Source organism: Sphingomonas zeae (genome assembly GCF_014197135.1).
Classification (GTDB): Bacteria; Pseudomonadota; Alphaproteobacteria; order Sphingomonadales; family Sphingomonadaceae; genus Sphingomonas; species Sphingomonas zeae.
The window spans coordinates 1-56,421 of record NZ_JACIFA010000010.1 but is presented as its reverse complement, the minus strand read 5'-3'; the positions used below and the strand labels follow the sequence as shown (position 1 = coordinate 56,421).

The window sequence follows — 56,421 nt, the reverse complement described above, 5'->3', positions numbered from 1 at the left end:
GTTCGGACGCATTGGGCCGGGCCGGGATCGCAGGCTCGGTCGATACCTTCTTCTGGGCACGGTTCGGCAGCGCGCTCCTGCTCTCGCTGGTCGACGATGGCGCCTATATCGCCGGCCAGGCGGTCGCCAATGGCAACAATAATTTCAACAACACCACGCGGGCGCCGAGCGAAGGCGCGAGCATCGCCCTTCAGAACAGCATCAACATCCGACCCGTGCTCAAGAAGAACCAGGGCGAGGAAGTCGGCATCTTCGTCGCCAAGGATTTCAATTTCGCGGACGTCTACAATCTCGAGCTGCGGCGCGAGAAATGAGCGACACGGCGGTCCTCCGGCATTTTCTCAATCCGATCATGCCGCTGCTGGAGCCTGCCGAGGTGACCGAGCTCGTCATCAACCGGCCGGGTGAGGTCGGCATCGAGGATCATCGCGGCTGGCATTGGCATGATGTCGCCGAACTCGACAGCGAGTGGCTGGCGACGCTGGCTGTCGCGGCGGCCAGCTTCACGCGCCAGGACATCAATGCCGAGACGCCGATCTGCTCGACGATCCTGCCCGGCGGCGAACGCTGCCAGATCGTGATCCCCTCGGTCACTCCAACGGGATCGCCCTCCTTCACCATCCGCAAGCCATCGCGGGTGAACCTTGCAGTCGACCAGCTTGCCCAGGCCGGCCTGTTCGCCGGCACGCGCGCCGCAGCGCGGGGTCTGACCGACGTCGACGCGAAGATGGTCGCGATGCGGGACGCCGGCGACTGGCCGGCTTTCTTCAGAACCGCGGTGGCGGCGCGCAAGAATATCCTGGTGAGCGGCGCGACCGGATCGGGGAAGACCACCTTTGCCAAGGCGCTGATCCAGCTCATCCCGCGCGACGAGCGTCTGCTGACGATCGAGGACACACGCGAGCTTGTCGTCGACCACCGCAATGTCGTCCACATGGTCTATTCGAGCGAGCGACAGGGGCTGGCCAAGGTCGGACCCAAGCAGCTTCTCGAGAGCGCATTGCGCATGCGCCCCGATCGCATCCTGCTGCAGGAACTGCGTGACGGCACCGCCTTCTTCTACCTGCGCAATGTCAACTCAGGTCACCCAGGTTCGATCACGACGGTCCACGCTGGGTCCGCGATGGGCGCGTTCGAGCAGCTGACCCTGCTCGTCAAGGAATCCGAAGGCGGCCGCGATCTGGCGCGCGACGACATTCGCGGGCTGCTGCGCATGCTGGTCGATGTCGTCGTCCAGACCCGCAAGCGAGACGGAAAATTCGAAGTCGAGGAGGTGCATTTTGACCCGGCTGTCGCAAGCCAGTCCTCTCACTAAGGTCGCGCTTGTCGGCGGCGCTCTGTTGGGAGCGGCGCTCGCATGCGCGCTTTGCGCGATATTGGTGGCGCTGATCGGGCTGAAGCAGATCGGACCGAACATGCAGGTGACGGCACTGCCGTCGTGGCTGTGGTATTATCGCGCCGACCCGCTTCTCCATCTTTGGCTGCAGCGCGGCGCGATGGTGAGCGGTGCGATCGCCTTCATCATCCTGCTCGTCATTCTCAAGCGCGGTCGATCCCTGCACGGTGAGGCGCGCTTTGCGCGCGAAAGCGAGATCAGGCGCGAGCAGCTCCGCGCAAAGTCGGGCATCATCGTCGGCCAGAAAGGCGGTCGCTATCTGGTGTTCGGCGGGACCGAGCATGTCCTGCTCGAAGCCCCGACCCGGGCCGGCAAGGGTGTCGGTGTCGTCATTCCCAATCTGCTCAGCTGGGCAGACTCCGTGGTCGTGCTCGATGTGAAGCGCGAGAATTGGGAGATCACCGCCGGCTTTCGGGCGCGGCACGGTCAGACGGTCCACCTGTTCGATCCTCTCGACCCCGAAGGCCGCACCGCGCGCTACAATCCGCTGAGCTATATTGATCGGCTCGACGACATAGACGTCGTCAACGAACTCCAGAAGATCGGCGGGATGCTGTTCCCGTCGCCTGAGAAGGCGGATCCGTTCTGGGCCGAGGCAGCGCGCGCCGCCTTTGTCGGCGTCGGGGCGCTTGTCGCCGCCAATCCTGCCTTGCCCTTCACGATCGGCGAGATCTACCGCCGCATGACGACTGGCGACCCGAAGGTCGAATTGCCCAAGGTGGTCGAAGAGGCGCAGCAGCGCGGGCAGCGGCTGAGCCAGGCCTGTGTGTCGGCCCTGAGCGATTTCACCTCCGCGTCCGACAATACTTTTTCCGGGATCAAGCAGACGATCACGTCCAAACTGAACCTGTGGCTCAACCCGTTCGTCGATGCCGCGACCTCGGAGACCGATTTTGATCTGCGGCAGGTTCGCCGGGAGCGCATGTCGATCTATCTTGGGGTGTCGCCGGACAATATCGACCGCATCGCGCCGGTCTATAATCTCTTCCTCCAGCAGCTGATCGACCTCAACACGCGAGAGTTGCCGGCGACGGGCGGGAACGTGCCAGTGCTGGTCTTGCTCGATGAGTTCGCCCGGCTCGGCAAGGCCCCCGTCATAGCGTCGGCTTTCTCCTATGTGGCAGGCTATGGCCTGCGCCTGCTGCCCGTGATCCAGAGCCGTTCGCAGCCACGCGCGCTCTACGGCCCAGACGTCACCGATGAGATCATCGCAAACTGCGGCCTTGAAGTGGTCTTCACGCCAAAGGAGCTGAAGGTCGCCAATGAACTGTCCGAGCGGCTCGGTTTTTTCACGATGAACGTGAAATCGAAGAGCCGCACGATCCACGGGATGCTCGCCAATCGCAGCATTTCGGAGAGCGACCAGCGCCGCGCGCTGATGATGCCGCAGGAACTGATGCAGATGCCCAAGGGCGATCTGCTGCTTCTGCGGGGCGGCATTCCGCCAGTCCGCGGCCGCAAGATCGAATTTTTCCGGTCGCGCCGGTTCACCGATCGGATTTGCGACCCGCCAAAGGTTGCGCCCCGCCTCGTTCGCCTGCCGACGCCCAAACCCGTGGCGGCGGCGATCATCGGCGCGGGCTCGGATGTGCTCGCCCAAGCGATCGAAGCCAAGCGCGCCGCTCTGCACCCATCTGCCCCGCCTGCTGAAAAGGAGCCTGTCGTGACCAGAATGTTGAGCGCCGACGAACTGTCGGGCACGGTCGAGATAACCGACGACATGCTCGTGCTTGGCGAATTGGAGGAATTGCCGGCGCCGGGCGACGAAGAAGCCGCGCTGGCCTTCGTCATGGCGATGGCGGCGCGCGCGGCGGTCGAACCCGAGGAGGATCAGGAGATGGCGGATACATTAGCAGACGGCAGGCAGCATCATGGCCGCTGAGAGCAAGGCGAGCGCGCCGCGGCGCCGAACAAACGGCATCGCGATCGACGACAAGACGGTGAGCAAGGCGGTCGGCACCAAAGATCGGTCGGACCCTGTCGAACCCGAGATTGCGATTGCCCCGACACCTCCCGTCAAGGCGGATGCCAGGCAGGCGCCTACGGCCCCGTCGGTAGTAGCGGGCGATCTGCCCGAGGCAGTGCGCAAACGCTATTATGCCGACAAGGCGAAATGGTCGGGCGATCCGGCCTATTTCACCTCGGCCGACGCGAAGGATCCCGCGTTTCGCGATCAGGGACGGCGGCTGCTGACGGCCAATGAGAGCCAGGAAGTCGTCAAGGACATGGTGGCGATCGCGCAGCATCGTGGATGGGACCGCATCCATATCACCGGATCCGAGACCTTTCGTCGGGCGGCCTGGCTCGAGGCTTCGCGAAACGGCCTCGAAGTCCGGGGCTATAAGCCCAATGAGCGCGACCTGCAGGAGCTTGATCGCGTGCGCGGCGAGGCGAGCAAGAACAGCATCGCGCCGATAACGTCGCGGGATGCCGCCGAGAGCAGAGACCCCGCGCCGGCCCGCCGGTCGTCGACGCAGGGTCAGGCGGATCGCGCGCCGCCGCGCGGATCGGACCGGAGCCTGCCGAACGATCGCGCGATCGACAGCCAGTTGCGGGTCATGGAAGCGGTCGTGCAGCGCACCCTGTTCGACAATCCCGAGGCGATCATGCGGGTCATGGGGGTCGCCCGGGCGCAGCTTCAGGCGCATGTCGCAGCGGGGCGCACCATAAAGCCTGCCGAAGTCCGGGATCGGGGTCCGTCGGTGCAGCGAAGCGTGGAGCCTGCCGCGGCGCCCGCGCGCGGCGCGACAGTACGGCCTGGCCGCGAGCATAAACCGCCGGAACGCAATCGGGCCCGCTGACGCTGCGTATCGATTGGTTCATCAATCGCGCATTCTGTTCGTCTGAAGCGAACGAAATCGCGATATTATAAACTGATCCTTGTCAGCGGTTCAGAAATACGGCAATTTGTTCGGTATGGACGGACAAAGGCGCCAGACTCTGAACCAGCTTCTCACGGCGTTGCCGCCGGGTCTGCTCGTGGATTCGGCGTGGTTGCAGGCGCAGGGCGTCGCCCGCACATCGGTCCATGATTATGTTCGGCGCGGGTGGCTCGAGCGCGTCGCGCCCCGGGTCTATCGGCGCACGACGACACAAGGTGCCGCAGCATCGCTGCGATGGGACATGGCAGTGATGTCGGCGCAGCGGACCGCAGCCGGCGAACTCTATGTGGGCGGCATAACCGCTCTCGAGCTCCATGGTCTCGGGCATTTCGCCCGGCTCGGCGGGGAACGGACGGTCCATCTCTACGACCCGGACCATGCAGCCCCTTCCTGGCTCGCGACCTTGTCCACCAACGCCCAGCTCGTGATGCACCGACGCACGCTGTTCGAGGCGTCGGACCTCGGCATCGACTGGCACCGCCTCGATCTCGGCACTACGCGGCTCGGCGATGTGGCGGCCTCGCCACAGGCCAGCGAAGCCTGGGATCATTTCCTCCGCGTCGCCAGCGCCGAGCGTGCGACGATCGAGCTGATGGACGATGTGCCTGCGAGCCTTACCTTCGACCATGCCGACAAGATCTTCGAGAACCTCACGACCCTTCGTCCCCGGCTGGTGACGGACCTGCTGAAAAGCTGCACGAGTATCAGGGCCAAGCGACTGTTCCTGTTCTTCGCCGATCGTCACGCGCATGGCTGGGCGAAGCGGATCGATCGCGACGTCGTCGATCTGGGCCGGGGCAAACGCCAGCTCGTACCCGGTGGCCGACTGGACACACGGTATCAGATCACGGTGCCCGAAGCCTTCGGCCCCAAAACCGAAAGTGAAGACCAATGACGGCGCAGATCTATGCGGACCAGGTACGACTGCTGGTCCGCGCCATCCCGGAAATCGCGCAGGAGGAGATCTTCGCGCTCAAGGGCGGAACGGCGATCAACCTGTTCGTGCGGGATCTCCCACGCCTGTCGGTCGACATCGACCTTGTCTACCTGCCGGTTGCCGATCGCGAGAGCTCATTGCAGGCCGTGAGAGACGGGCTCGAACGGGTCGCGGGCCGTCTCGAACGGGGTGGCCGCATGGCGGTCGAGCGTCGCCTGCTTCCCGACGGCAAGCGTCTTGTCGTCCAAGCCGACGGTGTGACGATCAAGATCGAGGTCTCGCCGGTCTTGCGCGGAACGGTATTTTCGCCTGCCGTGCGATCGGTCAGCCGCGCGGTCGAAGACCGTTTCGGTTTTGCCGAGATGCAGCTGGTGTCCGAGGCAGATCTCTATGCGGGCAAGATCGCGGCCGCGCTCGACCGCCAGCACCCGCGCGATCTGTTCGACATTCATTTTCTCTTCGCCAATGAAGGGATCAGCGATGACCTCTTCAAGGCGTTCCTCATCTACCTCGTCAGTCATCCGCGCCCTGCCCATGAGTTGCTATGTCCGCACCGGCTCGACATCCGCGATCAATATGGTGCGGAGTTTCTCGGCATGACCGTCACGGACCTGCCGCTCGAGGCGCTGCTCGACGCGCGCGAGCGCCTGATCAGCGAACTTGGCGAACGGGCGCGACAGCCCGCCAACAGGCGCTTCCTCATGTCGTTTCACGAACTCGCGCCCGATTGGTCGGCGGTCGGGCTCGATCCGGAGATTGCCGAACTGCCTGCGCTGCGGTGGAAGGCGATCAATCTCGAGCGTCTACAGCGCGAGAACCCGGACAAATTCGCTGGCCAGCTCCGCGCTCTTGGCGACTGCATCGGCGAGGAGACGGCGTAAGCCTCGCCCGTTTTGTTCCATCTATGTTCCGTGATAAGCTCTCGCATCGATTCGTTTTGTGAGATGCGAGAGGTGAGCCATGTCACGGCTCTACACAGTCATCAGTACAGCTGCCGACATCGCCGCGCATTTCAATGCCGAGGCGAAGGCTGATCTTGTCGTCCCTTCGGAGACTGTCGAGGCACTGCCAGGCCTGGTCATCTTCGAAAAGGGCGGCCGTCGGATCCTGCGCGAAATGGACTGGGGCTTTCCGCGGCTCACCCGTGAGATGCGCGAACGGGACGAGCCGCCAGGCCGGATCGGTCTCGTCGCCGACCTGACCAATCCGCTGTGGGACAGCATGGTCGTCCACCCGCAATATCGCTGCCTCATTCCGCTCACCCATTTCGCCAATCCGCACGGCGATGCGAGAGCCAAGACGCGCAGCTGGTTTTCGATCGTCGACCGGCCCCTTCTTGCCTGGGCGGGCTTCTGTCGCAACGTGCCGGACTATGGGCCGGTCTATGCCGGCATGACGATGGACGCGAACAGCGCGGTCATGCCGTATAATGATCGCATGCCCGTGCTGCTGGAGTCACAGGATTATGCGCGCTGGCTGGGCGGCAGCATTCAGGATGTCATCGGCTTCCAGTTTCGCCCGCCCATCGCGGCCGAGCGGATGCAGGTACTCGATAGTGACGATCTCTGGCGCAGCGGCGATCTGCCGGTTGCGCTGCGCCCGCAAATGGCATTGCTCTGAGCGTGGCAGTGAGCAAGAACCCGTACAGTCGCCTCGCCGAGGGTAGCCATGTGTAATCTCTATACCGTGCGCAAAAGCGCTGCCGAGGTCGCCGCCCATTTCGGTGTTGCCGCACCGGCGTCGTTCAACACGCCCGAGGAGACCCTGCCGGGATATCCGGGAATGGTGGTGCGCGAGGCCGATGGCGAGAGGGTACTTGAATCGATGGTCTGGGGCTTTCCCCGACCCATGAAGAGCAAGAAGACCGGTGTCCCGATCAAGCCGAAGCCGGTCAACAATATCGCTGATCTCACCAACTTCATGTGGCGGGGGATCGCGCCCAAGCCTCAGTGGCGTTGCCTCATTCCGCTGACGGGATTTGCCGAGGCAGAAGGCGAGAAGGGATCGATGACCCGGACCTGGTTTCGCGTGAAGGATGCCCCGATCTTCGCTTGGGCGGGGATGTGGCGGCACAGCGATGAATGGGGTGCAGTCTATTCGGGACTGATGACCGATGCGAACGCAGCGATCGCACCGGTCCACAACCGAATGCCCGTCCTGCTACAGGAGGACGAATATGATCGATGGCTGCACGGCTCGCTCGCCGATGTTGAAGCGTTCCGGGATCGGGTGTTCCCGGACAAGTTGATCGAGATGGACAGGACCACCGAGCTGTGGTCGCGCCGCGCGGCAAAATCGGCGGAGACGAACTAGCCAGCGCCAGTCAGGCGCGAAGACCCCTGCGCGCCATTTCCGACCTCGCCATGCGTCCGAGCGGCGCTGTGTCGCTGGTCCCAAATATGTCCTCGAGATCGAGAAGATCTTCGTCGCCAAGCGCCCCGATCGACTGCTCGATCTCGCGAAGGGTGGAGATAGCGCGGGTGTCGCGTCGAGCCCGCCATCGAGAGTGAAGGCGTTTCATGGCGCGAGAGTAGCAAGGATGCGCGCGCCCAGCAGCGTATCGCGTTCCCTTTCCCCTGTTGAAAATTCGAATTGGCGACGTCCTAAGTCGCCTTCGTGATTGCAAATTCGACCCGATCTGGCCTAATTGACCTTGCCCGTGGAGACATGGGTGGAGGCGTCGAAACCTTCAAAAGCGAGAGCCGGTCCCAGCTATGGAGACCGGGTGGCGGACGCGTATGTCCAAGGCCACCCGGCCCAAAGGCGGCCGCGCCTGTCTCGTTTCAGGTTTCGAACACCCGGTTCCAACGCCGGCACGCCTCATAATTCAGGGCGTGCCGCCGGCTGTCCGGAGAAGATGGCTTCGGGGTGGCGCGGGCGCTCGACAAAGGGAACTGGAGCGTGATCAACGACCTGAGCTTTGGTGGACGTCTGTCCGTCTCTCCAGCTTTTTGATGGAGCCTGAAGACAAGGATCCGGTCGTCAGCGCGATCGGCGGGACCCTCGGGATCATCGGCGCTCTACTGGCGCGCGCTGGCGTCGCATCCCTGGAGGAATTTGCAGGCGCTCTGAGCGTCTATGCGCGCGTCACGCGCGAGACCGATCCCGATCAGGCCGAAATCCTGGACCAATGGGTGTCGATGCTACGTACCCTCGCGGCCCGCAGCGCCCCGCCCAACTAGCGGCGCGGCGCAACCGATCGCTCAGCGTTCCCGGTCACGCGGCTTGTGCGGCTCCCGGTCTGGCTTGTCCGCAGCCTTGGATCCCATCTCTGGTGTGCGCTCCCCCTGCCCGGCTGCGCGCTGCGCCATCATGATCTCACGCGCACGGGCAAGGCGCCGGGACACGGCCGGCGGCATGGCGGCCACGAAGCTGGTCACATCCTGCGCCAGCGCCAGATCCTCTTCCTTGCCCGTTGCCGCGAGCGCGGCGGCCGCCTGCGCATAGGTCGCACGAATGAACTTCTGACGGCCAAGCGCCGCCACATCCTCGGCCCTGCGTTCGGGCTCGGCAGAGTTCGCGAAGGTTTCAGCGCGCTCTTCGGTCAGGCGGTGAATGTCGAGCCCCTTGCCCTCTCCTGCGCCAAGGCCGTCGGTCCGCGCGTCGAGATGCCGCGCCGAAGAGCGGATGCGCTTCTGGACATGGCCCCGCGCCCGGCGCGGCGTGGCTTCGGCGGCGACCCCCCGCTCGCGCAGCTCATGCGCAAAGCTTTCACGCCAATGATGCAGGTCGGCTTTGCGCGGATTGAACCGGGTGCCGTCCTCGCCCTGGGTGGCGACGGTCAGATGAACATGGGGATGGTCCGTGTCGGTGTGCAGCGCGACCATATAGGCAAACTGCCCCTCAAACTCGACGCGGGCAAAAGCCTGAACTGCGTCATGGATGGTCGCGGCATCGGTCGTGCCGCCCGGCATCGACAGCACCATCGACATCGACGTCGGCCGATCGCGTCCAGTCGGGTTCATCGCATCGTCGAGCATCGCCCAGTCGCTGGCGATTGCCTTCAGCCGCTTCTCGTCGGTGATGATCTCGCCTTCACTGCTGCGCACCTCGAGTTTGCCATGCCGCGAGATGTAGCCGAAATGCTCGGAGAGATGCGCAGGCCCCCGCTGCTTGCCCGAGATCTTGACCATGACCTCGGGCGCCTTGCGCACGATGCGCTCGAGCTTGGCGCGCGCCTGCGCGGGCGTGAGCATGGCCGAGCCATCACCGCCCGCACTGCTCCGGCCGCCCCGTATCCGCAACGTCGCGCCTTTCAACGTACGCTTGCCGCCGCTCGGCGGGCGCCAGGCCTCCATCAGGCTCGGGAGCGGCAGGACGTCTTCGTCGCCGCCGCTCATGCCGGCGTATCCCAATAGCTCGCATCGCCCTTGAGCGCCTGGCCCAGCGCCGCGAGCTTCTTGTCCACATCATCGCGGAAGGACGCAACGCGAGCGGCCTCCCGTGCGAGGTCGAGGCCGGAATCGACCATCGTCGCGGCGTGCAGAGCGTGGACCGCCTGATTGAGGTTGATGCCGATGCGGTTGAGCTCGCGCCAGGACTGCGCGATCGCCGCGCGATCGGGACGCGGTGGCGGTGCCTTGCCGAAGAGACGCCGGCGCAAAAGGGCAACGATCCATTCGGTGCGCTTGAGGCCACGCGCCTCCGCCGCCGCATCGAGCAAGGCCAGGTCGCTCGGGGTCAGGCGAACCTCGACCCGGCCCGTCGTGCGCTCGCGAGGCGCCGGCACCACGACATCGTCCGCGTTCGTGCGCAGCGCCTCGTCGACCAGCCCACGCAGCAGTGCCGAGCGGCCGCCGCGGGAGGCTGCCATCGCATCGAAGCGCGCCGCGAGATCATCGGGCAGGCGGAGGCCGAAAAAAGCCATCCGCCATCCTATTGTTAAACATCCCCGGCGACAAGCCTATCCGGCCCTCACCTTAATTGACCCCTTCCATAGTCTGCTCAAGCAGACTCGCAGCCTCTCTGGAAGAAGCGCCTCACCGGCTGCGCAGGCAAGCCCGAAATGATCGTTGAAAAGAAAATGGCGGCATCCCTGAAGGAGGGATGCCGCCATCATTCGATCTGAAAATTCAAGCTTACTGACGCGGAGTGAGTGGTGCTGTTGGCCGGGGCCAGCGCTACCCATCATTGTCCGGGTGCGGCGGGTTGGCCTCGTCGATCAAGCGCTGGATGGCCGCGATCGGCGTATCATCCTCGAGCCGGATCATCGCGCCGCAGGAACAGGCAGCGGCTTTCTGCAAGCGCATCTGCCGGTACGGAACACTCAGTTCGGCTCCACATTTCGGGCAATCCACCTGTGCGCAGATATCGTCCAGTTCGCCGGTCATCATGCCTCCTTGCGCGAAGCGACTCATCGCAGGTTGAGAAACAGCCTACTCCAGTCCAGCGCTCATTCGAACGACAGATCGCGCGAGGCGACCTCACCCTCATCGCCGTCATCGAACACCACCCGAACGCGCTCGGGCAATATGAGCCGGGCGGATCGGGCGCCGACCATCACCTTGACGGGGCTGGGCGCCACGATCGGACGCGCGTGCCCTGCCCGGCCCGTCGGCTTGGCTGGCGATGGTGCGGCGGGCACGGCTGCCGGCGCGGTGGGCGCAGGCGCGGAACCGGCATCGACCGCACCCTTGAGCGAGGCAATGAACCGGCTACCTTCGGCAAGCGTGACGCCACGCTCGCCCAGTCCTGCGACGAACCCGCGCACCTCGACCGGATGCTTGCGGGCGGCGCGGTGGAGATCGTAGAGGACGCGGATGGGGGCCTTGTCGATCGCCTCGCGCAGATAAGGCTCCATCTCGCCATAGGCTGCGTAGAGCGAGACGAACTGCTTGGACCGGCCGAGCGCCTTGGCGATCTCGGCCTGGGTCTTGCCCTGCGCCAGCATGCGCTCGACGCCAAGCGCGAGTTCACGCGACGAGAGGCTGGCGCGCTGATCATTCTCGACGATCTGATCGGCGAGGACGTCACCGCCCTCCCCCGCTTCGCTGACGATCGCCGGAATGGTCGTCTTGCCCGCCGCGAGCGATGCGCGGTAGCGCCGTTCGCCCATGCGGATGACATGTTTGCCGTCCGCATTCCTGGGGCGAACGATGATCGGCTGCAGCACGCCGCGCACCTCGATCGACGCTGCAAGCTCGGCGAGTTCCACTTCGTCGAAGTGCGTGCGCGGATTGCCGGGGTCGGGCATCACCCAGTCGAGCGGCAAGTCCTCGACGCGCCGTGCGCTCTCATGCGCGCCCACGAGCATTCCGAACTCTTCGGCGCGCTGATCGAATTTGCCCATCAGGCGCTCTCCTTCGCCCGCGCATCGACGCGCCGTTCTACTTCGGCGAGGATCGAGCGGATCTCGTCCGAAGCCGCCTTGGCGCCGCTCCCCGTTTCATGCCAGACCGCATGATGGTTCTCGGCCGAATGCTTGTAGGTCGGGCGCGCCTTCACGAAGGCGGGGAACATGAGCGCCGGGCCGACCGCCTGGGTGAGCTTGACCGCATTGTCCATGTCCCGCTTGTCGAAGGCATTGACCATCGAGGGCAGCAGCCCGAGGAAATTGACCTTGCGCCCGCCGCGCGCGCCCTCGGCCTTCTTGAGCGCAGTCAGCAGCATCTTGGCGCATTCCAGCGAATCCTCGGCGACCTGAACCGGCGCGATGACTTCGTCCGCGACCGCCATCGCGCTCAAGGTGAGCTCGTCCCATTTGGGTCCGGTGTCGATCACACAATAATCGAAGTGGTGAGGCAGCTCGCGGAAGCGAACGATGAAGTCGTGCACGTCCTGCGCAGCCTTGACCATCTGGAGACGCGGATCGGCCGCGAACACGGTGATGCCGGCCGCGTCGTCCAGCACCAGTTTTGCGTCGGGATCGAACAGGTCGGCGGAAAACCAGCCGGTCCGTTCCTTCGCGAGCCGGCGGGTCGACGACCCCTGCGGATCGAGATCGATGAACGCGACCCGCCGCCCCGCCTGCTCGGCCAGATACCAGGCGAGATGGGTCGCAAAGAAGGTCTTGCCGACGCCGCCCTTGAGCAGGCTGATGACGATGGTCTTCACATCATGTTTCCCTGCCAGGCGCCGCGCTCAGAAATCGTCGCCACCGTTGCGAAGGTTGCGCTCATAATGGTCGCGCGCCGACCAGTCCCCACCGCCTTTGCCGAACCGGGGGCCGACATCGCGAAACAGATAGACGGTGAAGGCGAAGCACGCGAAACCGAAGAGGATCGCGTGATCGGGATGCTGGGAAAAATACTCCGCCATGATCAGTCTCCTGTAGCAGCCGCGGGCCGGGGCTGCCGGCCGCGTTGGTCGCGAAGTTCCGCATCGGGGACATCAAGACCATAGGTTTGCTTCAGCGCGTTCATGACGAGCGCGCGGATGGTGATATTATCGTGGTCGAGCGCGAGCCTTGCGATCGCGGCGTGCATCTGCGGGGTCACCCGCAGCTGCAGAAAGGCCGAGCGCCGTTCCTCGCTCCCCTGCCCCTCCGTCACCATATGCTCTCTCTCCTCTCGCGCTGCCCCGATGATCTGCGCCCACCGTATTGAATTCAATACGCCCGCGATGAGGCGTCTCCCCGGCACGACCGGCGCAGCGCGCACCAAAGTCTGCTCGAGCAGACTTTGCCCGGCACCGCCTTCATGAGGAGGGCTGGCCCCGCCGCGCGAGGCCAGCATGGCTCAATACTCTTGCGCGAGAAGAATGGTCAGCACGCGCGTGGTGACATTCTCGTCGGTCGGATCGGGCGAGCCGAACTCCAGCGCGCGGTCATAATAGTCGATCTTCCAGTAGAGCACCGCGTCGCGGAAGGTGAACCGGCCGAAATCGCGCTCGCCATGCGGATCCACGTCGGGACCGAAGCTGTCATAGTCGCGGATGGTGCGCAGCAATTGCGCCCGGGCCTGAAAGTTGCGGAACAGGCTGACGTCGCCGATCAGGCTCTGAACGCCGATGGTCATGACCACGCGGTTATGGCCTGGCCGGGTGAGCGAGTGGCGCAGCGCGTCATTGAGCTGGGCGATGGTTGCAGTGCGATCGGGCTGCGAAGAGGTATGGCTCTGATGCTCGGGCATGCGATCTGTCCTGTGCGTTCGAAACCCCGCCGATCGGGGTCTTTCAACACTGGCCGGCGCGCCGGGGCAAAGCGGGCTCGCGCACCTGTAGGGTCGCAACGGCAGTGGAGAAGCCCGGCCACGGGCTTGCGCGGGACAGCGCCTCGGCGAGACCCGGACATGGTGATGACACCCGAGCTTTGGGCGGCACACAGGAACAGGTGATTTCGCTGGACGGGCATCAGAATGCTGGACCGGACGGTGACGCGGACTATCATTGCCCGATGACCGCTGCTCTTCACATCCTCTGGCCTGTCGCGCTGCGCAGCATCGGCGCGATGCAGCGGCACAAAGTCCTGGTGCGCAGCCAATGCCGGCGGTGCGGGGCGCTGATGCGTGTCGACCTGGACGACATGGTCGCGCGCCATGGCAGCAGCGGTTCGCTCATCGACGTACAGGAGCGCTGCCGCATGGTCGCCTGTGACGGTGCGGCCTTCTATCTGGCCTCGCCCGGCTATGGCGGTCCATGGCGAACATTGCTGGGCGATCCCGGCCTCGCCGAGGGCCTCGCCAATGGCGTCGCGCCGGTCACGGCCGAGACGCTGCTTGGGCCGACCGCCCGCTAGAGCAATCGCCTTTCCAGCAAGGGATCGTTACCCGGCAGGGCCGAGACCCGGCACGGGGCTCGGGGCGTCAGCCTAGAGCCCGGTCCGGCGCAGCCGGCGCCCCGACCTCCCTTAATCCAGCGGACCGAACAATCTGGTCAGGATCAGATCGAGCGTCGCGACCTTCTCGAATTGTCCCTTGGCGATCACCCGGTGCATCGGTCTTTCGTTCTTCTTGCCCTGCGCCGTTCCCTTGGCATGGCGTGCGACCGGAAAGCCGCGAATATCGGGCAACGGCACATCAGGCGCATTGCCGAACCAGAGATAGGACAGGAGATCGAGGTTGGGTGAAACCACGATCCAGATGATGCAGCCGCTCGGCTTCTCCATGAGCTTGAGGTTTGCGGTCACGCGCGGCGCGCGCCCGCCCAAGGTCACCGTCTTGAACTGAATATGCCGGGTGATCGCCTTGTAGCTCATCACCAGATCATAGCCGCCGGCATCGAACTCCGAGCGCAGCACCTCCACCCCGGTAATCCCGCGCTGCCACAGACGCCGCAGCGCCTCGCCTACAAAGACATGCTCGACAATGCGCTCGCGCAGGGTCGAGTGCAGATAATGGGCGCTGGTCTGGCTCGGCAGGTCTTCCAATGGCAACGGATCTCGAAAGGCGGCGGGGGCGGCAGCCCCCGCCTGATTGTCAGGCGAAGGGATCATATTCGTTGAGCACGGCGACGTCGCCATCGAAGTCGTCGGCGGTGATGACGGCGAACTGCGTTCCGATTGCGATGACCATCGTGGCGGCCATCAGGGTCTTCGAGAGAGTGAGTGCGCTTTTGCGGGCGGTCCCAAGATCGGTGAACATATCGAGGCTCCTTGTGGTGCCGGCGGGTTCATCCCCGCTCGACTGGCGCCCGAAGCGTCGCTCGCGTGGCCGCGATCACCTTTTGGCGGCACGGCAAAAGGCCGTAGCGTGAGCGTACGGACCCTTTACGGGTTGATCGAATAGGTCCGCGGGAGCGACCAAGGATTGCGCCTCAAAGAGCGGGGTGATCCCGTCGGCCGGCATGAGACGTCCCGCCACCGACCCCGCCGCCCAGTTTGCACGCCGCGCCGGTTGCCCCTTTGTTCGTGATGGTCAGGACGGCTAGAGCGGGGCCGATGACCCTCTCCTACCGACACGCCCTCGCCGCCCTGTTGTTCGTTTGCTCCCTGTCGAGCGCGGCAGCGCTCCCCGCCGCGACCGGCAAAATCAGCTCTGTGACCGACGGCGACACCTTTCGCCTGATGAGTGGCGAGCGGATCCGGATCGCCGATATCGATGCGCCTGAGAGCCGCGCCGACCAGGCCAAATGCGCTGCCGAGCTCGCGCGCGGCAAGGCGGCGACCCGCCAGGCGAAAGCCCTGCTCGATGGCAAGACGATCCGCTTCGAGCGGATCGGGCGCAGCTATAATCGCACTGTCGCGCGCGTCACGCTCGACGGGCGCGATCTGGCCGCAAGACTGATCAGCATCGGCGCAGCACGGCCCTGGCTGCGCCGCCAGCCCAAGCCCGACTGGTGCCGCGCGCGATAGGCGTCACGGCGCCTATGCTCAGGTCCAGAAAGAGGAGGAAATGGACCCGCCGGAAGGGGGAATCGGCGGGTCCGTATCAGGGGCCGCATGCGCGGGGGGAAACAGGCGGCCTCGTCTTTCAGAACCGATCGACGCGCGAGCGGTTCCTTGCCTCAGCGAGGGCCAAGGCGCGCAAGCGTCGCCGGATCGGCCTCGCCATTGAACCAGCGATCGATCGCGGCGATGAACAGACCCCCGCCCCCGGCCTGCGCGAACAGGGTGAGGGACGAGCGCAGCTTGAGGGCATCGATCCCACCGAACACCGCCTCCGCGCTGGTGCCGGTCAGATCCTGCAGTGCCGCCACACAGTCGCGCAGCCGGGCGCCCAGCACCGGATGCGCGAGATAGGCGCGCGCCTCGTCGAGCGACCCGATCGCATAGCGCCGCGCCATTTCGCTCGACCCGAGGCCAGCGATCTGCGGAAAGATGAACCACATCCAATGGCTGCGCTTGGCGCCGCGGCGGATCTCGCCAAAGGCCGTGTCAAAGATCTGCGCCTGGGCGGCGACGAATCGGTCGAGGTCGAAGGGAGCGGTCATGATGGGGCTGTCATAGCCTGCGCGCAGGCGTGCGCCGCCCGGATGCAAATTTTTTCTCGAAAAGGAAATGCCCGCTCCCCCGCCACTTGGGCCGTCCTGTCCACATTCGGAACGGACCCGATGCTTGACTCTGGACCGCAGCAGAACGAACAAACAGAGAACATAACAATTCCTGAGTCTCTTGAATGCCATGCGTGAAGCCACCGTCCTTGATCAGCTGCGGGCGCATATTGCGCAGATCGAGGGCAGTGGTGTGCGCCACGCAACCACGCCCTTCGGGATCGAGGCGATCGACGCGCGGCTGCCGGGCGGCGGCATTGCCGGCGGCGCGCTCCATGAGGTCGCGGGCAGCCCCGACCTTGCCGACGATGCAAGCGCCACGGTGTTCCTGGCCGGCATTCTCGCGCGGATGGAGGGGCCTGTCCTGTGGTGCCTGCGATGGCGCGACCTGTTTGCGCCCGCGCTCCACCTCGCCGGACTGCATCCCGACCGGGTGATCTATATCGAGGCGGGCAGCGACACCAATGTCCTGCTCGCGATGGAGGAATGCCTGCGCCATGCCGGGATCGGCGGCGTCGTGGGCGAGATTGGCAAATACAGCACCACCGCGTCCAAGCGGCTGCAACTGGCGGCCGAGGGGTCGGGCGTGCCGGCCTTCATCTTCCGGCGCGCCGCAAAGGTCGGCCAAGCAGCCGAGGGCACGGCGGCGGTCACGCGCTGGCGGGTGACCGCGAGCCCGAGCGAGGATCTCGGCATCCCGAGCCTTGGCCGTCCGCGCTGGCAGGTGGCGCTGGAGCGCGTACGCGGCGGTAATCCGCACGCTTGGATTGTGGAGGGCTGCGATGCGACGGGTCGTATCGGTCTACCTGCCGCACTGGTCGACCGACCGGCTGCGACGGGCGACAGCCAAATCGCCGCCTGAAGGGCGTAGCATCACCGCGCCCGACGGACCGCTCGTCACCGCAATTCCCGACCATGGCCGCCGGATCGTCGCGGCGGTGGACGCTGCCGCGCGGGCGCTCGGCGTTACGCCTGGCATGACCGTCACCAAGGCGCGGATGCTCGCGCCCGACCTCGCGGTCATTGATGCCCAGCCAGACGCTGACATGGACGGCCTGCGCCGCCTCGCCCTGTGGGCCGGGCAGCGTTATTCGCCGATCGTCGCGCCCGACGCACCCGACGGGCTGTGGCTCGACATCACCGGCTGCGCGTCGCTGTTCGGCAGCGAGACCGCGCTGCTCAAGGATCTGCATCGCCGGATCGCGGCCTTCGGCGTGACGGCGCATATTGCAGCCGCCGACACGGCGGGCTGCGCGCACGCAGTCGCGCGGCATGTCCGTGACGGCAGGCCCGTTGTCATCGAGCCGGGGCAGCATCGCCGGGCAATGGAGCTGCTCCCAATCCCGGCGCTGCGGCTCGAAGCCGAAATCGTCGAGGGCTTGCGCAAGCTCGGCTTCGAACGGGTCGAGCAATTGCTCGGCGCTGCGCGCGCGCCGCTTGCCAAGCGGTTCGGGCGCAGCCTGCATCGCCGTCTCGACCAGGCGATCGGGCAGGTCGCAGAACCCATAGAGCCGATCTTTCCGGAACAGATGCCGCGCGCGCGGCGTGGTTTCATGGAGCCGATCGCCACACCGGAGGCCTTCGCCCAGGTGATCGGCGATCTCGTCGCCGATATTGTCGAGCAGCTCGCCCGTGCGGGGCGCGGCGGCAGGCGTCTCGACTGCTATTTTCACCGTGTCGATGGCCAAGCCCAAGTCATCCGCATCGGGACGGCGACGCCGAGCCGGGATGCGGAGCATCTCGCCAAATTGCTGTGCGCGAAGATCGAGACGGTAGAACCGGGTCTCGGCATCGAGGCGATGACACTGCTGGTCTCGCTGATGGAGGCGGCCGCGCCGCGACAGGGCGAGAGCCTTGAGCATCTGGGCCGGCGCGGACCCGATCTCGCGGCGCTGGTCGATACGCTCGCCAACCGCTTCGGACCCGGAAACCTGCACCGGATGGCGCCTTGCCCCAGCGGCATGCCCGAACGCTCGGCGACCGGCGCGCCGGCGCTGGGCGAAGCACGCGGCGCAGGGTGGGACGATGATCTGCCCCGCCCCGCGCGCCTGCTGGCCAGGCCCGAGCCGATCGAGGTGATTGCGCTGCTGCCCGACGATGCGCCGCGCATGTTCATCTGGCGCGGCAGACGATACCGGGTGACGCAGGGTGACGGCCCGGAGCGGCTGCATGGCGAATGGTGGCGCGATGGCGGCATCGAGGGCCGACAACCGCTCAGCGTGCGCGATTATTATCAGGTCGAGACGCTGAGTGGCGGGCGCTACTGGCTGTTCCGCGCCGGCGACGGCGAGAGCGCCGCGACCGGCCCCATGCGCTGGTTCATCCACGGCGCCTTCGCATGAGCACGGGCGAGCCGGACTATGTCGAACTCCAGGTGACGACGCATTTCAGTTTCCTGCGCGGCGCCTCGAGCCCCGAGGATCTGTTCGCGACGGCGGCGGCGATGGAGATGCCGGCGCTCGGCGTCGTCGATCGTCATTCGGTCGCCGGGATCGTGCGCGCATGGGACGCGGAGCGGCAGACCGGCGTCCGTGCAATCGTCGGCTGCCGCCTCGATCTGACCGATGGCACCGCCCTCCTCGTCTATCCCACCGACAAGGCGGCCTATGGTCGCCTGTGCCGCCTGCTCAGCATCGGCAAGACGCGCGCGGGCAAAGGCGCCTGCCATCTCGACTGGTCGGATGTGGCGGATTGGAACGAGGGATTGCTGGCGATGCTCGTCCCCGACAGGGCCGATGCGACGACGCAGGCCGCGCTGGCGCGCACGAAGCGGCTGTTTGGCGAACGCACCTATATGGCGCTGTCAGTCCGGCGGCGGCCCAGGGACGCGATCCGGCTGCGCGATCTGTCGCGGATCGCGGCCGCCGCAGGCGTGCCGACGATCGCGACCAACGACATTCTCTATCATTTGCCCGAGCGCCGCCTGCTGCAGGATGTCGTCACCTGCATCCGCGAGAAATGCACCATCGACACGCTGGGCAACGCGCGCGAGCGTTTTGCCGACCGGTATCTGAAGACCGGCGCGGAGATGACGCGGCTCTTCCGGCGCTATTTGAAGGATAGCAGCCCGGTCGCGCGCAGCGTCGAATTCGCCAGGCGCTGCGCGTTCAGTCTCGATGAGCTCAAATATCAATATCCCGACGAGATCCAGGTGCCCGGCCGCACCCCGCAGGAAGAACTGGAGCGCCTTACCTGGGAGAAGGCGCCGACGCGCTATCCGCAAGGCGTCGATGGCAAGGTGCGCAGGCAGCTCGAGCATGAGCTCCAGCTGATCGGGCAGCTCGATTACGCCCCCTATTTCCTGACCGTCCATGCGATCGTGGCCGAAGCGCGGCGCCGCGAGATCCTGTGCCAGGGGCGCGGGTCGGCGGCGAACAGCGCGGTCTGCTACGTGCTCGGCATCACCTCGATCGATCCGGTGCGCTCGGAATTGCTGTTCGAACGCTTCGTATCGGCCGAGCGGCGCGAGCCGCCCGATATCGATGTCGATTTCGAACATGAGCGGCGCGAGGAGGTGATCCAGTGGATCTACGAGACCTATGGCCGCACCCGGTCAGCGCTCACCGCCGTCGTCACGCGCTTCCGGGCGCGCGGCGCGGTGCGCGAAGTCGGCAAGGCGCTCGGCCTGTCCGAGGATGTGACGGCGGGCCTGGCCGGGGCGATCTGGGGCTATAGCCGCGAAGGGGTGGAGGAGAAGCACGCGCAGGAGCTCAACCTCGATATGAGCGACACGCGCCTCGCGCTGACGCTCGACCTCGCCCGCCAGCTGATCAACACCCCGCGTCATCTGTCCCAGCATCCCGGTGGTTTCGTGCTGACCCGCGACCGGCTCGACGAACTGGTGCCGATCGAACCGGCGGCGATGGACGATCGCCAGGTGATAGAGTGGGATAAAGACGATATCGATCTCCTCGGCTTCATGAAGGTCGATGTGCTCGCGCTCGGCATGTTGAGCTGCATGCGCCGCGCGTTCGAGTTTCTCGAGAACGACAAGGGGCTGCGGCATGACCTCGCGACCATTCCGGCCGAGGATCCCGCGACCTATGCGATGATCCGCAGGGCCGACACATTGGGCGTCTTTCAGATCGAGTCCCGCGCGCAGATGGCCTCGATCCCGCTGATGGCGCCCAGGACCTTCTATGATCTCGTCATCCAGGTCGCGATCGTGCGGCCCGGCCCGATTCAGGGCGACATGGTCCATCCCTATCGCCGGCGTCGCAACGGCGAGGAGGAGGTGACCTATCCGACCGAAGAGTTGCGGCGGGTGCTGGAAAAGACGCTCGGGGTGCCGTTGTTCCAGGAACAGGCAATGCGCGTGGCGATCGAATGCGCCGGCTTCACCGCCAGCGAGGCGGACCTGCTGCGCCGTGCGATGGCGACGTTCAAACTGACTGGCGGCGTCAGCCATTTCCGCGACAAGCTGATCAGCGGCATGGTCGGCCGGGGCTATGATCAGGAGTTCGCCGAGAAAACTTTCAAGCAGATTGAGGGGTTCGGCTCCTATGGCTTTCCCGAAAGTCATGCCGCCAGCTTTGCGCTGATCGCCTATGCCTCGTCCTGGATGAAATGCCATCATCCCGACGCCTTCTGCGCGAGCCTCCTCAATGCGCAGCCCATGGGTTTCTATGCCCCGGCGCAGATCGTGCGCGACGCGCGCGAACATGGCGTCGAGATCCGGCCGATCGACGTCAATGCCAGTCGCTGGGATTGCACGCTGGAGGAGGGCCGCGGTCGATACAAGGCGGTGCGGCTCGGCCTGCGCATGGCGCGCGACCTCGCTAATGCGGATGCGGCAGCGATCGTCACCGCGCGCGGTGACAGGCCCTATACCAGCATTGAGGAGATCCAGCGGCGTGCCGGCGTCGGGCGCGGTGCGCTGGACCGGATCGGGGATGCCGACGGGTTCGGATCGCTGGGCGCCGACCGGCGATCGGGCCTGTGGGCGGTGAAGGGCCTCGGCAGCGCGGCGCTGCCACTGTTCGCAGCGGCGGACGAACGGGCGGGCAAGCTGCGCGACGAAGCGATCGAACCCACCGTCATCCTGGCCGAAATGGGTGAAGGCGCGGAGGTGGTAGAGGATTATCGCGCCTCGGGTCTCTCGCTGCGCGCGCATCCGGTGGCGTTCCTGCGCGATGAGCTCAAGACGCGGCGGATGATCACCTGCGAGCAGTTGCGCACCACGCGCGACGGCCGCTGGATAGAACTGGCCGGGCTGGTGCTGGTCCGCCAGAAGCCCGGCAGCGCCAAGGGCGTGATGTTCATCACGCTCGAGGATGAGACCGATGTCGCCAATCTCGTCGTATGGACCAATGTCTTCGAAAAGAACCGGCGCACGGTGCTGGGCGCCTCAATGATGGGAGTGCGCGGCCAGGTCCAGCGCGAAGGCGAGGTGATCCATGTCATCGCGCAGCGCCTCGATGACCTGTCGGCTATGCTGGCGAGTGTCGGGCGCCGCGCCGACGTCGCCGATATCTATCGGGTCAGCCGCGCGGACATCGTCAGGAACCCGATGGCGCCCGACCCGCGCGATCGCGAGCAGCGGCCGCTCGGGAAAGACGCCCGCGACATCTATATTCCCGATCTGAGGCTCGGATCGGGGATCATCCCGGGCCAGCCCACCGAGGGCATCAAGATCAAGCCGCGAGATTTTCGTTGATGGCCGGGTAGACCAGGTTGCAGGGATAGTTGACGCTCGCGCGGAGCCGACTGCCAACCCGTGTCAGCCAGCGCTCTGCCTGTCCCAACTGCCAAAAGTCCGCTATTTGCGCCGGGGCCTCGTGACGATTGCCCCAAGGCTCAAGAGAACGCCAATGGCTGCCACGGCGACCCAGCCTCCCATCTGCCAGCCTTTCATCCCGATAGCTGATCCGATCGCCGCGCCAAGGAACATGGTCGTCATGAAGAGCGTGTTGATCCGCGCTCGTGCCTCTGGTCGCAGCGCGAAGATAATGTGCTGGTGTGAAATGAGCGTCGATTGAACAGCGAAGTCCAACAGGATCACGCCGACCACCATGCCTGCCAATGTTCCCCAGGCCCCGAGCAATAGCCAGCCGACTACGGACACCGCTGAGCCCAAGGCGATTACCCGATAGGGGCCGTCACGATCTGCAATCCTGCCTGCGAGCGGCGCCACCAGCACGCCTACAGCGCCAATGACGCCAAACATTCCCGCCCCTGCAGCGCCAATATGGAAGGGCGGCTCAGCCAGGCGCAGAGCCAATACGGTCCAGAACGCGGAGAATGCGCCAAACAGTGCCGCTTGCGTCAGTGCTGCCCGACGCAGTTCGGGCAGGTCGCGCCACAGATCGAACATGGAGCCTATCAGCGCGCGATAGGACATTCGCTCCGTGTTCTGCAGTCGAGGCAACACAGCGCCCATCGCCAGGCCAGTGAAGAGCATGACGGGAGCAGCGGCAAGGAACACCGCGCGCCATCCCCAATGCGCCGCGATGAAGCCCGCCAATGTACGGCTGAGCAATATCCCGATCAGCAGGCCGGACATCACCGTACCGACGGTCGCGCCGCGCTTCTCCGGCGCGGAAAGGTGCGCGGCCAGCGGCACCAATTGTTGGGCAACGCTGGCGGCAAGGCCCAGAAGCGTCGAAGCTGCGACCAGAAATCCAGCGGACGGCGCAGTGCCAACCAGCATGAGCGCTGCAGCAAGAAGCAGGAACTGCCCGACGATCAAAGGTTTGCGATTGGCAATATCTCCAAAGGGCACGATGAAAAACAGCCCAGCGGCATAGCCGATCTGTGTAGCCACCGGGACATAGGCGGTTGTTCTTTCGTCCAGCGACTGCGCCATGAGCGCAAGGGTTGGCTGGTTGTAATAGATATTTGCGATTGCAAGCCCAGTCGCTAGCGTCAGCGTAAAGAGCAATGGCCGGCTCAAATGCCCGGCTTGCATATCGGTTTGGGCGGTGATGGTTGTCATGTTCGCTCATCCAGAAATGATGTCCGGGCGGATATGGCGGCATGTCACTTCTTGGTGTAGTACCGAGCCATGACAATCCGGCATGTCAGATTCTGATGCAATGAACCTATCGGATATCGCCATGTTCGTTGCCGCGACCGAAGCAGGCAGCCTTGCCGGCGCAGCACGGCGTAACGGTACGAGTGCATTGCAGGCATCGCGTCGTATCGCGGCGCTGGAACAGGATATGGGTATCAGACTGTTCCATCGGACGACGCGCGCACTGACGCTGACTGACGAAGGGGAGCGTTTCCTCCCCCATGCCCGTACCATGATCGATGCGCATGATGAGGCTCGTGCTGCGCTGGGGGTTGAAGGCGGGCTGGTCACCGGCACCCTGCGCGTCACCGCCTCGCTGGCATTTGGTCGCAAGGTGGTGACGCCAGCACTGATCGACTTTCTGAAATTGCATCCCAAGCTTGAAGTCAATCTCGTCCTGTCGGACGATGTCCTTGATCTCGTTGCGCAAGGGCTGGACTTGTCGATCCGCGTTACATCGCGATTGCGCGACAGTAACCTCATTGCGCGTCGGTTGGCAGACAATCCACGGGGCCTCTATGCAGCGCCTTCCTATTTGGCAGCGGCAGGCACGCCGCAAAGCCTGACAGAGCTTGCGCTTCATGAGTGCCTGCCTGACGGATCAACAACCTATTGGACGTTCCGGGCAGGCGATCGAACTGTCCGACAGAAGATTGGTGGACGCCTCTCGACCCACAGCATCGATGCCATTCATCAGGCCTGCGTAGAGGGGGCTGGCATTGCGCTACTGTCGGAATGGGACGTCCGGGAGGATCTCGCTTCGGGCAAGCTGCTGCCTGTGTCGATTGCTGATGCTAAACCAGAACCGATGGTGATCGTAGCAGTCTATCCCTCGGCGAAGCTGCTTCCATCGAAGGTACGTCTCTTCGTGGACTATATGCGCGAGCGGTTGTCCGTTTGATTGCGAGGCAGTCTATACTTGTTCCGACCAGAATAGGTCGCATGACGGCCGGATATAATGCGGCAGCTTCCAGCCAGAGGTAACCGTCCGATTGGGACCGCCTGCCTAATGGAGCGATAATTTCTTAAGAGACGGTCATAGCGACGTCGCTAACGACGTCTCTTGATCGGGGATTGCGATGAGGGCGGAAATACTGGGTCAGGAACGACGGCGCCGGTGGACGGACCAGCAGAGGCTGGAGATCATCGGATCCGTCGGCGTCAATGGCGCGACGCTGGCAGAGGTAGCCCGGCGCCACGATGTAACCCGGCAGCAGATTTACACTTGGCGACATGATTTGAAGAAGCGCGGGTTCTTGCTGGCCCCACCGGAGCCAGTCTTTCTGCCTGTGGAGATGCCTGCCGCTCAGAGCCCTGACGTTGCCCGCAGCACAAGCCCAGGCGGGACGTGCATGGTGGAGTTGCGCCTGACGCAAGGCCGGACTTTGCGCTTTGGAAGCGACATCGAGGCCATCGCCTTGACCCAGCTCATCCGCTGCGTGGAGGCGGCGTGATCGGCCCGGGAACTGGCGTGCGAGTTTATCTGGCCTGCGGCGTCACTGATATGCGCAAAGGCATCTCTGGCCTTGGCCAGCTGGCCCAGACGGTGCTGCGACAGAAACCGACAAGCGGCGCGGTGTTCGCTTTTCGAGGACGTCGCGGCGACAGGGTGAAGCTGCTGTACTGGGATGGGCAAGGATTTTGCCTGTACTACAAGGTCTTGCAGCGTGGCCGTTTTCCTTGGCCCTCTGCGGCGGATGGGACGGCGCGGCTGACCTCGGCCCAGCTTGCGATGCTTTGGGAAGGCATCGACTGGAGGCGTCCAAATTGGGCCGCGCCGCCTGCTCACGTGGGCTGACTTTTGTTCCTGAATCTACCTGTTTTCATGGATATTCCTGCCCCTGGCTGGTAAGCAGGATCATGCTGAGCGCGGCGCAAAACCTTCCCGAAGACCCAGCTTTGCTGAAGGCGATAATCGCCGACTTGCAGGCGGAAAACGCGAAGCTGGCGGCAACGGTCCGTGCACATGATCTGGTGGTTCAGGCCCTGCGTCTGCGCATTGTCAAACTGAAGAAACAGGCCTTCGGCAAGTCCTCGGAAAAGATCGAACGCGAGATCGAGCAGCTGGAACTGGCCCTGGAGGACATTCTGGTCGCTGTGGCACAAACCGTCGCTTTGCCGAGCGATGTCGAAGAGGATGAAGCCACTGCGCATGTAGACAGCGCACGGGCCATGGCCCGGCGTCCGCGCGTTGCGTCCGACACGCCGCGCGAGCGAAAAGAACTCGACCCGGGCAGCGCTTGTCCCGATTGCGGGGGCGAGTTACGCCTCGTCGGCGAGGACGTGAGCGAAATCATCGAAATGATTACCGCCAAACTGAAGGTGATCGAGGTAGCGCGGCCGAAAAAGTCCTGCCGCTGCTGTGAGAAAATGGTGCAGGTGCCGGCTCCGAGCCGCCCAATCCCCGGCAGCATGGCCGGAAGCAGCCTGCTTGCCTACGTGCTCGTCTCAAAGTTCGACGATCACTTGCCGCTGTACCGGCAGAATGAAATCCTTACCCGCATGGGCGCTGACATTCCCCGCAGCACGCTGGCTGACTGGTGCGGCAAAGCGATGCGAACCCTGCAGCCCCTGATCGAGCGTATTGAGGCATCGGTCCTGGCCAGCATCGTCATCCACGCCGATGATACACCGATCCAGGTGCTGGATCACACACGGCGGGCCAAGGGGCTCGGTAAGGGCGTGAAGCAAGGCAGGATCTGGGGCTATGTCTGCGATCAGCGCCCGTGGAACGGGGCGGCACCGCCGGGTGTGGTCTATCGCTTTGCTCCCAACTGGAAGGCGGAGCACGTGCAAAACCACCTTTGCAATGCGAGCGGCATTCTCCAGGCCGACGCCTACAAGGGATATGCGAAGCTCTATGAGCCCGGCGCAGACGGCGAACCGCGCTTCCTGGAAGCTGCCTGCTTTGCCCATTGGCGGCGTGACTTCCATGACATCTGGAAAGCGAACAAATCACCGATAGCGCGAGAAGCCCTCGATCGCATCGGCCAGCTATACGACATCGAGCGTGAAATCGCCGGGAAGCCCGCGGATGTTCGGCGTGCCGTCCGCCAGGAGCATAGCAAACCCAAACTCGAGGCGTTGCGCGCCTGGGCCGAGCAGCAACTCACCCGCATCCCCGTCAAGGGCGATCTGGCCAGCGCCATTCGTTATGGCTTGGGTCGCTGGCATGCCTTCTCATTGTTCATCGAAGACGGGCGCGTCGCCATCGATAACAATGCCGCTGAGCGAGCCGTGAGACCTATTGGTCTGGGAAGACGCAACTGGCTCTTCGCCGGCTCCGAAGCAGGCGCTGAAACCGTGGCACGGGCCATGACGCTTATTGAAAGTGCCAAGATGAACGGTCTGGACCCGCAGGCTTATCTAGCCGACGTGCTCGGCCGTATCCACGATCACAAGATCAACCGGATCGACGAATTGTTGCCTTGGAAATGGAAGCCCTTGGTACCATTGGCAGAGGTAGCCTGATGGCCACGATCACTCACGTGCGCACGCTGGACTATGCTGCCAAAATGCTTGGTGAGGACGTGGAGCTGTTGAAAGCCATCGTCTGGAACGATGACAATCTGACATACGGCAGCATCATCAGCGTTTACACTGGCCCGGATGAGACCATTACGGCACTCACCGACGATGGCGTCGACGAACTGTCAGATATGCTTCGAGAAGCACGCCGCACCACCCAGACCTGGCACAGCTTCCTCGATGACTTCCTTGACGATCCCGAACTCGTCACTCGCTTCAAGGCCCAAACACCGCGGTAACAATCGGACGGTTACAGCCAGAGCGGAAATTCCAGCTTTGCAGAACGGCCAACTTCGCCTGACTGATACGGGCCGTTGGGCGGCCGTCCGGTTTGGAGAGAAGGCACTGTTAAACCAGCCCCTAATTGCCTGTTTTGAGCAGTGATCCGGGTCGAAAACCGACGGCTAGATAAGCTCTCCCTGGTCCTGCCCAAGCATCTTATTGATGAAGGGGCGCATATAGGCGTTGACCGTGTCGAACTGGTCGGCCTGAAGCAACGACTCTTTCACCTTCGGGTTGATGAAGTGCCCGCCATACTCGGCGCCATGCAGCGAGACGGTGCCAAGGACCAGTTGCATGTCGCGCGGCCTGTTCTTGAGGGCAAAACCAATGATCGCGGCGGCATTCGTATCGTCCTGGTCCTGCTGAAGCGGAGTATCTAGGATGATCGGACACAGGCAGGACGTGGTGAACTCGCGGATCGTATGTAGCAAGGCGAAATGATAGGCCAGAATAGCTCTCGCTCCGTAGCTACCGGTCTCGTTTATCTTGGGTGAGACGCTTTTCTTAGCAGCGGCTCCGAACGTCACGCCGAGCTCTACTGCGAAGGCGCTAAGCTTCTTGGTGTAGAAGGCTACGATCTCTGCCTTGCGCTTGGCGCTGCTATGCGCCTTCATCAGCTTGAGAGCCTCCTCCTCCTTGACCTGCCATTCAACGATACCCCCGTCGATCACGGCGCGCTCGGCCGCGATTGTGGCGTCGACGATGCGCTCGCTCTCGTGCTTGAGCATGTCACGGAGCTTCACCTCGCCCCGCTTTTCCTCGAGCAGGGCGTCGATCCGCCCTATCCGGTCGTTATATGAATGTAGCGACTGCATTTGGCGTGCCACATCGGCCTCGACCTCTGCCAAAGAGTGTCGCGCGCGCGCAAGGAACCCCCTGCACGCATCCGCATCGCTAATGAGGCTAAAGCGGTTCGCAAAATCATTCTCATGCACGGTATTACAGGTGGGGCATATAACCTGCGCCTCCGACAGGTTCTGGGTAAATTTCACATCCGCATCGAGCTCCGCCAACGCGGTGCGAGCAATCTCGATTTCCTCGACTAGCACAGCGCGTCGAGATTGAAGTTCAGATATCTTGTGCTTCACCCCCTCGTAGATTGCGCGAAGCTCGTTCAACTCAGCCAGTAACTGTTCGATCTGATCCCCGAATAACTCCGGCGAGAAGGTTGCAGTCACCGGCGACCGCCCGTTCCGGAGCCGCGCGCTCGCGCGGTCGAGTGCGCGGCGCTCGGCCTTGAGCTCGTTCTGCTCGCGCTGCGCATCCGCGCGTTGCGCTTGGGCGCTGTAATATTCCCTAGGACGTATCCCAGTGTGATAATCGAGGATGCTCTTCTTGAAATTGGGAATCATGGCGAGACTCTTGAACGAGCTCCAGCTGTCATCCCAGCCCCGGTCTTGGTCTTGATAGAAGGGGAGAAAGCAGAATTGTGGCGGCGGAACCACGAGATCGCTAGATTTGGTGGTTAGTTGAATGGTGAAGTCGAGTAGTTCGGCGACCTTTGGGCCGACCTCCTTCACTAGTGAGGTTCCGGTCCAGAGTAGATTATTTGCAGCATCGAACAAGGCGAACTGATTGTCGAAACGAAGGATCGAGTGGATTGCGCCGTCCACGGAAAATTCGAGCATCGTGGCGACGGATGCCTTAGTCCATTTCTCGTTCATAACCGAGGCATCTGCGCCAAAGGCACCGTAGATGGATTTGATGAGATGCGATTTTCCGGTGTCGTTCTCTCCGAACACTACCGTCGTGCTTTCGTCAAATTTCTCCTGCCTCGCCTTCCCTTCGAGGCGAGAGAGGAGAAGAAGCCTTCGCAACTTCAAGTTTTTCATGAGACTTCTTTCTGAGACTTCTAACTAATCGCTTGTATTGCTCGGCTTTAATGATGTGCGTATATCTCATATATTATCATCGCCTTCAGCCTTAAGGGACTAAATGGTGAAAGGTACTTCTTCCCTACCTCTTCAGCATGAAGGTAGAGCTTCTCGACCATATCGACGAGACTAAGCGTCGTGTCCTCAATGACGCTCGGCAATGCTTCTGCGATCCTCATGCGGATGCGCTGAACCGCGCGGTCAGCTGAGTTCAGCGCGGCAGCACGATAAACCGCATATTCCTGGCTGATGCGAAGCTGATCCGCGAAGGGATATGTTAGGCTCGGCGCAATCGTTCCCCAATCCGGGGACCGGCTGTTGCTCTGGATGGCATCCAACCATTCCTGAACATTGGCCTTGGTCAGCCCCTTTTCCTTGATCGCCTGCTGGAGAGAGGTGGTTTCGCCAGAGAAATTTGCCTTCCTGCGACATTCATCGGCGATCGCCTGATAGACAGCCTCGGGACTGAACCAGACTGTACCAAGCTGTTCCGCGATGAAGGTCTGAAGCTTGCCCTTTGTGTGAGAGGCCACGTCCCCAAGACTTAGATCGGTGCGTTGAAATCCGAGCAGCCCGATCTGTGCCTCAGTCGCACTGGGATAAGCCTCTTGGATCGACCCGACGATTTTCTTGAAATGACTAGGCTCGCATGCGCTCAGGCGAAAGGAAGTCTTGCCAGCGTTGAACCCGCAAAGCTGGTTCGAAACAAAATCGGCAGAAAGGACAGCGCTCGAAAACTTGTCGACATTGTCGAACATTTTGTCGACGAAAGAGGGCTTCTCCTTCGTACCTTCTTCGGTCTTGACTTTCTCTCGCTTGAGTAGGGCAGTTAGCGTCCAACCGCCGTTGGTGTCCTTGGATTTGACCTGATAGAAGCGTACGTTTGTGGGATTGGTTGCGCTATCGAGCAACGCGATATCATCGTGGAACTCGAAGACGATCGCATAGTCATCATTGGTCCCGTGCTGCTGGAATAGCAACGCGAGTCCCCACATGGTCTGAAAATCGTATCGACCTCCCGTCGCCCCCTTCTCACGTAAAGGCTTGCTGACCAGATCTGTTGCTAAAACCATGCCGCGCCCCCGATAGACGTAACTTGATGGCCGCAAACGCAATATTATTCAATCGTCAAGAACGTAGCACTCGCGTTGGCCAGTCATTAGTGGTCTTCCGCCAACAAAGGTCACCGCCTAGGCGCCTGAGCCGACGGCAGCTTCCTGAATAGCCAGTTGTTAGAAGCAAAACGGGCATTACGCCTCGCGGTCGTAGCGTCCTCTATCGACCCGAATTTGCTTCAAACCCGACGTAGCAAAAAATCCCTGGCGACGGGCCCCAAGAACGACAGCGGCTCTGAGAATACCGAAATAGCGGACCATCGGTAGCTGGGCTCGGCTCGAACTCGCCCCTATGGCCGCCTTAGGCACATTGTTGCGAGATCGCTAGACGCCGAAGCTCGATTCGGCGGACAAACGTCGAACGAATTGTGGCCCCTATGTCCTCAATGAGACGCGAAATCGCCAACTTATCTGCGATTGCACGGCCTATTATCTCCAGAACATCCCTGTCCAACTCAAACATTGGAAGTGTTCTCGTAACCAAATTATTTGAACCATTCCGTTTAGGCTCGCGCACCCTCGCCAATCGCATCGTAATGGCGCCCCTCACACGCGCACGTGCACCCGGCGACGTCGCGAGTGAACGGGTCGCGCTCTATTATGCCCAGCGCGCCAGTGCGGGCCTGATCGTCAGCGAAGGCACGCCGATTTCGCGGGAGGGCCAGGGCTATCTCTTCAACCCCGGTATCTTCACAGCGGAGCAGATCGCCGGTTGGCGGCTGACGACGGAATCCGTCCGCGCCAATGGAGGAGCGATGTTCGCCCAAATCTGGCATGTCGGACGCGTTTCCCATCCGAGCATCCAGGATGAGGGGAAGGATCCCGTCAGCGCGAGCTCCAAGATCGCTGCCGGCGCGCTTGCCTACGGCTTCGACGAGGACGGCAAGCCCGATCTCATCCCAACCACAGCGCCGCGTCAGCTTGCCACCGACGAAATCTCCCGCGTAGTTGAGGACTTCGTGCAGGCAGCGGCGAACGCCGTTGAAGCGGGCTTTGACGGCGTCGAAATCCACGGTGCGAACGGCTACCTGTTTGAGCAGTTCATGAACCCGCTCGTGAACGACCGGACGGATGCCTATGGTCCGGAGACGCTCGAAAGCCGGCTCCGCTTTACGCTGGAAGTGGTCGATGCGGTAATCGCCAGGATCGGACGCGAACGGGTCGGTATCCGTCTCTCGCCCTACGGCCAGCTGTTCGACATGCCGCTCTATCCCGAGATCGACGAAACCTACTCGACCCTCGCTCAGGCTCTGGGAGAGCGAGGCATTGCCTATGTCCACATCATGGATCAGGGCGGCTTCAAGATGGGCGAGGGGACCGGCGACGATACCGGCAACAGCTTCCTTGCCCTCCTGAAGGTCATTCGTGGCAAGCTGCCCGACACCGCCCTCATTCTGGCGGGCGGCCTAACTGCAGATCGCGCAGAGAGCTTGATCGCTGATGGCCTCATCGATCTCGCGGCTTTTGTGCAGCCGTTCATCTCGAACCCCGACCTGGTGGCGCGCCTGCGCAATGGCTGGCCGCTCAGCGCTGCCGACCGCAGCACTTTCTATGGTGGGGGCGCCGAGGGTTATATTGACTACCCGTCCTATTCCCCGGTGCCAGAGGCCTGCTGAAGTCGAAGAAGGCGCCGAGCAGAATCCTCCGGTGTGCCAATCACCATATAAAAAAGGCCCGGTGGCATCTGCCACCGGGCCGATCCGTTTTCAGAAGGGAATTTCTTCGTCATCCGGCATGTCGTTGCCCGAGCGATCCGCCGGTTTGGCGCGGGTGAGGAAGGTCACTTCGTCGGCGATGATCTCGGTGCCGTAGCGCTTGATGTCGTCCTGATCGGTCCAGCTGGTGTAGTGGATCCGGCCGCGGACCATCACCTTCATGCCCTTCTCGACATACTCTTCGACCGTCTTTCCGATGCCGTTGAAGCAGGTGATCCGGTGCCATTCGGTATCTTCGACGCGGTAGCCATCGCGGTCCTTGATGACCTTGCCGTCGCTGTCGCGCTTGGGCCGCGAGGTCGCGAGGCTGAAGTGGGTGATCCGGGTGCCGCCCTGCGTCGTGCGGGCTTCCGGGGTGGCGCCGACGTTGCCAGCGAGGATGACCAGGTTCTGCATGTCGAGGTTTCCTTTTCTGTCGGTCGAGGGATGATCCCTTCGACTGATCCCCGGAGAGGGCGGCCAGGACGACGCTTCCACCGCAGCGCCACAGGCGCGGAGGGAAACCCCGAAACGAGGGGTGGTGCGGGCAGCCGTGGCACACGGCAACTCGGCCCGAAGGTTCGCGGGTTGGAAGCGGCGGACGGACGACCAAGGGGTCAGGTGAAGAAGAAGGGGTCCTCCCTCACGTCCGACTGATCTTAGGGAAACCTGTGCAGCACCCATCGCTGCTGGCAATGTCGGCGCCCTTGCCATCACCACGCATCAGGGCAACCTAATATCGGACACGGCTCGACCTTGGCCAACGCACTCGACGCCGACCATCATCACTGTTTCGCAGGCGCGCGGCAGTCCTTTGGCATCGGGCACTTGCCCAGCCGCATCGACAAACGGTCCGCAAAGTCCTGAGCACATGGAGCGAATGGCTCGCGCCGACGCCGCATACCTGCAATGATGGACCAGTCCAGACACGCATGGAAACGCCGATCGCCGTGAGTGTCGTGATGCTCACGCGCCAAGCGGGCGGCTACGACGGGGGAGGCAGAACAAACTTGGCTGACACCACATTGGAACGGATCCTGGCCCAGCGTGGCAGCGAACTGGCGCTTGTTATCGGCAATGGCATCAACCGTTATGCCAACGCCTCCACCACCAACTCGTGGGATCAACTGTTGTTGAAGATCGCGCGCGATTGTGCGCCCAGGATCAGCCGCGTGCCCCCGGGCACGACGCTGACAGAATTCTACGATGTTCTGGAGCTGCGATCGCGCGCCCGTGTCGGCGACCTGCAAGCGGGATTTTGCGAGGAGATGGCGGATTGGCGGCCGTACCCTCACCATCGGGCGATCATGAACTGGGCAAAAAGCCATGATTGCCCAGTCCTCACCACCAACTTCGACGAAGTCCTCAGCAAGGCGGCGCTAACATCCTTTCACCGGCCAGCGAATCCCAAATTCACCAGCTTTTACCCATGGGAATGCTATTTTGGGCACGATCCTGTTGCCGACCCATGCGAAACATTCGCCATCTGGCACGTCAACGGGATGGCTCGCTACAAGCTGAGCATCCGGTTGGGGCTTACGCATTACATGGGATCGGTGCAGCGTGCCCGTGGCTGGTTACACCGGACGGGAGAGGAGAACCTCTTCAAGGCGAAAAACAAGCGCGACTGGCGGGGAGCAGGCACATGGATGCACGTTGCCTTCAATCGCCCACTTCTCATTTTCGGCCTGGCGCTTGAGGAGAACGAGGTCTTTCTGCGCTGGCTGTTGATCGAGCGGGCCAAGTATTTTCGCAAGTTTGCCCACCGCCGACATGACGCTTGGTTCGTGTATGTCGACGATCCCAACGATGAACGTCAGGCTGGCAAACTCTTCTTCCTCGAAGAGATCGGGATAAAGCCAGTCCGCGCCGCCTCCTACGACGAAATCTACGCCAACGCGCACTGGGGGATGTAACCGCTCATAAAGGGAAGGGCGCCGGATGACCGGCGCCCGAGCAGGTCATCGCGCGGAGGGCGGCGTACCCAGACGACCACGGCGATCGACAACGCGGATACCGCGGGCCTTGGCTTCGATTACGAGCCGTTCAGTGACGCCATTGCCTTGGAAGGCGATGACGTAGCGGGGCTTAAGCGACAGCATCTGTTCGTTGCGGCGGAACCCAGCACGATCCCCCAGCTTGCGATCGAGACCGAAGCGAACTTGCTGGATGCCCTTCTGTTCGGCCCAGGAGGCCGCAAGCCGCTCGATGCCCTTCATGTCACCACCATGGACGAGATACATGTCACCGACATGGGCGCGGACCTTGTTGAGCGTCGCCAGCAAATTGTCAGCGAAGGTCTTGAGATCGGCATCATTGGCAAAGGTCAGGCGACCACCTGCGAACACAACCGGCGTGCCGCGGGCGCTATTGGCCTCGAGGCGACGTTCGCGACGTGCCCGCAGGAAGGCATTACCGTCGACGATCGCGGCCGTGACGCCCAGCGAAATGCGGTTGCCAGAAGATGGAGCCCAGGACCGGCCCGTCTCGCGCATATAGTGAGCGGCAGCGACGTCGCGCATGACCTCGAAGGCGCCTGCGGATTCCTCGACCTTCTTGGCGAGATCGATCTTCTCCTCCAGATCGTTGGTGCTGATCTCGGAGCCGTCCTGTTCGGCGAGGAGGAGGCGAATGTCGTCGGTTAGCCGGTCCACAAGCCCATGCTTCTTGGCGGCGGCGCGGTGGAAGAGATTGACCAGGCTCCAGCCGAGATCCTCGATGTCGCGTTCGATCGACGTGTTCGTCATTGTCGTGAAGAGGTCACTCCAGATGGCGGTGACGGTTTGCTCCAGGGCCTCGGTCGGCGGTGGCGCCATGCCCGACAATTCTTCGGCGACAGGTTCGAGATGGCCCAGTTCCAGTGCCGCCAAGGCGGCTGCTAGCGAGGTAGACATGATGGCTTGCCTTTCGGTTCTGAACCGGCGGCCTCTCCGCCGGATGCGCACCTCCTGGGCGGTCGATCGAGAGGGTCAGGCACCGAGGCGTAGCCGAGGGAAACCCTTTCGTGGCGGGGTGGAGCGGGCAGCCGCGGCACGCGGCAACACGGCCCGCAGCGAAAGGGTTGCCTGTCCCTCGCGACCGCCCATGTGCCGCATCCTCTGGCGGCGAGGCTGTCGGTTCAGACGGTAAGCCCAATATCTCCCCCGCAGTCGCTCGTAGCGAAATCTGGGGCTTCGGATCGCGCTGTCACCCGTTTGAACGCGGCCATGTCATAACCCCCGATCCGGCATGGCACCGACATCGTCATCTGGTGCCCGCACCATGACAGACAGCGTCCGCACGAGCGGATCATCGAGGTCGGAACGAATGGTTCAAGATCGGATCACTGCGCCGCTCGTCCAACAGGAGTGGTCTGGCGCGCTATGGTGCAAAGCGCGTCGACCTCCTCGCACCGATACTGGACGATCTAAAGGCGAGACCGACGCAGGGTGAGATGGCGTCATCATAGTCGAGGATGCTGCAAGTTCGTGCCTGTGCTTGCGCCCAACGTCGTCACGATCGCTGACATGATCGAAATGGTCCGACGTAGGCCCTCGTCTGCGCAGCCGTCATTGGTGTCAGCGATCAAAGACCATAGGCGGCTCTTCCTCATAGGTGTCGCATGGCGCGCCGACCGCTTCGAGCCACTCGACCCCGTCGGTACTGGTGTCGAGGTCACGGATCCGCGCGAACAATGCCTCCTTGAGCATCGCAGGCGTGAAATCCTCACCGCCGACGTGGTCCGAAACGATGCTGAAGGCAATCGTGACAAGGTGGTTATAGCGTGGCACCCGGTCCTCCTTGGCTAAGACGCGACCTGGCTGATGCACGCTCGGGATCATCAGGCAGGCGTGTTGTGATGCGCATCGCTGCAGCTGCGTGCTGGAAATCGTAGAGCCAGTCGCCCATTGGCGTCCGCCTCTCGACAGGAAGGGCGGCTTGCGCTGCCTGAAAGTCCAAGAGCTCGTCTGGCGCGATTTCCACGATCCGGTCGATCTCGGACGGTGACAGCAGCCCCCGCTCGCGGATAAACTCGGTGATGCTGCCGGGACGGGGGGTCGCACCGCGACAGCCAAGCACCGGCTTGCGCCACAGACCCTGAACATTGCGCAAGCGTGGCCGCGCGCGTGCCTCCATCAATACAATGACGCGCAACTCATCGACCGACAGGTCCATGACTTCGTCCGGTTTCATCGCGCCGCAGAAGAAGCAGCTCGATTTGGGGGGAACGGGCAAACCCGCCGCCACAATCCGCGCCGCGCATCGCGCGCGGTCCCATCCCCATTCGCGCAACGGATAACGGTAGTGGTAGCGCGGATCCTCGCAGCCGAGCGCATGGCGGTAACGCTGCGTATCACGCGCCGAGGCATCGTACCCGATCAGCTTGGTGACCTGCCCTCCTCCGTCCCAGCAACGGCGCGCTGGCTCCCAGCCCGCGGTCCATGCTTCCTGGGGGGCCACCTTCCATTTCTGCGAACAGGACCCCCCACCGAACACGACCGAAGGGAGCGTCGCATTGGAGAGCATATTTTCGGCAATGGTCGCATAGGGCGGCCAGTTCTTGAAATTGCGCGGCTGATACCGAACGATCTCGGAGGGAATGCCGCGTTCGTCCATCCAGGCGCGGAAGAGCGGGATGAAGGCATAGGTCTGGTTCTTCTCGGAACCGGGATCAGCGAACAGCACCATGTCGACGGGCTCCCCCCGTTCTGCCAGTTCGATGATCATCGCTGTGGAATCGACGCCGGCGCCCCACGCCGCGATGACAGGGGGCCGCGTCATGGGAACCGCGCGCCGTCATCAGTGAAGCTGTAGTCATTGGCGATGATCGCCGCGTCGACCTGCTCGTCAGCCGTCTGATACTCATATTCGGCTTCGAGCTGGCGATAGAGCCACCGTGCGAGGTCGCGCAGCGCCTCCACCACCACCTCTTCGGCACCGCCGGCCATCGCGGTTTCGACAGGACCGGACCGCTCGACGTCGATCGTCATGCTATATTCGTGGTAATAGCGGCCGCGATGGGTGATGCCAGCCCCGAGCTGGTAGAAGTTCAGCCGCTGGATCGCCGCCAACATATCCGCAATCCGATGGAGTTCGCCATCGCGCGGCGCATGGGCGCGGATCGCCTTTGTCGAAGACTTGGCGTAGCAGTAGCGCCCTTCAAAGCACGCTCCATCCCCCTGGCTCGAGAAGCCTGAGAACCAGATGCGGGGCACCTGTCGGGTTCCACCGCCATAAAGGCGAACGGCATGGCTGTTCAGTTCGACGCCGATGAGCTCGCAAATGCGGGTAAAATCGTCGAACACAAACTCATGCCAGTCATCGCAGGGTGCGTCCTGCCGATACCAGCGGCGCGCTGCATCCTTCGCGCTCGCCGACACCTCGTGGAGCCGATAGACGGTGGTGGTGATCTGCTCAGGCATCGCCATTGCCTCCCGCCAGGACGCCGGCCAACCAATCCGACGTCGACGTCCAGCTGAGGGAGCTGCGGTCGGACAGATCGACCACATGCGCGCCCCCACCGAAGCCATCGAGCAACGGACGCGAAGCTGTCAGGGCATATTCGAAGCCCCACCGCCCTTCCAGGAAGAGCGTCTCGGCGCAAAGCAGCACAAAGCTGATGAGCAGCTCTACGTCGCCTCGACCATCATCGTGGATCCAGAGCTCGGTGCTGTCATCGGACTGCGGTTCGAGCCGGAAGCCATCGGGAAAGGTGAGACCATCCTCATTCGGCAGCGAATTGGCGTATAAGGCAAGCGCCTGCTCGACATTGGCGCGGTTGCCCACATCCAGCGTGCAGGAGAAATGCGTGTAATAGTCAGCCATGACAGCCTCCTTGATTTGCGCGCCGGATGAACCGGCGCATGGATGGAGCCGCTGGTCAGGCCGCGACTGGCAGGGGCGCGCGAGCGTGGCGCAGCGCCAAGAGGCGGTGGGCGAAGGCGCCGGGATCGAGGAGAAGCGCCGCCTTGCCGTGACAGGGATGGCCGGCAATCACGCCGCGCGCGCAACGGAACCAGGTCACCTCGCTATCGGGAAGAAAGCCGCGCGGGACGACGCGGACGGTGAAGTCGGCATGGCGCAGCTCGGTCATGCCATCCTCATGATCGCCACCAGCCATGACGACGATCTTGAACCCCGCTGCTGCGAGACCGAGCGCGTCGGCGACGCGCGTAAGCGCCTGCCGCGCCTGCGCGTGAAAGGTCCGCTTGGCGATCGAGTCTCCGCCGACACGGTGGCCGGCAATGGCAAGCAGAGCCGGATGCGCGAGGATCGCTGCGCGATCGGCCGCGCAGCGTGCGGCAAGAGCGGCGACATCCGGTGCGGCGCGCGCAGCGCTGCCGGCCAGCGCACGGATGAGAAGCAGGATTGCTGCGTCCCGTTCGATAGCCTTACCGGCGCGCCGACAGTCGTCGATCGCGCTCAGCAACCCATGAAGCGCAGCGCCTATAGTTGCGTCTGGGTCGGGAGTGAGCGCCTGATTATGGCGATAGAGCGTATCGTAGAACATCAGTCAGTCTCCAGGTTGGCGCATTGATGCGCACCCCGCCGAAGGCCCCCTCTCCTCTTGCTCCAGCGCAGATCAGGTCGGACCAGCCAGTTCGCCGAATGCTCCTGCCGGCAAAGACCAGGGGTCAAGCGTGATCGGCAGCCGCCAGACGGGATCGTCTGCCTGCGCCCGATCGTCCTCATGGGTGAGTGCAGCCGGATAAGGGCAGCCCCGGTCGGCCAGATCTGTCACGCTCAGCGCGCGATGAATCGTCCTGCCGCTCGCCGCTTCGCGGCGGGCGATGACCTCGAACGCTTCTGGGAAGATCAAGCGCAGGGTCGCCCACTGATCGGCCGTCCCGAAAATGCAGCATCGACATGAGAGACGGCCCCAGCCAAGCCGATAGGCAGGATGGGGCCTGATCCGCGCCGACGCGATGATGTCCCACACCTGTTGCTCGCTCCAACGGAGCACTGGCCGCCAATGATCGACATGGCGGCGGCGGCTCCAGGTCCGATGGGACTCGAGCGCCGCATAGCGGGCACGACCGGGGCTCTCCTCCGCGCGTTCCCCGGTGAGAACGAGGGTCTTGCCCTCGAAAAAGCGGTCTTGATTGCGGATCGCCGCCGCAAGCACATCGATCTTGAGCGCCGGGCTGCACCAGCGCACCCGAAGATCGGCCGAGACCTGCGGGAACAGGCCACGAGTGCCCAATGGCCCGGCTCCGCCCGCAAAGCGCGAACCCTCGGGAGTGTCGAACATGATCGGCGCGGTCGACGCATTTTCCCGGTCGAGTTCCCGCGCGAAACCGCCGACCCGGCAGGACCGATATAGGTCGATGCCCAGATGGCGGGCGAGCGCGTCGACGTAGGCCGGGGTGCAGGGCCAATCCATGAGACTAGGCCCCTGACCATCCACCTCATGGTGATGCAATTCGATCCGCTCTGGAGGAACGCCGCGTGTCAATAAGACGAGGAGGCCGGCGAGGCTGTCCTTGCCGCCGCTGAAGGCCACGACGAAACGGCGGTAGGCGGCGAGGTCGGGGAGGCCGTCCATGATCATGCCGCTTCACGAACGGTCTCGTCACGATCAGGGGCATCGGCAAGACCGGTAGCACGCAGCAGATAGCCCGCCGCCGCTTCCGCCTTGGCGGCAGCGGTCATGACCGCCCGACTGTCGCGCTTAAGTACCCGCAACCATGAGGCGATGTAGCTGGCATGGTCATCAAGGTGAGCGGTTGGTAGTCCGAGATCAGCACCGAGCAGCGCAGCGGTCATCTCGGCGCACAGTTCCTCGAACGCATAAGCGTCGTCGCCGAATTTCTTGCCGAACTCGCGATCGAGACGGTCGGGATGGCCTGTCCAGTGTCCGGCCTCGTGCGCGAGCGTAGATGCCCAATAGGCCTTCGTCGTGAACAGCTCGATCGGCGGCATCGTGATGCTGTCGGCGACCCGGTCGTAAAAGGCGCGGTCACCGCAAACCTGCACGGACGCGGGAAGTGCGCGCACGAACCGATCTGCCCGGTCGGGCAGCACGTCACCCGGTGCGACAAGTGCGACACGGCTCGGATAATAGTCGGCGGGCAGCCCCTCGATCTGATCGACGTTGAAGACCGCATAGCTGCGCAGCATCGCCCGGACCTCGTCGGTCACGGCGCTCGTAACTGGCGAGGCGACCTCCTTTGTGTAGGTCTTGTAGAAAATCGCGAACTGGGATTTTTCGCCCTGGCGGACCTGACCACCCAGCGCCTGAGCCTGCTTGTAGGTCATCCAGGTGCGAGCGCTATATCCGGCGCTCTCCGCCACCAGCCATAGCCAGAAACAGTTGATGCCACGATAGGGTTCGCCAGTCACACGCAGCGGTCGACCCCCGAGCCCGGGGCGCCAGGGTTTCACCCACGGTCGCACGCCAGCTTCGAGCCGGTCGATGATGGTGCTCGTGATGATGTCGGCAGGCGATGGCTTGTCGGTGGTCTTGGCCACGATCAATCTCCGATTTGAAAAGAGGCGGACCCGACGGCTGACGGATCATGAAAAAAAGGGCGGCACTCCGAAGAGCACCGCCCCAAGTCGCCTCGAACTGTCGGCTGAACGTCAGGCCGCTTCGCTCAGATCATCGTCGTCCATGATATCGCCGACCGGCTCACCGCCCTCGCCGTCCAGCGCGTCATCGACATCCTCTTCATCCTCCGCCTCAAGGAAGACGGAGCGGGCGGGATAGCTTTCCGGCTTTTCGATCGCATCGAAGCGCATGGCGTCGGGCAGCCAGGCGGTTGCCTTTTCGCGGATCTCGGCCTCGACGATGCCCTGACCATTGCAGAGCGCCTCGCAGGTGGTGGCAAGGTCGCCCTTCTTGGCGTCCTTGTAGCGACCGCGCAGGATCGGGCCGCCGATGTCCTCCAGCGCGTCCAGCATCATATCCTTCTTCACCCGGCCGAAGAAGTTTGCGGCCGTCGGACGCCACCACTGCTCGACCTGGATGTCGAGGATCCGGCCGAGGTGATCGTGGAACCCGTTGAGCCGACCACCATCACCGGCATTCAGCGTCGGCTCAAGCGTCTGAGCGATGACGAAGGCGACCCAGCCACCACGGGCTTCGTCGTCAAGCGCGCGGAAGGCATCGAAACGCGCCGACATCGTGTCGTGCCCCGCCCAGCTGGTATCGAGCGCTTGGCGTTGATCGGCGATCGTCTGCGAAGCAAGAGAGCCCTCATCACGGAAAGCGAAGATCGGAAATTGCGAGGGCGATGCCTTCAGCGTCGAGTGACTGCGGACATAATTGTTCGCGAAGACGGCATCCTGCGCCATCAGGAAAATAGTCAGATCGAGCGCGAGAGCCGGATCGCTTGCGAGATGGGCGACGAGGATCTGACGCCGCTGGGTGGCAAGCTCGTCGACCAGGGTCGCGCTGAGCTTGACCCGCTGCTCGACCACATCGCGTTCCCCGCCAATCGGGCTGATGACGACAGGCGCGTTCGGATCGACCACCGGCTTCTCACTGAACATGCGGGTATGGACGCGGACAGCGCCGTCGCCGCCGATATAGACGAACGTGCCGAGCTGGGCGCGGACCTCGGGGTCGACGACCTTGCGGGCGGCATCGAGATCATCGAGTTCACGTTCGATTTCTTCGAGCCGCGCGTTTGCCGCCTCAGCCTCCTCGGTGCCGTCTGCCAGCTCCGTTTCGAGCTGATCGACCAGCGTGTCATTTTCCATCTCGAGGGCCTCGACCCGGACCTGTTCGGCCTCCGTCAGCGGGCGGGCAGTGGCATGATATTCGTGAAGCTGCCGTTCGGTATCGTAGGGCACATGCGTCGCCGCCACGGGCGTGACGAATGCGAGACCCTGGGACTCGGCCAGTTCGGCGGCAGCGGCTTCGAGCTTCTGTGCCGCCAGATCCTCCAGGAGCTCGACATCGATCCAGTTCTCGTCGCCCTTGGAGGCGAACAGGTCGCCCTCGATGCGGCCGCCGGCGGCGAGATAGGCATCCCGGCCGACAAAGCGCGCCTTGGCGTCGTTCGCCTTGACGGTGCCGTTCAGGATCGCACGCCGGATATTGTCGGGCTGATTGCCGTAATAGGCAGACTGCATCTGTTCGAAGACCCGCGCCTGGCGGTCGGTATCGCCGGTGACCGCATAGGCCTGTGCGACGCCCAGACTGATTTCACCGGCAGCGAGCGCCTGGAAGATACAGGGTGCCAGTTCCGCGAGGCGAACGCGCTGCTCGACAAAGCGGGTGGTCACGCCGAACCGCTTGGCGACGTCTTCGGCCGACGCGCCCTTGTCGATGAAGTGATTGAATGCGGTCGCTTCGTCCGCAGGGTTCATTGGCAGGCGGCCGAAATTCTCCGCGAGGCTCGCCTCGGTGCTGTCGGCATCGTCAGCCAGGACCAAGGCTGGAACTTCATGATCAGCGGGCAGGACACCCGTCGCGATCAGATGCTGGAGCGCGCGCAGGCGACGCCCACCGGCCTTGACCGTGAAATGGCCGTTCTTCTTCAGGGGAGTGACCACGAGATTCTGCAGCAGCCCGTGCGCCGCGATGGTGGCAGCGAAGGACTCGATATCGAGGTCGCGATTGCTCTTGCGAACATTGTCCTTGGAAAGGGACAGGTTCTTCACTTTGACAGATTGGATCATCTTATTTCTCCGTAGGAGAGACGAGCGCCAGCGTTCCGCGCTCGGGACCTGCTCATCAGGCCCACCAAGGCGAAGCCCCCTCCCCTCTCACAAGAAGGGTGATCAGGATGGTCGAAGGCGCGCGGCCCCGCGCCATTCACTGCGCGATGGGACCAATGTGGCGACGATCACGGCCTTGCCTCGCCGGTTGTTGCGGCGCGGCACTCGTGATCGTCGCCGAGAAGATCAGGCAGCGATGCGCGCCAGGATATCGGCCGCGCGGGTGGGCGGCAGGAACAGTCGGGTGCGATAGGCGATGATCTCGGAGAAGCAGCCCAGCGCCTTGAGTTCAGCGAGGCGGCTTGGAGGCCAGTCGATCAGCTCGAGGCGCTGCTCGCCCGCCACGAGACTGCGCTTGAGATGATATGCACCGACCGGCTCCACACCGCCGCAATCGAGTACGTGCCGGACGATATCGGTCGGTGCGATCTCGATGCCGCCCGCCACGCCGAACGCGCTGCTGATCTTGGAAACCATCGGCGCGGGGATGAGACGGCCAAGCAGTGACTGCCCATCTTCAGTCTTCAGGCGCCAGACCTGGACATGATCGTCGGGAAGCTTGCCCCAGACGGGGAGGAGGAGGCCGGTGACGAGGTAGATCGTCTCGGTTCGCGTGCGGTGTCGCAGTTCCTCGACCTCTTGATCCCAGAGCTTCGCAAATTCCTCGGCATCCGCATCCTCCCACAGCGTTTCGAGAAACAGGTCCTGACGGTGACGCTCGGTCCGGGCTGGACGGACTAGCTCCCATCGCTTGACGAGCTGGCCATCCTCATCGGTGAGCGAATGGGTGGCGCTGCAGATGGCGGCTTTGCCCGAGCGACGGTTCACCACGCATCGGCTCTCGCCGTCCTGTAGCAGCCATTCGACACGGTCGCGTGTGACCGGACGATAGCGCTGCTCGGTCTCGAGCCGCAGGATTTCCGTGACGGCCCCGCTCACCGGATCTTCCCTGATACAGGTCCGATCGAGGATGGTGATCCGCTCGGCATCGATCGTCTCGACGCCGACATCGAGCGTACCGGCTTCCCGCGCCGCTTCGATCCGGGCCTCGATCAGGCCGAGATACTCGTCGAAGATCGCGTTCTGCAGGCTGATCCTGAGCGCAAGGATTCGGTTTAGCCAGCGCTGGATGGGCGGAAGATCTTCGACCATGCCACCGCCCTCCCCTTCCAGGTTGAGACCGGTTTGCGCCTGAAATTCTGTGAAGCTGGTCGAGGCGAGCTTGCCGGCGAAGAGCAGTCGGAACCAAGTGACGAGCGAGTCCTTGGCGAAATCCGATTCCAGATTGTCGCGGGGATTGAACAGACCCTGCCCGCCGGTCTGACGCTGCCCGCGGGTGAGTGCGCCCAGGCTGTCGAGCCGTCGCGCGATCGTCGAAATGAAGCGGCGTTCGCCCCGACAATCGGTTGATACCGGGCGAAACAGCGGTGCAGAGGCCTGATGGGTACGGTGGGTACGTCCCAGGCCTTGGATCGCGGCGTCAGCCCTCCAGCCCGGCTCGAGCAGATAGTGAATGCGGCGGCTCTGATTCTCGGCCGCGAGGCTGGCGTGATAGCTGCGGCCAGTGCCGCCGGCATCCGAGAAGATCAGGATGCGCTTGGCGCCGCGCATGAAAGCATCCGTCTCGGCAAGGTTGCTGCGCGGGGACCGGCTTTCGAGACGCTGTCCACCACGCGCGTCAGCCACGATGCGGCGCGATCGTCCAGTGACCTCGGCAACCTGATCGACCCCAAAATGGCCGATGATATGATCCAGCGCGGAGCCTACGACCGGGAGAGCGCACAGCTCTTCCAGAAGCTGTTCGCGCATCCGCAGTGCCTCCTGGCTGTGAATAGGTCGCCCGTCTTCGTCGATCATTGGCTCGGACCGCACGTTGCCCGAATCGTCGGTTAAGGTTCGCATCTGCCGGGTCGGAAACGCCGCGCTCAGATAGTCCATGAGGAATTCGCGCGGCGACAATTCGATATCGAGATTTGCCCTCGCTTCGGCATCAAGGGCGGCAAGTGTCCGATCGAGCATCGCCTCGGCCGTCGAGACGAGCTGGATCACCACACAATCGCCGCGCGCGAGATCGGCATGAATGGAGGGGATCAGCGATGGCAGCTTCAGAGAAATCAGAAGCTGGGCAAAGAAGCGCTGCTTGGTCGATTCGAAGATCGAGATCGCCGCAGCCTTGGCGCCGCCATTATAGGTCGATTTGCTGAAGCTGTCGGTGATACGGGTCGCGTCGAGCGCGGCCTGCAGGTTGCGGTGAATGATACCCCAGGCGTCCGCATAGGCATCGTAGATAGCGATCTGGTCCGGGGTTAGCTGATGTTCGAGAATGTCATATTCGACGCCAGCGAAACTGAGCGCCCGCGCCGCATAGAGACCCTGTGCCTTCAGATCGCGTGCAATCAACTCCATTGCGGCGATGCCGCCCCGGCGCAGGCTTTCGACGAAATCGCGGCGGTCGGAGAAGGCCGTCCCCGGCCCCCACAGGCCAAGCCGAGTAGCATAGGCCAAATTGTTGACGTCCGAGGCCCCCGTTGCGGACACGTAGAGAACCCGGGCGCGGGGGAGGAGATTTTGCAACCGGACGCCCGCGATGCCCTGCTCGGATCCCTTGGAGGTGCCGAACCGCCCTTCCCCGCCCGCGACCCCGGCCATCTCATGAGCTTCGTCGAAGACGATCATCCCCTCATAATCGTCACCTAGCCAGTCGGTGATCTGCTTGAGGCGCGTGCCCTTGTCGCCCCTGCTCGACCGTAAGGTAGCATAGGTGAGGAAGAGCACGCCCTCACTGGCCCCGATCGCCGTTCCAAGCTTCCACTGGTTGAGATGCTGGAGGTCGAGCGCCAGACCGCCGACCGCAACCCAATCACGACGGGCATCTTCGAGCAGCGTTTCGGTCTTGGAGATCCAGACATGCTTGCGGCGGCCGCGCAGCCACTGGTCGAGCAAGATCGCTGCGACCTGGCGGCCCTTGCCCGCCCCGGTGCCATCGCCCAGGAAGAAGCCGGTGCGAACCCTGCTGCCCGCTTCGTCGGGCGTCAATGTGAGACCTTCGTCCTTGGTCAGGAATCGGCCCGGAAGATCTCGCTCGAACGCAGCGCCCGCGTAGATAACGGTCTCGACCTGCGCATCCGAAAGAATGTTCTCGGCGAGCAATCTGGGCGGCAGGATCGGTGCATAGCGTGTCTTAGGGGCTGCAATCGAACCCATGGCGATCGATTCCACGAGTGCTGTCGGGTGGGGCCGCGCTGCTGCCAGGTCGATCCGGCTCGGTCGATAGGGAAGGTAGAGCCCGGAGGGTTCACCAACCGGCGCGGGAGCCTCGAGCACCTCGAATGCGATGGGTTCCGCCGGGACAGCTACGTCGATGCGCCTCGGCACCAAGGGCTTGATCGCGCCACGGCGTGCGCCGGCGAGCAGAGCTGACGGCCGCGAAACCACCCGGCCCGGGCGTATGGACGGCGTTGCTGCATTCGGCACAGGGTGAAAGGAACAGGCGTCGAGGGCTTCGTCCACGGTGGCGCAGGCGATCGCACTGGCCGGGACGCCTTCGACGCCCTTGTGCAGGAGGAGAAGCTGGACAGCTTGTGTCGTACCGTGCCGCGCATAGGCAGACGCTGGCAATTCGATCTGGCGGACGAGCGTAGAACCGGCCGTCGCGATCTTCCATTCACTCGATTGCGGATCAACGCGGGTGGGAAGGATTGCGACACAGCGACCACCCTGGCGCAGGCGCGTGAGGGCAGAACGCAGGTGGCGAAGGCCGGCAACCCGATCACGGCCGCGACCCTCGCTGCGCGAGAAGGGCGGATTGATGAGAATGACATCCGGCACCAGATCGACGGGGAGGAGGTCGTCAATGACCTCACCGTCATGGCCGAAGATGCGTGCATCGGGATAAGCGGCCGCGAGCATGGTCCGGCGCCAGGGATCAATCTCGTTGAGGATCAGACGAGCCTGTGCACGACGGGCGAAGATGGCGAGCAGGCCGGTTCCTGCCGAGGGTTCGAGCACGACGTCGCGCTCGCCGATACCGGCGAGCCGCGTCGCGATCAGGGCGATCGATGCCGGGGTCGAGAATTGCTGGAGATCAATCTGCTTCTCGCTGCGTACGCTATGAACCGGCAGGCGCGCGACCATGGCGGCGACAAGCGCAAGCTGAGCCGGTGCCGCGTCCGGCAATGTGCTCCCAGAAAGGAAGAGCACCTGCCCCAGTTCGAGCACATCATAGGCGTCACGGATCGACCAGTCCCCGCTCGCGGGTGTCGAGCCATAGGCCCGGGTCATGACGCCGATCAGCGCGGGACGATCGATGGAAATATTGGTCGCGATTTTAGCCGCGATTTCGCGCGCGGCGGTGATGGCAGGATCGGAGAAGTCGAGTTCAGCAATGGCGGAGGCAGTAGCGGACATGATGGGGCTCCTTGGTGTCGCCCGATGATCAGCACCGGGCCACCCCGCCGAAGGCCCCCTCTCCTCTCTACATTGGCTGGGTCAGCAGCTCGGACCTGGGGACCGAGTTGCGGGCAAGCCTGTCGCGCAGGGCGTCATTCCAGTCGTCATGATCCTTTGGGAGACAATGTTCGACCTGGCGGCCGCTGGCAGATAGATGGTCGTAGGCGCGCTCAAAGCATGTCCGCGCCGCCTCATTGCGCTGCCCGAATACGATCACCCGTCTGACGCTCGAGGGTATGCCGACATGGGCGTAGCGCTCGGCGCCGAGCACCGCCCAGACTGGCAAGTCGAACCAGTCGCGCGCTGATAAGGCATCTTCGATCCCTTCGGCCAAACCAAGGGTGTCCTGCGGTGCGGCGAATTGCACACTGCCCGACCCCAGCAGCCCCAGCGCAAGCTTCGGCTTACGAAACGGGCGATGCAGGATGTCGGCGGGATCCAGGAACGTGCGATGGACCGCGACCAATCCGAGTTCGTTTTTCACGGCGGCAATCATCGCCGGCAGACTTCGGCGATCCTTACCCTTCCCAATGATCGTAGTGGGATTGAACCGCAACTCCGGTGTCGGGGTGAACACGCCTCGGGCGCTGAGATAGGTTTCGGCAAGCGTACCATCGATCGCAACGCTGCGGTGCCATAAGGTCTTGGCGAGACCGCTCAGATCGCGAGCAGGCGGCCGCGGTTCGACGTGGACGGGCGCGCGGTCATGGAGACCTTGCCGATCGAGCGCCTTCAGGATGTCGATTGGGGTACAGCCGGCAAAGCATTTGAACAGGATGGCCTTCGTTCCCAAGCGCACGGAGAGGCTTGGCGATCGATCATCATGGGCAGGGCATCGACATTCACCGTGGGAGCCTGCCCATCGGCCGCCCAGACGTTCGACGATCTGCTTTGCGCGGGTTGCTGCATCTAAAGAGGCAGGCATAGGGAAACTCCTTCTCGAACCGGAAGCGCAAACCCGGCCTGCTCCCTCCCCTCTTCGCGGCGCTATGCTGATTTTGGTGCGAGGACACCGAATTCCTCGACGATCCGGTCTGTCGTGTAATGGGTCGTACCATCACGCTCGTAGGAACTGTCGCGCAGCCGGCCCGCTACCCGGACGAGATCGCCGACATGGACACGCTCTTCGATATACTTCCTCTGCCCCTCACTGAAGATCACGACGCGGTTCCAGTAGCTGTCCTCGATCCATTCATCGCCTTCACCACGGCGGCGGTAATTCGCGCAGACCGAGACATTGGTGACCATGGGTTTGGCGTCGATTTCCCCGATCCGCCCTATAATCTCGAACTTTGCGAAGTTGATCATGGTGCCTCCAGCTTGGCGCTGAGCAAGCATGAATGAGCAAACGATCGGATTTCGCACGCCATATGACTGCTGAGCTGCCTTGGGCCGCACGGTACGGTAGCAGGACCTGGGCTCCTATCCCCCCAGTTGGAGGGATAGCCAGGGACGGAACAGCCATTCCCGGCTCGCGGGTTGGCGGTTGACCTTGGCGGACGAACTGGTCGCGACCGATGAACGGGATCTGGGTGTGCGATAGCTGCTGCCGCTGGCCATCGGGCACTACCGAATCACTTCCTTCCTAAAACCCCATCTATAAAAACGCCCGGCGCGCAGCGTCGGGGTGATTCTAAGATTCTAATGATTCTATGATTCAGGGCCGCTATCTGTTTGAAACTATAGACGGAATCAGCGTCTTACCTGACCTCGTGGGGGCTTTTGCCTGACTTCACGGGGGATATAACCTGTCTTGGCGGGGGCTCTATCCTGACGTCTTGGGGATCATCCTGTCTTCTTGGGGGGCAGTCAGAATCGTGTCCTTCTCAGGCGTTTCTAGGCGCTTTTTGGCTGCTGTTCCACACGATCCGGCGGACAATCGCGACTCGGCGGAATCACAGGCCCAATGTCTGATTCGTACGGCAAAACTATCCTGACCTCTTGGGGGCCTCCAGACGGGTATAACCTGACCTGACTTGACGAATGAGGTCAGGTCAGGCAGTTTCCAAGGCAGTGTGAGGTGAATCCCATGGGAGTGCCAGCGGAAAGCGTAGACGATGAAGGCGGCGAAGAGACTTCGGCCGCCCGTTCGATGCGCGTGGCTGCTGCGCTCGCTCGCAAAGGCGGTGACGAGTTCGCCAAACCCGGACGCCTCGTCGAGGTCCGCTTCGTCAAAGGGCAATCGCTCAGTCTGACCGCTTCCCGCCTCCTCGCCCTCATGATCCTGACCGCGGGCGGAGATGCCTGGCAAGACACGACGCATCGTATGCGAAAGTCGGACATCCGTCGCGGTCACAAGGGCAACGAACGCATTGTTGATATGCTTGAAGAGCTGCACAGAACGCTCTTCGCAGAGGATGACAAATCATGGCGCGGAAAGCGCGCCACGAAGCGTTTCAACCTCATTCAGGCGTCTTGGGAAGAGGTCGAGGATAACGACAAGGAAACGGGCTGGATCGAGTGGCAGTTCACGCCTGACGCCCGTCGGCTTATCCAGGAATCCGAAACTTATGCGGTGATGAACCGCCAGGCCGTGCTGGGGTTCAGGTCAGCCTACGCCCTGAAGCTGTACGAAGAGGGCGCCCTTCGTCTCCACCGACGGCAACCCGTTTGGAAAGTCGATATGGTGGGCTTGCGCGCGGCGCTGGGTATCGACCCCGACAAATATGCCGACTTTGCTCAGCTACGCCGTAAGGTTTTGACGGTCGCCAAGGCAGAGATTGACCAGCTCGCCCACTTCACCGTCGAATGGCAAGAGATCCGGCGAGGCCGTGCCGTGATCGAGATCGAGTTCCGGTTCGTCTCGAAGGATGCGCCGGCCCAAATAGCAACGGTCGACGAACTCGAGCGTCATTCTAAGGGACGGAAAGCCAGGCGCGACGATACCGTCGAAAAGGTTGTGGCAAGCGATAGTCCCCTTCCCCACAGTCCGACCGTCGACGGCGCGGACGTGGCGAATGTCCTGAAGAAGGTAACTGCTGCGCTGGTAAGCTCGGATGCGGCGTCCTCGAGCGGTACAGAATTGTGGGCACGGTTCCCCCGAGGCCGGCTGCACTTCGGGGCTACCGAGGAGGCGGCTCGTGAGATTGGAGTGCGCTACGGCGGTGGCTGGGACGTCGACATGATCGCCGAGGCCTATCGCGACAATATGGGCGCTCGATTGAACACCCTGTCCGGTACGAAACTCGAAAAGTCCTGGAAGGGCTGGTGCGAAGCCTTTTTCAATCGGCGAGGCCGGCCATAACAGCACAAATTGCAGCCCTGCAATTTGTGCCACACAGCATCGGTCAGGCGGTCACACGCCCCTCACTGCATCGCCGAATATCACACGGTCTAAACCCAGCCAGCGCGCCATTGATCGGAGCGCCTCATCCAGCTCCTCGCCGGCATGAGCAGGCGCATCGCTCTCGAACGTCTTTTGTTGAACGAGTAGCGCCTTCGCTTTCCGGTCCGCCTTCAGATCGACCCGTGCGACGATCTGCTCATCAAGCAGGAACGGCAGGACATAATATCCATAGGTGCGCAGCGGCGCAGGGACGTATATCTCGATCCGATAGCGTATGCCAAAGAGGCGTTCCGCGCGGTCGCGTTCCCAGATCAATGGATCGAACGGCGCTAGCAGGGCGGCATGGCGTGCTCGGCGAGGACGCCTCGCCTCTCGGTGCAACCATGTTGGCTGGTCCCACCCATCAATTTTCACGGGCTGAAGGACGCCCTCCTCCTCAAGCTGCGTGATAGCTGGCTGGGCCTCTGCTGGAGAAAGCCGGAAATAGTCACGCATATCCTTTGCCGTTGCTACGCCAAGGGCGCGCGCGCTGTGCTCTATGAGTTGGCGTCTGGCTGCCGCAGGTTCCGGAGTGGGGAGAGCGAGGATCGTCTGGGGCAACACGCGCTCGGTGAGATCATACACTCGCTCGAAACTCGCACGTCGTGTCGCAGTGGTGATGTGGCCGGACCAGAAAAGCCACTCCAGCGCCACCTTGCTGTCACCCCACTCCCACCAGCCTGCGCGTCGCTTCCTACTTTCGATGTCGGATGCAGCGAGTGGTCCCTCGTTGCGGATGCGTTCCAGGATCGAGAGCGCGTCCGCCCGCCGATCGCGAGCGAATATGCGCAGACCTTTCCATCCAGTCTCGCCGGCGTTTGCCATTGCCTGTCGCCATCGCAGCAACGGCTGGAGGGGTAGGGGGATCAAGGACGCTTCGTGCGCCCAATATTCGAACAGCCGCCGCGATCGGAGAGGCCCCCAGGCGTCGGCCTCCAGCAACTTCGGATCAAAAACACCAAGGCGCGAATAGGCCGGAAGATAGTGTGCTCGCGTCAGCACGTTGACGCTGTCGATCTGATGGAGACCAAGCCGAGCGATAGTACGTCGCAAATGGTGAGCCCTGACAACAGAAGGCATGGCCTCACCAAAACCTTGGGCGGCAAGGGCGATGCGTCGGGCAAGCGCGGGGGTGAGGCTCTCTTTCATTACGACACATATCAACGCGGTCACTTGCGACCCGCAAGGATGAACGTCACGCTACCATCGATCCTGTGCCCCCACCGAGTCAGGTTGCGGGCGGAAAGCGCGTCTGGCACAAATTGCAGGGCTGCAATTCCTGCCATTAAGGCGTCCGATTAGCCCCCAAGAGGACAGGATAGGAGTACGGGCTGGCAATCCGACGGTCTCCATGGTCCAACTGTCAAATTTCGGGCGGATATTGACCAAAAAGTGAAAATCGAACATGGATGCCCCAGACTTTAACAGGAGCAGCTATGGCGTCCGCAATTGATGAAGTGCGGATGGGGGAAACACTCGATGTTGCGTCGCTCGCTGCTCGGTCTTCCTCTGTCCTTGAAAAGCTGCGCAACTCGGCTCGAAGTGCGCGCGCCGACGAGCGGCGAGAACCGACGTTTCAGATCGGAAAGGCCGCCGATCTGGTGGGGCGGACGACCGGAGCGATTCGCGAGGCCGAGAGCGATGGCCGTCTTGTGCCACCTCCGCGGACAGAGAGCGGTCGGCGCATGGGATACACGCTTGCTCAGTTGAACGACATGCGTGGCGCCTTCGGAACGCGGCCATGGCGCGATCCAAGCGACCCCTGTTCCGTCATCGCGGTCCAGAACTTCAAGGGTGGTGTCGGCAAGTCGACCGTCTCGGTCCACATGGCGCAATATCTGGCGATCCGCGGCTATCGTGTCCTCCTGATTGATTGCGACAGCCAGGCGTCGGCAACGACCCTCTTCGGCTATGTGCCTGATCTCGATTTGAACGAAAACGACACGCTCTATCCGTATTTGCGAGAGGGCGAACGCAAGTCGCTCGATTATGCGATCCGTAAGACCCATTTCGATGGGCTCGACCTGATCCCGGCCAACCTGCGTCTCTTCCAGTCGGAATATGAACTCGCGGCGCGCATGGCGCGGGGGCAGGGGGCTCTGCTCGATCGAATGGCGCAGGGTATCGCCTCGGTGCAAGATCTCTACGACGTCGTGATCCTCGATCCGCCGCCAGCCTTGGGAGCAATCTCCCTATCGGTTCTCAGGGCAGCCAACGCTCTGGTGGTGCCGGTTCCGCCAACCGTGATGGACTTCTCTTCGACGGCAGCGTTTCTCGCCATGCTCGACGAGACCATTCAGGAACTCTCGACGCACGATCTCGCGCCGCAGCTATCCTTCCTGCGCTTCGTGGCATCGAAGGTGGACGAGGGCAAATCGATGCAGAAGGGCCTGCTCGACCTGATGCGGCAGGTTTACGGAACCGCCATGGTGCGCTCGCCGCTCAAGGATTCTGCCGAGATCGATAACGCTACCGCCCGTCTGATGACCGTTTACGAACTGGACGGACCGATGACGAGCAAGACGGTGCGTGATCGCTGCCTGACCTATCTCGATGGCGTGAATGCCGAGATCGAGCTTGATATTCGTAAGACCTGGCCCAGCCATCTGAGCCGTTTGCGCAAGGATGGGTATGCGTGATGGACAAGAATTGCAGCCCTGCAATTTCGGCAAATAGGGGGGCAAAATGAGTTCGAAGAACAAGAGTTTTCTAGGTGATCTGGCGTCCTCTGTGGAGCCTAGCGCCGAAGGCCAGGAGCGTGGTCCGCGTTTGGGAGTAGGGGTCCTTGGTGGCCGCAACAACCGCTTGGCCGAACTTGCTTCCGGTGCGGTGGTGAATAATCCGCAGGAACTCGTCGATCCGGCGCGCTGCCGGATTTGGGAGCGACATAATCGGGACTATGGCGCACTAAGCCGTGAGCGGTGTGACGATCTGATCGAGAGTATCCTCGCGCAGGGCAAGCAGGAGGTCCCCGCGATCGTTCGGCGAATTCATGATGAGCCGGACTATGATTTCGAGATCATCTGCGGGGCTCGCCGCCATTGGTCGGTGTCGTGGCTGAGGGCGAACAATCACCCCGAAGTGCGCTACCTCGTGGAAGTGCGCGATCTGACGGATGAGCAGGCATTTCGCATTTCCGATCTGGAGAACCGGGCACGCGAGGATCTGAGCGATCTGGAGCGAGCACGGGACTATCTCAAGGCACTCGACCTCTATTATGGCGGCAGCCAGAAAGAGATGGCGAGGCGGCTGAACCAGTCCGAGGCGTGGGTCAGCCGATATCTTGATCTCGCCAGATTGCCTGAAGCGGTCGTCGCGGCTTTCCCGGATCCTTTCGAACTGAAGATCTCGCATATAGGCAGTCTGAAGCCTGTGCTGAAATCCGACGATGATCGCTCGCGCGTGCTCGCTGAGGCGCGTCGTCTGTTCGAAGAACGCGCGGCAGGTAGCGAAGGGTTGCCCGCCAACGCTCCTGAGACGATCCGCGCCCTGATCGCGGTTGTGGGCCCGGCCGCCGCGCGCAAGAAAGAACCCAAGCCGGCAAAAGCCCCCAAGAGGACAGGATCGGATTCCGTGGTCGTGCATAGCCCTGGCGGCACGGCTCTGCTTCGCGTCGATGGAAAGGACAGGCGTGGCGTGACGCTGACGCTCTTCCACAAGGGCGGCGGTAGTCGTGCGGAGGCCGAGGCCGCATTGCGCGACCTTCTCGATAATCACTGGCCTCAATAAGGGTGGCCGCGCATCTCTCTCGCTTGGCTGGCAAGCTTCGCCGCTCCTTGTGGCGATATCTTCAGAAGCCGTGCGATCGCAGGGATGCGGATGCCCGGATAGGCTGCCTCTAGTCGCATGAGGGCAGGGAGCTTACTGCGCCGGGTGACGCCGAGCTCCTTGGGAAGATTGGCATCGAGCCTTTCAACGGCATCAAGTTCTTTAAGGCCAGCCAGCGCGGCGTCTCCAAGGCGCTTTTCGAGGTCACCGGCAAGATCGCGTGCAGTGAGGCCGAGGAGCTTTGGAAGGCACACGAAAGAGGGAATGATCTGGGAGGTAAATCCTGCGGCGAGGAGCGCTGCTGGAAGGTGGCAGGCTAACAGCCAGATCGTGCCAAAGGTTCGGGGATCGACGATAAGCTGGCGCCCGTCCAGCGTCGCTAGGGAGCGACCGCCGACTGGTGCGATCTCGAGTTCTGCGTGGACCTCCAATAGGCGCTCTGCAACTGCCAGAAGGGTAGGGGCTGGATATGGTTCGGCCAACCTTCTCTTGGCCGCTCGAAACGCCGATCCAAAGAGCACGAGGTCGTCGCGGCCCCAGATCCGTGCCTCCTCTCGATCGTCGAGCAGCAGGCGCAGCGCGTTGAGCGTCGCCTTGGCCACGGCATCGCCTTCTGCTTCCTGTGCGAGCAGCACGAAGTGCGCGAGTGCTGCGACAGACATAGGGTCATTCAGGCCCTCGCTATGGCGAGGAGGAGGGCTCCGGCCTGTAACCCAGGCAAGTAAGTCGCTCGTATCGACCGGCAGACCCGCGAGCGCGGCAACTGTTGAGGTCGCTGACATTCGCGCTCTCCCAAGCCAAATGTCGCGTGCTGAACTACGAAAGAGACGCCCGTCGAGCCGACCGATGAGCAACAGTGGGGCAGGGGAGGGCGGCCTTGGCATCTGACACGGTTACCCGTGATCTCAACCAAAGTCATATGTTAGTTGAGGCGTCTGATATCGATGGAAACGCTATATGCGATAATTGCAGTTATCACATAAGCAGATTTGACCGTTCTTTATAAGGTGGGCTACAAGCGCGGCTGAGGAGCGAGGCGCGTCGTGAGCACCGAAACCGCCCGGGAAGGGCCAGAAATCCCCGTAGCGCCGCCTGAGGCTGTCCTGCCGGCCGTCAGGGCGCCGGCCGACCTTGCGTGGACGATCGTGCAGATGCGCGCCGGCGAGCGCATCACCGTCAACGAGGGCCTGATCGCCGCCTATCAGGCCGCTTCATCGCCCCATAGCATCCGTGCGCTCAAGTCCGACGTCGAGGCGTTCGATGCGTGGTGTAGGCGCAACAACCGGATTGCACTGCCGGCGACGGCCGAGACGGTGGCCGACTATCTCGACTCGCGGGCAGGCAAGGGGAGCCGCCCAGCCTCGCTATCCCGCTACAAGGCGTCGATCGCCAAGATCCACCAGCTGCTCGAGCTCAAGGATCCGACGCCGGCGCCGCTGGTGAAGCTGCGGCTCCAGACGGTGCGCCGCGAGAAGGGGGCTGCGCAGAAGCAGGCGCGGCCGCTGCGGTTCAAGGGCCCGGTGCGCGACGTCGAGCGCGACAAGGCGCGGGGGCTCAACATCCGCGCGCTGCTCGAGAGTTGTGGCGAGGATCTGCCGGGGCTGCGTGATCGGGCGCTGCTATCGGCCGCTTATGACACCGGGCTGCGCGCCTCCGAACTGGTGGCGGTCGCCATTGAGCATATTGAGGAGGCGATCGATCCCGAAGCGCGGCTGCTGCAGATTCTGCGTCATAAGGGCGATCAAGACGGGGAGGGGGCGACCGCCTACCTCAGCCCGCGCACCGTCGCGGCGATCGCGGCGTGCACCGAAGCGGCGGGGATCACGACAGGGCCGCTGTTCCGGCGGGTGCAGGTGCGGCGCTACAAGGCGCGGGCAGCCGTGCGCGGTCGGCCGATCGACAGCATCTCGGGCCGGGAGACGTTGGATCTGCGCAAGACGCTGTCCAAGCCGGCGGTGAAGGCGCGCGTCGAATATGACATCGGCACCGTGGCGCTGCACCCGGGCTCGATCGGACCAATCTTTCGGTCGATCATCGGCCGCGCGTTCGACCGTGGCGCGCTGCCCGATTTGACGGCGGACGATCTGGCGCGGTTGCTGAAGGGGATCAGTGCGCACTCGACGCGGATCGGGCTCAATCAGGACCTGTTCGCCAGCGGGGAGGATTTGGCCGGCATCATGGACGCGCTGCGGTGGAAGTCGCCGCGGATGCCGCTCGCTTATAATCGCAATCTCGCGGCAGAGCAGGGGGCGGCGGGGCGCCTTATGGCGAAGATTGGCTAGTCATGACGGCCTAAATAGGTCTTTGGATGATGCCGTGCGACCACACGACGGCGGCAGGTAGATCGAGGGATTTGCGCAGCGGCAAGAACCGGAGAAGGGAGGCTGAGCCCCCGGGGTCTTGAGCTACAACGTTAAGCCTAAGAAACGGGCAGGGGCCTGGTAGCGCGTAGTGTATGAGCGAAGCCACCATCGCTCAAACTCATCAGCACAGTCCAATTTCGAAGAGGAAACAAGAAAGTGGTTCCGGAAACGGTATGGATCTTATCCTGTGTAAACGCTCGCGCTAAATGGCGGCGTTCTGATCGCGCTATTTGTCAGTTGCCGGGTCCGATGACGAGGCAATCGCGCGCGGCCTGAACGATGT

General features: G+C 63.0%; 54 protein-coding genes (1 of these 54 only partly in view). 25 read left to right on the top strand and 29 right to left on the bottom strand.

Annotated elements, in window-relative coordinates; translation table 11 throughout:
• From virB10 to GGR45_RS19535, 9 genes are all read left to right on the top strand, one after another.
• Positions 1-314, top strand: partial view of a type IV secretion system protein VirB10 gene (gene virB10, locus GGR45_RS14375; RefSeq protein WP_175311069.1) — the 3' end only. Its footprint begins 925 nt before the window's first position; only the last 314 of its 1,239 coding nucleotides appear in the window; the start codon falls outside the window, past its left edge; its stop codon occupies positions 312-314.
• The gene (gene virB11, locus GGR45_RS14370; protein WP_004212776.1) at positions 311-1,315 is read left to right on the top strand and encodes a P-type DNA transfer ATPase VirB11; all 1,005 of its coding nucleotides are present in this window, start codon (positions 311-313) and stop codon (positions 1,313-1,315) included. The genes virB10 and virB11 overlap by 4 nt, the downstream gene beginning before the upstream one ends.
• The gene (locus GGR45_RS14365; RefSeq protein ID WP_070157582.1) at positions 1,281-3,278 is read left to right on the top strand and encodes a type IV secretory system conjugative DNA transfer family protein; all 1,998 of its coding nucleotides are present in this window, start codon (positions 1,281-1,283) and stop codon (positions 3,276-3,278) included. The genes virB11 and GGR45_RS14365 overlap by 35 nt, the downstream gene beginning before the upstream one ends.
• Positions 3,268-4,197 carry an LPD7 domain-containing protein gene (locus GGR45_RS14360; protein ID WP_004212779.1) on the top strand — a complete coding sequence of 310 codons (930 nt, stop codon included), beginning with the start codon at positions 3,268-3,270 and terminating at the stop codon, positions 4,195-4,197. Before GGR45_RS14365 ends, GGR45_RS14360 begins: the two co-directional genes overlap by 11 nt.
• A gap of 79 nt (positions 4,198-4,276) precedes the next feature.
• Entirely contained in the window at positions 4,277-5,173 is an 897-nt protein-coding gene (locus GGR45_RS14355; RefSeq protein WP_246358240.1) for a type IV toxin-antitoxin system AbiEi family antitoxin, read from the top strand.
• Positions 5,170-6,096, top strand: a complete 927-nt coding sequence (locus GGR45_RS14350) for a nucleotidyl transferase AbiEii/AbiGii toxin family protein (protein WP_004212782.1) — start codon at positions 5,170-5,172, stop codon at positions 6,094-6,096. The genes GGR45_RS14355 and GGR45_RS14350 overlap by 4 nt, the downstream gene beginning before the upstream one ends.
• A 79-nt stretch (positions 6,097-6,175) precedes the next feature.
• Positions 6,176-6,835, top strand: coding sequence for an SOS response-associated peptidase family protein (locus GGR45_RS14345; RefSeq protein ID WP_004212783.1), 660 nt, complete (start codon positions 6,176-6,178; stop codon positions 6,833-6,835).
• Positions 6,836-6,883: 48 nt separating this feature from the next.
• Positions 6,884-7,528 carry an SOS response-associated peptidase gene (locus tag GGR45_RS14340; protein WP_004212784.1) on the top strand — a complete coding sequence of 215 codons (645 nt, stop codon included), beginning with the start codon at positions 6,884-6,886 and terminating at the stop codon, positions 7,526-7,528.
• 425 nt (positions 7,529-7,953) lie between these two features.
• A complete protein-coding gene (locus tag GGR45_RS19535; RefSeq protein WP_221235834.1) occupies positions 7,954-8,397 on the top strand; it encodes a hypothetical protein in 444 nt (147 codons plus the stop codon).
• Positions 8,398-8,418: 21 nt separating this feature from the next.
• Here the strand turns inward: GGR45_RS19535 and GGR45_RS14330 are convergent, their stop codons facing one another.
• From GGR45_RS14330 to GGR45_RS14295, 8 genes are all read right to left on the bottom strand, one after another.
• On the bottom strand, positions 8,419-9,555 hold the full coding sequence (locus tag GGR45_RS14330; RefSeq protein WP_004212786.1) for a relaxase/mobilization nuclease domain-containing protein: 1,137 nt from the start codon (positions 9,553-9,555) through the stop codon (positions 8,419-8,421).
• Positions 9,552-10,082, bottom strand: coding sequence for a CopG family ribbon-helix-helix protein (locus tag GGR45_RS14325; protein WP_004212787.1), 531 nt, complete (start codon positions 10,080-10,082; stop codon positions 9,552-9,554). Before GGR45_RS14325 ends, GGR45_RS14330 begins: the two co-directional genes overlap by 4 nt.
• A gap of 253 nt (positions 10,083-10,335) precedes the next feature.
• Complete coding sequence (locus tag GGR45_RS14320; RefSeq protein WP_004212788.1) at positions 10,336-10,545, bottom strand: hypothetical protein; 210 nt, start codon at positions 10,543-10,545, stop codon at positions 10,336-10,338.
• 62 nt (positions 10,546-10,607) lie between these two features.
• On the bottom strand, positions 10,608-11,504 hold the full coding sequence (locus tag GGR45_RS14315) for a ParB/RepB/Spo0J family partition protein (protein WP_004212789.1): 897 nt from the start codon (positions 11,502-11,504) through the stop codon (positions 10,608-10,610).
• A complete protein-coding gene (locus GGR45_RS14310) occupies positions 11,504-12,268 on the bottom strand; it encodes a ParA family protein (protein WP_070158064.1) in 765 nt (254 codons plus the stop codon). The genes GGR45_RS14315 and GGR45_RS14310 overlap by 1 nt, the downstream gene beginning before the upstream one ends.
• Positions 12,269-12,295: 27 nt before the next feature.
• Positions 12,296-12,472: a hypothetical protein gene (locus GGR45_RS14305; RefSeq protein WP_171905938.1), complete on the bottom strand. Its 177-nt coding sequence runs from the start codon at positions 12,470-12,472 to the stop codon at positions 12,296-12,298.
• Between the two features lie 2 nt (positions 12,473-12,474).
• On the bottom strand, positions 12,475-12,888 hold the full coding sequence (locus tag GGR45_RS14300; protein ID WP_139139444.1) for a hypothetical protein: 414 nt from the start codon (positions 12,886-12,888) through the stop codon (positions 12,475-12,477).
• A 3-nt stretch (positions 12,889-12,891) separates the two neighbouring features.
• The gene (locus GGR45_RS14295; RefSeq protein WP_175311070.1) at positions 12,892-13,284 is read right to left on the bottom strand and encodes a DUF3768 domain-containing protein; all 393 of its coding nucleotides are present in this window, start codon (positions 13,282-13,284) and stop codon (positions 12,892-12,894) included.
• A 179-nt stretch (positions 13,285-13,463) separates the two neighbouring features.
• On the opposite strand from GGR45_RS14295, the gene GGR45_RS14290 reads away from it, so the two are divergent.
• On the top strand, positions 13,464-13,889 hold the full coding sequence (locus GGR45_RS14290) for a hypothetical protein (protein WP_230588558.1): 426 nt from the start codon (positions 13,464-13,466) through the stop codon (positions 13,887-13,889).
• Between the two features lie 111 nt (positions 13,890-14,000).
• On the opposite strand, the gene GGR45_RS14285 is transcribed toward GGR45_RS14290, so the two are convergent.
• Both GGR45_RS14285 and GGR45_RS14280 read right to left on the bottom strand, forming a co-directional pair.
• Positions 14,001-14,585 (bottom strand): hypothetical protein, encoded by a 585-nt coding sequence (locus GGR45_RS14285; protein WP_246358239.1) that lies wholly within the window; start codon positions 14,583-14,585, stop codon positions 14,001-14,003.
• Positions 14,569-14,733 (bottom strand): hypothetical protein, encoded by a 165-nt coding sequence (locus GGR45_RS14280; protein WP_004212805.1) that lies wholly within the window; start codon positions 14,731-14,733, stop codon positions 14,569-14,571. The genes GGR45_RS14285 and GGR45_RS14280 overlap by 17 nt, the downstream gene beginning before the upstream one ends.
• Positions 14,734-15,029: 296 nt before the next feature.
• Here GGR45_RS14280 and GGR45_RS14275 point away from each other — a divergent pair, with 296 nt between their 5' ends.
• A complete protein-coding gene (locus GGR45_RS14275) occupies positions 15,030-15,443 on the top strand; it encodes a thermonuclease family protein (RefSeq protein ID WP_070158247.1) in 414 nt (137 codons plus the stop codon).
• 152 nt (positions 15,444-15,595) lie between these two features.
• Here the strand turns inward: GGR45_RS14275 and GGR45_RS14270 are convergent, their stop codons facing one another.
• Positions 15,596-16,021 carry a DUF1810 domain-containing protein gene (locus GGR45_RS14270; RefSeq protein WP_175311071.1) on the bottom strand — a complete coding sequence of 142 codons (426 nt, stop codon included), beginning with the start codon at positions 16,019-16,021 and terminating at the stop codon, positions 15,596-15,598.
• Between the two features lie 190 nt (positions 16,022-16,211).
• Between GGR45_RS14270 and GGR45_RS14265 the strand changes: the two genes are divergently transcribed.
• From GGR45_RS14265 to GGR45_RS14255, 3 genes are read left to right on the top strand one after another with little or no spacing between them, the layout of a single operon-like run.
• Entirely contained in the window at positions 16,212-16,943 is a 732-nt protein-coding gene (locus GGR45_RS14265) for an ImuA family protein (RefSeq protein ID WP_175311072.1), read from the top strand.
• Entirely contained in the window at positions 16,864-18,423 is a 1,560-nt protein-coding gene (locus GGR45_RS14260) for a DUF6504 family protein (protein WP_175311073.1), read from the top strand. The genes GGR45_RS14265 and GGR45_RS14260 overlap by 80 nt, the downstream gene beginning before the upstream one ends.
• A complete protein-coding gene (locus GGR45_RS14255; protein ID WP_175311074.1) occupies positions 18,420-21,737 on the top strand; it encodes an error-prone DNA polymerase in 3,318 nt (1,105 codons plus the stop codon). The genes GGR45_RS14260 and GGR45_RS14255 overlap by 4 nt, the downstream gene beginning before the upstream one ends.
• A gap of 102 nt (positions 21,738-21,839) precedes the next feature.
• On the opposite strand, the gene GGR45_RS14250 is transcribed toward GGR45_RS14255, so the two are convergent.
• Positions 21,840-23,015, bottom strand: coding sequence for an MFS transporter (locus GGR45_RS14250; RefSeq protein ID WP_175311075.1), 1,176 nt, complete (start codon positions 23,013-23,015; stop codon positions 21,840-21,842).
• 82 nt (positions 23,016-23,097) lie between these two features.
• Between GGR45_RS14250 and GGR45_RS14245 the strand changes: the two genes are divergently transcribed.
• The 5 genes from GGR45_RS14245 (at position 23,098) to GGR45_RS14225 (ending at position 26,860) form a co-directional block, all read left to right on the top strand.
• Entirely contained in the window at positions 23,098-23,994 is an 897-nt protein-coding gene (locus GGR45_RS14245; protein WP_246358238.1) for a LysR family transcriptional regulator, read from the top strand.
• Positions 23,995-24,172: 178 nt separating this feature from the next.
• Positions 24,173-24,547 (top strand): IS66-like element accessory protein TnpA, encoded by a 375-nt coding sequence (tnpA, locus tag GGR45_RS20040; RefSeq protein ID WP_175311076.1) that lies wholly within the window; start codon positions 24,173-24,175, stop codon positions 24,545-24,547.
• 17 nt (positions 24,548-24,564) lie between these two features.
• Positions 24,565-24,891, top strand: a complete 327-nt coding sequence (gene tnpB / locus GGR45_RS14235; RefSeq protein WP_343051193.1) for an IS66 family insertion sequence element accessory protein TnpB — start codon at positions 24,565-24,567, stop codon at positions 24,889-24,891.
• Positions 24,892-24,953: 62 nt separating this feature from the next.
• On the top strand, positions 24,954-26,564 hold the full coding sequence (tnpC, locus tag GGR45_RS14230; RefSeq protein WP_175311077.1) for an IS66 family transposase: 1,611 nt from the start codon (positions 24,954-24,956) through the stop codon (positions 26,562-26,564).
• Positions 26,564-26,860: a hypothetical protein gene (locus GGR45_RS14225; RefSeq protein WP_175311078.1), complete on the top strand. Its 297-nt coding sequence runs from the start codon at positions 26,564-26,566 to the stop codon at positions 26,858-26,860. The genes tnpC and GGR45_RS14225 overlap by 1 nt, the downstream gene beginning before the upstream one ends.
• A 165-nt stretch (positions 26,861-27,025) precedes the next feature.
• Here GGR45_RS14225 and GGR45_RS19695 read toward each other — a convergent pair whose 3' ends face one another.
• Positions 27,026-28,735, bottom strand: a complete 1,710-nt coding sequence (locus tag GGR45_RS19695) for a hypothetical protein (RefSeq protein WP_246358237.1) — start codon at positions 28,733-28,735, stop codon at positions 27,026-27,028.
• 47 nt (positions 28,736-28,782) lie between these two features.
• A complete protein-coding gene (locus GGR45_RS14210) occupies positions 28,783-29,850 on the bottom strand; it encodes a dsDNA nuclease domain-containing protein (protein WP_246358236.1) in 1,068 nt (355 codons plus the stop codon).
• 458 nt (positions 29,851-30,308) lie between these two features.
• Here GGR45_RS14210 and GGR45_RS14205 point away from each other — a divergent pair, with 458 nt between their 5' ends.
• Positions 30,309-31,508 (top strand): alkene reductase, encoded by a 1,200-nt coding sequence (locus GGR45_RS14205; RefSeq protein WP_336621509.1) that lies wholly within the window; start codon positions 30,309-30,311, stop codon positions 31,506-31,508.
• Between the two features lie 90 nt (positions 31,509-31,598).
• On the opposite strand, the gene GGR45_RS14200 is transcribed toward GGR45_RS14205, so the two are convergent.
• Positions 31,599-32,003, bottom strand: a complete 405-nt coding sequence (locus tag GGR45_RS14200) for a single-stranded DNA-binding protein (protein WP_175311079.1) — start codon at positions 32,001-32,003, stop codon at positions 31,599-31,601.
• A gap of 515 nt (positions 32,004-32,518) precedes the next feature.
• Here GGR45_RS14200 and GGR45_RS14195 point away from each other — a divergent pair.
• Positions 32,519-33,502 carry a hypothetical protein gene (locus GGR45_RS14195; RefSeq protein ID WP_217497913.1) on the top strand — a complete coding sequence of 328 codons (984 nt, stop codon included), beginning with the start codon at positions 32,519-32,521 and terminating at the stop codon, positions 33,500-33,502.
• 45 nt (positions 33,503-33,547) lie between these two features.
• Here GGR45_RS14195 and GGR45_RS14190 read toward each other — a convergent pair whose 3' ends face one another.
• The 12 genes from GGR45_RS14190 to GGR45_RS14135 form a co-directional block, all read right to left on the bottom strand.
• Positions 33,548-34,480, bottom strand: coding sequence for a DUF2493 domain-containing protein (locus GGR45_RS14190; protein ID WP_175311080.1), 933 nt, complete (start codon positions 34,478-34,480; stop codon positions 33,548-33,550).
• A 663-nt stretch (positions 34,481-35,143) separates the two neighbouring features.
• Entirely contained in the window at positions 35,144-35,356 is a 213-nt protein-coding gene (locus GGR45_RS14185; protein WP_175311081.1) for a hypothetical protein, read from the bottom strand.
• Positions 35,343-36,347, bottom strand: coding sequence for a hypothetical protein (locus GGR45_RS14180; RefSeq protein ID WP_175311082.1), 1,005 nt, complete (start codon positions 36,345-36,347; stop codon positions 35,343-35,345). The genes GGR45_RS14185 and GGR45_RS14180 overlap by 14 nt, the downstream gene beginning before the upstream one ends.
• Positions 36,344-36,988: an antitoxin of toxin-antitoxin stability system gene (locus GGR45_RS14175; RefSeq protein ID WP_175311083.1), complete on the bottom strand. Its 645-nt coding sequence runs from the start codon at positions 36,986-36,988 to the stop codon at positions 36,344-36,346. The genes GGR45_RS14180 and GGR45_RS14175 overlap by 4 nt, the downstream gene beginning before the upstream one ends.
• Positions 36,981-37,391 (bottom strand): hypothetical protein, encoded by a 411-nt coding sequence (locus GGR45_RS14170; RefSeq protein WP_175311084.1) that lies wholly within the window; start codon positions 37,389-37,391, stop codon positions 36,981-36,983. The genes GGR45_RS14175 and GGR45_RS14170 overlap by 8 nt, the downstream gene beginning before the upstream one ends.
• Positions 37,392-37,446: 55 nt before the next feature.
• Complete coding sequence (locus tag GGR45_RS14165) at positions 37,447-38,076, bottom strand: hypothetical protein (RefSeq protein ID WP_175311085.1); 630 nt, start codon at positions 38,074-38,076, stop codon at positions 37,447-37,449.
• Positions 38,077-38,148: 72 nt separating this feature from the next.
• Entirely contained in the window at positions 38,149-39,111 is a 963-nt protein-coding gene (locus GGR45_RS14160) for a phosphoadenosine phosphosulfate reductase domain-containing protein (protein ID WP_246358234.1), read from the bottom strand.
• Between the two features lie 2 nt (positions 39,112-39,113).
• Positions 39,114-40,037, bottom strand: a complete 924-nt coding sequence (locus GGR45_RS14155; protein ID WP_175311087.1) for an ArdC family protein — start codon at positions 40,035-40,037, stop codon at positions 39,114-39,116.
• A gap of 111 nt (positions 40,038-40,148) precedes the next feature.
• Positions 40,149-42,194, bottom strand: coding sequence for a ParB/RepB/Spo0J family partition protein (locus GGR45_RS14150; RefSeq protein ID WP_175311088.1), 2,046 nt, complete (start codon positions 42,192-42,194; stop codon positions 40,149-40,151).
• A gap of 225 nt (positions 42,195-42,419) precedes the next feature.
• Entirely contained in the window at positions 42,420-46,640 is a 4,221-nt protein-coding gene (locus GGR45_RS14145; protein ID WP_175311089.1) for a strawberry notch-like NTP hydrolase domain-containing protein, read from the bottom strand.
• A 67-nt stretch (positions 46,641-46,707) separates the two neighbouring features.
• Positions 46,708-47,607: a DUF7146 domain-containing protein gene (locus GGR45_RS14140; RefSeq protein ID WP_175311090.1), complete on the bottom strand. Its 900-nt coding sequence runs from the start codon at positions 47,605-47,607 to the stop codon at positions 46,708-46,710.
• A gap of 62 nt (positions 47,608-47,669) precedes the next feature.
• Entirely contained in the window at positions 47,670-47,990 is a 321-nt protein-coding gene (locus GGR45_RS14135; RefSeq protein ID WP_175311091.1) for a single-stranded DNA-binding protein, read from the bottom strand.
• 784 nt (positions 47,991-48,774) lie between these two features.
• Between GGR45_RS14135 and GGR45_RS14130 the strand changes: the two genes are divergently transcribed.
• Complete coding sequence (locus GGR45_RS14130; RefSeq protein ID WP_285139452.1) at positions 48,775-49,926, top strand: replication initiation protein; 1,152 nt, start codon at positions 48,775-48,777, stop codon at positions 49,924-49,926.
• A 51-nt stretch (positions 49,927-49,977) separates the two neighbouring features.
• Here GGR45_RS14130 and GGR45_RS14125 read toward each other — a convergent pair whose 3' ends face one another.
• Positions 49,978-51,156 (bottom strand): winged helix-turn-helix domain-containing protein, encoded by a 1,179-nt coding sequence (locus GGR45_RS14125; RefSeq protein ID WP_175311093.1) that lies wholly within the window; start codon positions 51,154-51,156, stop codon positions 49,978-49,980.
• A gap of 287 nt (positions 51,157-51,443) precedes the next feature.
• Between GGR45_RS14125 and GGR45_RS14120 the strand changes: the two genes are divergently transcribed.
• Positions 51,444-52,646, top strand: a complete 1,203-nt coding sequence (locus GGR45_RS14120; protein ID WP_175311094.1) for an AAA family ATPase — start codon at positions 51,444-51,446, stop codon at positions 52,644-52,646.
• A gap of 46 nt (positions 52,647-52,692) precedes the next feature.
• The gene (locus GGR45_RS14115) at positions 52,693-53,736 is read left to right on the top strand and encodes a ParB/RepB/Spo0J family partition protein (protein ID WP_175311095.1); all 1,044 of its coding nucleotides are present in this window, start codon (positions 52,693-52,695) and stop codon (positions 53,734-53,736) included.
• Here GGR45_RS14115 and GGR45_RS14110 read toward each other — a convergent pair.
• A complete protein-coding gene (locus tag GGR45_RS14110; protein ID WP_246358233.1) occupies positions 53,730-54,437 on the bottom strand; it encodes a hypothetical protein in 708 nt (235 codons plus the stop codon). The two genes, GGR45_RS14115 and GGR45_RS14110, sit on opposite strands and share 7 nt — an antisense overlap.
• 381 nt (positions 54,438-54,818) lie before the next feature.
• Here GGR45_RS14110 and GGR45_RS14105 point away from each other — a divergent pair, with 381 nt between their 5' ends.
• Positions 54,819-56,057 carry an integrase gene (locus GGR45_RS14105; RefSeq protein WP_175311097.1) on the top strand — a complete coding sequence of 413 codons (1,239 nt, stop codon included), beginning with the start codon at positions 54,819-54,821 and terminating at the stop codon, positions 56,055-56,057.
• Positions 56,058-56,421 lie beyond the last annotated feature (364 nt).

Excerpts from the sequence above, each read along its gene's own strand:
- virB11 (WP_004212776.1), top strand. The coding sequence starts at position 311 with ATGAGCGACACGGCGGTCCTCCGGCATTTTCTCAATCCGATCATGCCG.
- GGR45_RS14360 (WP_004212779.1), top strand. The coding sequence starts at position 3,268 with ATGGCCGCTGAGAGCAAGGCGAGCGCGCCGCGGCGCCGAACAAACGGC.
- GGR45_RS14350 (WP_004212782.1), top strand. The coding sequence starts at position 5,170 with ATGACGGCGCAGATCTATGCGGACCAGGTACGACTGCTGGTCCGCGCC.
- GGR45_RS14345 (WP_004212783.1), top strand. The coding sequence starts at position 6,176 with ATGTCACGGCTCTACACAGTCATCAGTACAGCTGCCGACATCGCCGCG.
- GGR45_RS14340 (WP_004212784.1), top strand. The coding sequence starts at position 6,884 with ATGTGTAATCTCTATACCGTGCGCAAAAGCGCTGCCGAGGTCGCCGCC.
- GGR45_RS19535 (WP_221235834.1), top strand. The coding sequence starts at position 7,954 with ATGTCCAAGGCCACCCGGCCCAAAGGCGGCCGCGCCTGTCTCGTTTCA.
- GGR45_RS14330 (WP_004212786.1), bottom strand. The coding sequence starts at position 9,555 with ATGAGCGGCGGCGACGAAGACGTCCTGCCGCTCCCGAGCCTGATGGAG.
- GGR45_RS14325 (WP_004212787.1), bottom strand. The coding sequence starts at position 10,082 with ATGGCTTTTTTCGGCCTCCGCCTGCCCGATGATCTCGCGGCGCGCTTC.
- GGR45_RS14320 (WP_004212788.1), bottom strand. The coding sequence starts at position 10,545 with ATGACCGGCGAACTGGACGATATCTGCGCACAGGTGGATTGCCCGAAA.
- GGR45_RS14315 (WP_004212789.1), bottom strand. The coding sequence starts at position 11,504 with ATGGGCAAATTCGATCAGCGCGCCGAAGAGTTCGGAATGCTCGTGGGC.
- GGR45_RS14305 (WP_171905938.1), bottom strand. The coding sequence starts at position 12,472 with ATGGCGGAGTATTTTTCCCAGCATCCCGATCACGCGATCCTCTTCGGT.
- GGR45_RS14300 (WP_139139444.1), bottom strand. The coding sequence starts at position 12,888 with ATGCTGGCCTCGCGCGGCGGGGCCAGCCCTCCTCATGAAGGCGGTGCC.
- GGR45_RS14295 (WP_175311070.1), bottom strand. The coding sequence starts at position 13,284 with ATGCCCGAGCATCAGAGCCATACCTCTTCGCAGCCCGATCGCACTGCA.
- GGR45_RS14285 (WP_246358239.1), bottom strand. The coding sequence starts at position 14,585 with ATGATCCCTTCGCCTGACAATCAGGCGGGGGCTGCCGCCCCCGCCGCC.
- GGR45_RS14280 (WP_004212805.1), bottom strand. The coding sequence starts at position 14,733 with ATGTTCACCGATCTTGGGACCGCCCGCAAAAGCGCACTCACTCTCTCG.
- GGR45_RS14275 (WP_070158247.1), top strand. The coding sequence starts at position 15,030 with ATGACCCTCTCCTACCGACACGCCCTCGCCGCCCTGTTGTTCGTTTGC.
- GGR45_RS14270 (WP_175311071.1), bottom strand. The coding sequence starts at position 16,021 with ATGACCGCTCCCTTCGACCTCGACCGATTCGTCGCCGCCCAGGCGCAG.
- GGR45_RS14265 (WP_175311072.1), top strand. The coding sequence starts at position 16,212 with ATGCGTGAAGCCACCGTCCTTGATCAGCTGCGGGCGCATATTGCGCAG.
- GGR45_RS14260 (WP_175311073.1), top strand. The coding sequence starts at position 16,864 with ATGCGACGGGTCGTATCGGTCTACCTGCCGCACTGGTCGACCGACCGG.
- GGR45_RS14255 (WP_175311074.1), top strand. The coding sequence starts at position 18,420 with ATGAGCACGGGCGAGCCGGACTATGTCGAACTCCAGGTGACGACGCAT.
- GGR45_RS14250 (WP_175311075.1), bottom strand. The coding sequence starts at position 23,015 with ATGACAACCATCACCGCCCAAACCGATATGCAAGCCGGGCATTTGAGC.
- GGR45_RS14245 (WP_246358238.1), top strand. The coding sequence starts at position 23,098 with ATGTCAGATTCTGATGCAATGAACCTATCGGATATCGCCATGTTCGTT.
- tnpA (WP_175311076.1), top strand. The coding sequence starts at position 24,173 with ATGAGGGCGGAAATACTGGGTCAGGAACGACGGCGCCGGTGGACGGAC.
- tnpC (WP_175311077.1), top strand. The coding sequence starts at position 24,954 with ATGCTGAGCGCGGCGCAAAACCTTCCCGAAGACCCAGCTTTGCTGAAG.
- GGR45_RS14225 (WP_175311078.1), top strand. The coding sequence starts at position 26,564 with ATGGCCACGATCACTCACGTGCGCACGCTGGACTATGCTGCCAAAATG.
- GGR45_RS19695 (WP_246358237.1), bottom strand. The coding sequence starts at position 28,735 with ATGAAAAACTTGAAGTTGCGAAGGCTTCTTCTCCTCTCTCGCCTCGAA.
- GGR45_RS14210 (WP_246358236.1), bottom strand. The coding sequence starts at position 29,850 with ATGGTTTTAGCAACAGATCTGGTCAGCAAGCCTTTACGTGAGAAGGGG.
- GGR45_RS14200 (WP_175311079.1), bottom strand. The coding sequence starts at position 32,003 with ATGCAGAACCTGGTCATCCTCGCTGGCAACGTCGGCGCCACCCCGGAA.
- GGR45_RS14195 (WP_217497913.1), top strand. The coding sequence starts at position 32,519 with ATGGAAACGCCGATCGCCGTGAGTGTCGTGATGCTCACGCGCCAAGCG.
- GGR45_RS14190 (WP_175311080.1), bottom strand. The coding sequence starts at position 34,480 with ATGTCTACCTCGCTAGCAGCCGCCTTGGCGGCACTGGAACTGGGCCAT.
- GGR45_RS14180 (WP_175311082.1), bottom strand. The coding sequence starts at position 36,347 with ATGACGCGGCCCCCTGTCATCGCGGCGTGGGGCGCCGGCGTCGATTCC.
- GGR45_RS14175 (WP_175311083.1), bottom strand. The coding sequence starts at position 36,988 with ATGCCTGAGCAGATCACCACCACCGTCTATCGGCTCCACGAGGTGTCG.
- GGR45_RS14170 (WP_175311084.1), bottom strand. The coding sequence starts at position 37,391 with ATGGCTGACTATTACACGCATTTCTCCTGCACGCTGGATGTGGGCAAC.
- GGR45_RS14165 (WP_175311085.1), bottom strand. The coding sequence starts at position 38,076 with ATGTTCTACGATACGCTCTATCGCCATAATCAGGCGCTCACTCCCGAC.
- GGR45_RS14160 (WP_246358234.1), bottom strand. The coding sequence starts at position 39,111 with ATGGACGGCCTCCCCGACCTCGCCGCCTACCGCCGTTTCGTCGTGGCC.
- GGR45_RS14150 (WP_175311088.1), bottom strand. The coding sequence starts at position 42,194 with ATGATCCAATCTGTCAAAGTGAAGAACCTGTCCCTTTCCAAGGACAAT.
- GGR45_RS14145 (WP_175311089.1), bottom strand. The coding sequence starts at position 46,640 with ATGTCCGCTACTGCCTCCGCCATTGCTGAACTCGACTTCTCCGATCCT.
- GGR45_RS14140 (WP_175311090.1), bottom strand. The coding sequence starts at position 47,607 with ATGCCTGCCTCTTTAGATGCAGCAACCCGCGCAAAGCAGATCGTCGAA.
- GGR45_RS14135 (WP_175311091.1), bottom strand. The coding sequence starts at position 47,990 with ATGATCAACTTCGCAAAGTTCGAGATTATAGGGCGGATCGGGGAAATC.
- GGR45_RS14130 (WP_285139452.1), top strand. The coding sequence starts at position 48,775 with ATGCGCGTGGCTGCTGCGCTCGCTCGCAAAGGCGGTGACGAGTTCGCC.
- GGR45_RS14125 (WP_175311093.1), bottom strand. The coding sequence starts at position 51,156 with ATGAAAGAGAGCCTCACCCCCGCGCTTGCCCGACGCATCGCCCTTGCC.
- GGR45_RS14120 (WP_175311094.1), top strand. The coding sequence starts at position 51,444 with ATGGCGTCCGCAATTGATGAAGTGCGGATGGGGGAAACACTCGATGTT.
- GGR45_RS14115 (WP_175311095.1), top strand. The coding sequence starts at position 52,693 with ATGAGTTCGAAGAACAAGAGTTTTCTAGGTGATCTGGCGTCCTCTGTG.
- GGR45_RS14110 (WP_246358233.1), bottom strand. The coding sequence starts at position 54,437 with ATGTCTGTCGCAGCACTCGCGCACTTCGTGCTGCTCGCACAGGAAGCA.